Origin of the sequence: Sutcliffiella tianshenii, assembly GCF_016908565.1 — a bacterium.
Lineage (GTDB): Bacteria > Bacillota > Bacilli > Bacillales > Bacillaceae_I > Sutcliffiella_A > Sutcliffiella_A tianshenii.
This window is the reverse complement of record NZ_JAFBED010000002.1, coordinates 461,373-518,191: the sequence shown is the minus strand read 5'-3', so window position 1 is coordinate 518,191 and position 56,819 is coordinate 461,373. Positions and strand designations below refer to the sequence as shown.

At 41.9% G+C, this 56,819-nt stretch carries 66 protein-coding genes (2 of these 66 cut by a window edge); 58 read left to right on the top strand and 8 right to left on the bottom strand.

The window, feature by feature from the left end:
- Positions 1-849, bottom strand: the 5' end (the start) of a protein-coding gene (locus JOC95_RS06110; RefSeq protein WP_204414412.1) for a sensor histidine kinase. 909 nt of this gene lie to the left of the window's left edge; 849 of the gene's 1,758 nt are visible here — the first part of the coding sequence; its start codon is at positions 847-849; its stop codon lies off the left edge, out of view.
- A 116-nt stretch (positions 850-965) separates the two neighbouring features.
- Positions 966-1,292: a MerR family transcriptional regulator gene (locus tag JOC95_RS06105; RefSeq protein ID WP_204414411.1), complete on the bottom strand. Its 327-nt coding sequence runs from the start codon at positions 1,290-1,292 to the stop codon at positions 966-968.
- A gap of 190 nt (positions 1,293-1,482) precedes the next feature.
- Here JOC95_RS06105 and JOC95_RS06100 point away from each other — a divergent pair, with 190 nt between their 5' ends.
- Positions 1,483-1,653 (top strand): hypothetical protein, encoded by a 171-nt coding sequence (locus tag JOC95_RS06100; RefSeq protein WP_204414410.1) that lies wholly within the window; start codon positions 1,483-1,485, stop codon positions 1,651-1,653.
- A gap of 33 nt (positions 1,654-1,686) precedes the next feature.
- On the opposite strand, the gene JOC95_RS06095 is transcribed toward JOC95_RS06100, so the two are convergent.
- Positions 1,687-2,613 carry a CobW family GTP-binding protein gene (locus JOC95_RS06095; protein ID WP_204414409.1) on the bottom strand — a complete coding sequence of 309 codons (927 nt, stop codon included), beginning with the start codon at positions 2,611-2,613 and terminating at the stop codon, positions 1,687-1,689.
- A 151-nt stretch (positions 2,614-2,764) separates the two neighbouring features.
- Here JOC95_RS06095 and msrA point away from each other — a divergent pair, with 151 nt between their 5' ends.
- The 16 genes from msrA (at position 2,765) to JOC95_RS06015 (ending at position 19,572) form a co-directional block, all read left to right on the top strand.
- Positions 2,765-3,727, top strand: coding sequence for a peptide-methionine (S)-S-oxide reductase MsrA (gene msrA, locus JOC95_RS06090; protein WP_204414408.1), 963 nt, complete (start codon positions 2,765-2,767; stop codon positions 3,725-3,727).
- 185 nt (positions 3,728-3,912) lie between these two features.
- Positions 3,913-5,397: a methyl-accepting chemotaxis protein gene (locus JOC95_RS06085; protein ID WP_204414407.1), complete on the top strand. Its 1,485-nt coding sequence runs from the start codon at positions 3,913-3,915 to the stop codon at positions 5,395-5,397.
- A gap of 109 nt (positions 5,398-5,506) precedes the next feature.
- Positions 5,507-5,653, top strand: coding sequence for a YjcZ family sporulation protein (locus JOC95_RS06080; protein ID WP_204414405.1), 147 nt, complete (start codon positions 5,507-5,509; stop codon positions 5,651-5,653).
- A gap of 236 nt (positions 5,654-5,889) precedes the next feature.
- Entirely contained in the window at positions 5,890-7,224 is a 1,335-nt protein-coding gene (locus JOC95_RS06075) for an aspartate aminotransferase family protein (RefSeq protein WP_204414403.1), read from the top strand.
- A 14-nt stretch (positions 7,225-7,238) separates the two neighbouring features.
- Complete coding sequence (locus tag JOC95_RS06070; protein ID WP_204414401.1) at positions 7,239-7,955, top strand: 3-oxoacid CoA-transferase subunit A; 717 nt, start codon at positions 7,239-7,241, stop codon at positions 7,953-7,955.
- Positions 7,925-8,584 (top strand): 3-oxoacid CoA-transferase subunit B, encoded by a 660-nt coding sequence (locus tag JOC95_RS06065; protein WP_204414399.1) that lies wholly within the window; start codon positions 7,925-7,927, stop codon positions 8,582-8,584. Before JOC95_RS06070 ends, JOC95_RS06065 begins: the two co-directional genes overlap by 31 nt.
- Before the next feature lie 48 nt (positions 8,585-8,632).
- Complete coding sequence (locus JOC95_RS06060) at positions 8,633-9,901, top strand: peptidase (protein ID WP_204414397.1); 1,269 nt, start codon at positions 8,633-8,635, stop codon at positions 9,899-9,901.
- Positions 9,902-10,277: 376 nt separating this feature from the next.
- Positions 10,278-11,399, top strand: coding sequence for a GerAB/ArcD/ProY family transporter (locus tag JOC95_RS06055; RefSeq protein WP_204414395.1), 1,122 nt, complete (start codon positions 10,278-10,280; stop codon positions 11,397-11,399).
- A complete protein-coding gene (locus tag JOC95_RS06050; protein WP_204414394.1) occupies positions 11,387-12,979 on the top strand; it encodes a spore germination protein in 1,593 nt (530 codons plus the stop codon). Before JOC95_RS06055 ends, JOC95_RS06050 begins: the two co-directional genes overlap by 13 nt.
- Complete coding sequence (locus tag JOC95_RS06045) at positions 12,976-14,187, top strand: Ger(x)C family spore germination protein (RefSeq protein ID WP_204414393.1); 1,212 nt, start codon at positions 12,976-12,978, stop codon at positions 14,185-14,187. Before JOC95_RS06050 ends, JOC95_RS06045 begins: the two co-directional genes overlap by 4 nt.
- Positions 14,188-14,256: 69 nt before the next feature.
- Positions 14,257-15,144 carry a putative beta-lysine N-acetyltransferase gene (ablB, locus tag JOC95_RS06040; protein WP_204414392.1) on the top strand — a complete coding sequence of 296 codons (888 nt, stop codon included), beginning with the start codon at positions 14,257-14,259 and terminating at the stop codon, positions 15,142-15,144.
- 43 nt (positions 15,145-15,187) lie between these two features.
- Positions 15,188-16,612: a sigma-54 interaction domain-containing protein gene (locus tag JOC95_RS06035; protein WP_338083065.1), complete on the top strand. Its 1,425-nt coding sequence runs from the start codon at positions 15,188-15,190 to the stop codon at positions 16,610-16,612.
- 100 nt (positions 16,613-16,712) lie between these two features.
- The gene (kamA, locus tag JOC95_RS06030; RefSeq protein WP_204414390.1) at positions 16,713-18,128 is read left to right on the top strand and encodes a lysine 2,3-aminomutase; all 1,416 of its coding nucleotides are present in this window, start codon (positions 16,713-16,715) and stop codon (positions 18,126-18,128) included.
- Positions 18,129-18,139: 11 nt separating this feature from the next.
- Complete coding sequence (locus JOC95_RS06025; protein ID WP_204414705.1) at positions 18,140-18,418, top strand: YokU family protein; 279 nt, start codon at positions 18,140-18,142, stop codon at positions 18,416-18,418.
- Positions 18,419-18,487: 69 nt separating this feature from the next.
- Positions 18,488-18,706, top strand: coding sequence for a YozE family protein (locus JOC95_RS06020; protein ID WP_204414704.1), 219 nt, complete (start codon positions 18,488-18,490; stop codon positions 18,704-18,706).
- A gap of 158 nt (positions 18,707-18,864) precedes the next feature.
- Positions 18,865-19,572: a hypothetical protein gene (locus tag JOC95_RS06015; RefSeq protein ID WP_204414389.1), complete on the top strand. Its 708-nt coding sequence runs from the start codon at positions 18,865-18,867 to the stop codon at positions 19,570-19,572.
- Here the strand turns inward: JOC95_RS06015 and JOC95_RS06010 are convergent.
- Positions 19,561-19,719, bottom strand: a complete 159-nt coding sequence (locus JOC95_RS06010) for a hypothetical protein (RefSeq protein WP_204414388.1) — start codon at positions 19,717-19,719, stop codon at positions 19,561-19,563. The two genes, JOC95_RS06015 and JOC95_RS06010, sit on opposite strands and share 12 nt — an antisense overlap.
- A 180-nt stretch (positions 19,720-19,899) precedes the next feature.
- Here JOC95_RS06010 and JOC95_RS06005 point away from each other — a divergent pair, with 180 nt between their 5' ends.
- The gene (locus JOC95_RS06005) at positions 19,900-20,073 is read left to right on the top strand and encodes a YozD family protein (RefSeq protein WP_204414386.1); all 174 of its coding nucleotides are present in this window, start codon (positions 19,900-19,902) and stop codon (positions 20,071-20,073) included.
- 634 nt (positions 20,074-20,707) lie between these two features.
- On the opposite strand, the gene JOC95_RS06000 is transcribed toward JOC95_RS06005, so the two are convergent.
- Positions 20,708-21,823: a DUF2515 family protein gene (locus JOC95_RS06000; RefSeq protein ID WP_204414384.1), complete on the bottom strand. Its 1,116-nt coding sequence runs from the start codon at positions 21,821-21,823 to the stop codon at positions 20,708-20,710.
- A gap of 211 nt (positions 21,824-22,034) precedes the next feature.
- On the opposite strand from JOC95_RS06000, the gene JOC95_RS05995 reads away from it, so the two are divergent.
- Complete coding sequence (locus JOC95_RS05995; RefSeq protein WP_204414382.1) at positions 22,035-22,349, top strand: YodL domain-containing protein; 315 nt, start codon at positions 22,035-22,037, stop codon at positions 22,347-22,349.
- 55 nt (positions 22,350-22,404) lie between these two features.
- Here the strand turns inward: JOC95_RS05995 and JOC95_RS05990 are convergent, their stop codons facing one another.
- Positions 22,405-22,548, bottom strand: coding sequence for a hypothetical protein (locus JOC95_RS05990; RefSeq protein WP_187442333.1), 144 nt, complete (start codon positions 22,546-22,548; stop codon positions 22,405-22,407).
- A 355-nt stretch (positions 22,549-22,903) separates the two neighbouring features.
- Between JOC95_RS05990 and deoD the strand changes: the two genes are divergently transcribed.
- From deoD to JOC95_RS05975, 3 genes are all read left to right on the top strand, one after another.
- The gene (gene deoD / locus JOC95_RS05985; protein WP_204414380.1) at positions 22,904-23,608 is read left to right on the top strand and encodes a purine-nucleoside phosphorylase; all 705 of its coding nucleotides are present in this window, start codon (positions 22,904-22,906) and stop codon (positions 23,606-23,608) included.
- A 59-nt stretch (positions 23,609-23,667) separates the two neighbouring features.
- On the top strand, positions 23,668-24,075 hold the full coding sequence (locus JOC95_RS05980) for a secondary thiamine-phosphate synthase enzyme YjbQ (RefSeq protein ID WP_204414379.1): 408 nt from the start codon (positions 23,668-23,670) through the stop codon (positions 24,073-24,075).
- Between the two features lie 173 nt (positions 24,076-24,248).
- Positions 24,249-25,112: a M15 family metallopeptidase gene (locus JOC95_RS05975; RefSeq protein WP_204414378.1), complete on the top strand. Its 864-nt coding sequence runs from the start codon at positions 24,249-24,251 to the stop codon at positions 25,110-25,112.
- 34 nt (positions 25,113-25,146) lie between these two features.
- Here the strand turns inward: JOC95_RS05975 and JOC95_RS05970 are convergent, their stop codons facing one another.
- Complete coding sequence (locus JOC95_RS05970) at positions 25,147-25,878, bottom strand: ZIP family metal transporter (RefSeq protein ID WP_204414377.1); 732 nt, start codon at positions 25,876-25,878, stop codon at positions 25,147-25,149.
- 126 nt (positions 25,879-26,004) lie between these two features.
- On the opposite strand from JOC95_RS05970, the gene JOC95_RS05965 reads away from it, so the two are divergent.
- On the top strand, positions 26,005-27,117 hold the full coding sequence (locus JOC95_RS05965; protein ID WP_204414376.1) for a hypothetical protein: 1,113 nt from the start codon (positions 26,005-26,007) through the stop codon (positions 27,115-27,117).
- 37 nt (positions 27,118-27,154) lie between these two features.
- Here JOC95_RS05965 and JOC95_RS05960 read toward each other — a convergent pair whose 3' ends face one another.
- A complete protein-coding gene (locus JOC95_RS05960) occupies positions 27,155-27,664 on the bottom strand; it encodes an Hsp20/alpha crystallin family protein (protein WP_204414375.1) in 510 nt (169 codons plus the stop codon).
- 156 nt (positions 27,665-27,820) lie between these two features.
- Here JOC95_RS05960 and JOC95_RS05955 point away from each other — a divergent pair, with 156 nt between their 5' ends.
- From JOC95_RS05955 to JOC95_RS05785, 35 genes are all read left to right on the top strand, one after another.
- Entirely contained in the window at positions 27,821-28,423 is a 603-nt protein-coding gene (locus JOC95_RS05955; protein WP_204414374.1) for an alpha/beta hydrolase, read from the top strand.
- A 141-nt stretch (positions 28,424-28,564) separates the two neighbouring features.
- Complete coding sequence (locus JOC95_RS05950) at positions 28,565-28,906, top strand: YojF family protein (RefSeq protein WP_204414373.1); 342 nt, start codon at positions 28,565-28,567, stop codon at positions 28,904-28,906.
- 37 nt (positions 28,907-28,943) lie between these two features.
- On the top strand, positions 28,944-29,609 hold the full coding sequence (gene bshB2 / locus JOC95_RS05945) for a bacillithiol biosynthesis deacetylase BshB2 (RefSeq protein ID WP_204414372.1): 666 nt from the start codon (positions 28,944-28,946) through the stop codon (positions 29,607-29,609).
- A 211-nt stretch (positions 29,610-29,820) separates the two neighbouring features.
- A complete protein-coding gene (locus tag JOC95_RS05940; protein ID WP_204414370.1) occupies positions 29,821-31,140 on the top strand; it encodes a phenylacetate--CoA ligase family protein in 1,320 nt (439 codons plus the stop codon).
- 87 nt (positions 31,141-31,227) lie between these two features.
- Positions 31,228-32,196, top strand: coding sequence for a 1,2-phenylacetyl-CoA epoxidase subunit PaaA (gene paaA, locus JOC95_RS05935; protein WP_204414369.1), 969 nt, complete (start codon positions 31,228-31,230; stop codon positions 32,194-32,196).
- A 15-nt stretch (positions 32,197-32,211) separates the two neighbouring features.
- Positions 32,212-32,559 carry a 1,2-phenylacetyl-CoA epoxidase subunit PaaB gene (paaB, locus tag JOC95_RS05930; RefSeq protein WP_204414368.1) on the top strand — a complete coding sequence of 116 codons (348 nt, stop codon included), beginning with the start codon at positions 32,212-32,214 and terminating at the stop codon, positions 32,557-32,559.
- Positions 32,556-33,380 (top strand): 1,2-phenylacetyl-CoA epoxidase subunit PaaC, encoded by an 825-nt coding sequence (gene paaC, locus JOC95_RS05925; protein WP_204414367.1) that lies wholly within the window; start codon positions 32,556-32,558, stop codon positions 33,378-33,380. Before paaB ends, paaC begins: the two co-directional genes overlap by 4 nt.
- Before the next feature lie 75 nt (positions 33,381-33,455).
- On the top strand, positions 33,456-33,947 hold the full coding sequence (paaD, locus tag JOC95_RS05920) for a 1,2-phenylacetyl-CoA epoxidase subunit PaaD (RefSeq protein ID WP_204414366.1): 492 nt from the start codon (positions 33,456-33,458) through the stop codon (positions 33,945-33,947).
- A 75-nt stretch (positions 33,948-34,022) separates the two neighbouring features.
- Positions 34,023-34,331, top strand: coding sequence for an EthD family reductase (locus JOC95_RS05915; protein WP_204414365.1), 309 nt, complete (start codon positions 34,023-34,025; stop codon positions 34,329-34,331).
- Positions 34,324-35,103: an enoyl-CoA hydratase/isomerase family protein gene (locus tag JOC95_RS05910; protein ID WP_204414364.1), complete on the top strand. Its 780-nt coding sequence runs from the start codon at positions 34,324-34,326 to the stop codon at positions 35,101-35,103. Before JOC95_RS05915 ends, JOC95_RS05910 begins: the two co-directional genes overlap by 8 nt.
- A gap of 11 nt (positions 35,104-35,114) precedes the next feature.
- Positions 35,115-35,888 (top strand): enoyl-CoA hydratase-related protein, encoded by a 774-nt coding sequence (locus JOC95_RS05905; RefSeq protein ID WP_204414362.1) that lies wholly within the window; start codon positions 35,115-35,117, stop codon positions 35,886-35,888.
- 26 nt (positions 35,889-35,914) lie between these two features.
- Entirely contained in the window at positions 35,915-37,432 is a 1,518-nt protein-coding gene (locus JOC95_RS05900) for an aldehyde dehydrogenase family protein (RefSeq protein WP_204414360.1), read from the top strand.
- Between the two features lie 77 nt (positions 37,433-37,509).
- Positions 37,510-38,364, top strand: a complete 855-nt coding sequence (locus JOC95_RS05895; RefSeq protein WP_204414358.1) for a 3-hydroxyacyl-CoA dehydrogenase — start codon at positions 37,510-37,512, stop codon at positions 38,362-38,364.
- Between the two features lie 16 nt (positions 38,365-38,380).
- Positions 38,381-39,589, top strand: a complete 1,209-nt coding sequence (locus tag JOC95_RS05890) for a 3-oxoadipyl-CoA thiolase (RefSeq protein WP_204414356.1) — start codon at positions 38,381-38,383, stop codon at positions 39,587-39,589.
- Between the two features lie 108 nt (positions 39,590-39,697).
- Positions 39,698-40,573 (top strand): phenylacetic acid degradation operon negative regulatory protein PaaX, encoded by an 876-nt coding sequence (paaX, locus tag JOC95_RS05885; protein ID WP_204414354.1) that lies wholly within the window; start codon positions 39,698-39,700, stop codon positions 40,571-40,573.
- A gap of 117 nt (positions 40,574-40,690) precedes the next feature.
- The gene (locus tag JOC95_RS05880) at positions 40,691-41,488 is read left to right on the top strand and encodes an aminoglycoside 6-adenylyltransferase (protein WP_204414353.1); all 798 of its coding nucleotides are present in this window, start codon (positions 40,691-40,693) and stop codon (positions 41,486-41,488) included.
- A gap of 15 nt (positions 41,489-41,503) precedes the next feature.
- Positions 41,504-41,908 (top strand): hypothetical protein, encoded by a 405-nt coding sequence (locus tag JOC95_RS05875; protein WP_204414352.1) that lies wholly within the window; start codon positions 41,504-41,506, stop codon positions 41,906-41,908.
- 131 nt (positions 41,909-42,039) lie between these two features.
- Positions 42,040-42,477, top strand: a complete 438-nt coding sequence (locus JOC95_RS05870) for a DUF4181 domain-containing protein (RefSeq protein WP_204414351.1) — start codon at positions 42,040-42,042, stop codon at positions 42,475-42,477.
- A gap of 182 nt (positions 42,478-42,659) precedes the next feature.
- Positions 42,660-42,968: a hypothetical protein gene (locus JOC95_RS05865; protein WP_204414350.1), complete on the top strand. Its 309-nt coding sequence runs from the start codon at positions 42,660-42,662 to the stop codon at positions 42,966-42,968.
- Between the two features lie 68 nt (positions 42,969-43,036).
- Positions 43,037-43,498 (top strand): DIP1984 family protein, encoded by a 462-nt coding sequence (locus JOC95_RS05860; protein WP_204414349.1) that lies wholly within the window; start codon positions 43,037-43,039, stop codon positions 43,496-43,498.
- A 333-nt stretch (positions 43,499-43,831) separates the two neighbouring features.
- Positions 43,832-44,479, top strand: a complete 648-nt coding sequence (locus JOC95_RS05855) for a Type 1 glutamine amidotransferase-like domain-containing protein (protein ID WP_204414347.1) — start codon at positions 43,832-43,834, stop codon at positions 44,477-44,479.
- A 285-nt stretch (positions 44,480-44,764) separates the two neighbouring features.
- Entirely contained in the window at positions 44,765-45,529 is a 765-nt protein-coding gene (locus JOC95_RS05850; RefSeq protein ID WP_204414703.1) for a DUF817 domain-containing protein, read from the top strand.
- Between the two features lie 213 nt (positions 45,530-45,742).
- Entirely contained in the window at positions 45,743-46,891 is a 1,149-nt protein-coding gene (locus JOC95_RS05845; protein WP_204414345.1) for a YibE/F family protein, read from the top strand.
- Complete coding sequence (locus tag JOC95_RS05840; RefSeq protein ID WP_204414343.1) at positions 46,888-47,661, top strand: YibE/F family protein; 774 nt, start codon at positions 46,888-46,890, stop codon at positions 47,659-47,661. The genes JOC95_RS05845 and JOC95_RS05840 overlap by 4 nt, the downstream gene beginning before the upstream one ends.
- A 175-nt stretch (positions 47,662-47,836) precedes the next feature.
- The gene (locus tag JOC95_RS05835; RefSeq protein WP_204414341.1) at positions 47,837-49,096 is read left to right on the top strand and encodes an ATP-binding protein; all 1,260 of its coding nucleotides are present in this window, start codon (positions 47,837-47,839) and stop codon (positions 49,094-49,096) included.
- A 109-nt stretch (positions 49,097-49,205) separates the two neighbouring features.
- Entirely contained in the window at positions 49,206-50,357 is a 1,152-nt protein-coding gene (locus tag JOC95_RS05830; RefSeq protein WP_204414339.1) for a PstS family phosphate ABC transporter substrate-binding protein, read from the top strand.
- A 22-nt stretch (positions 50,358-50,379) separates the two neighbouring features.
- Positions 50,380-51,486, top strand: a complete 1,107-nt coding sequence (locus JOC95_RS05825; protein WP_204414337.1) for a hypothetical protein — start codon at positions 50,380-50,382, stop codon at positions 51,484-51,486.
- Complete coding sequence (locus JOC95_RS05820; RefSeq protein WP_204414335.1) at positions 51,483-52,049, top strand: ATP-binding protein; 567 nt, start codon at positions 51,483-51,485, stop codon at positions 52,047-52,049. Before JOC95_RS05825 ends, JOC95_RS05820 begins: the two co-directional genes overlap by 4 nt.
- Positions 52,046-52,420 (top strand): group-specific protein, encoded by a 375-nt coding sequence (locus JOC95_RS05815; protein ID WP_204414334.1) that lies wholly within the window; start codon positions 52,046-52,048, stop codon positions 52,418-52,420. Before JOC95_RS05820 ends, JOC95_RS05815 begins: the two co-directional genes overlap by 4 nt.
- A 114-nt stretch (positions 52,421-52,534) precedes the next feature.
- Positions 52,535-52,870: a hypothetical protein gene (locus JOC95_RS05810; RefSeq protein ID WP_239582715.1), complete on the top strand. Its 336-nt coding sequence runs from the start codon at positions 52,535-52,537 to the stop codon at positions 52,868-52,870.
- 12 nt (positions 52,871-52,882) lie between these two features.
- On the top strand, positions 52,883-53,269 hold the full coding sequence (locus JOC95_RS05805; RefSeq protein ID WP_204414332.1) for a VOC family protein: 387 nt from the start codon (positions 52,883-52,885) through the stop codon (positions 53,267-53,269).
- A gap of 147 nt (positions 53,270-53,416) precedes the next feature.
- Positions 53,417-54,124 carry a DNA alkylation repair protein gene (locus JOC95_RS05800; RefSeq protein WP_204414331.1) on the top strand — a complete coding sequence of 236 codons (708 nt, stop codon included), beginning with the start codon at positions 53,417-53,419 and terminating at the stop codon, positions 54,122-54,124.
- A gap of 160 nt (positions 54,125-54,284) precedes the next feature.
- The gene (locus JOC95_RS05795; protein WP_204414330.1) at positions 54,285-54,749 is read left to right on the top strand and encodes a helix-turn-helix transcriptional regulator; all 465 of its coding nucleotides are present in this window, start codon (positions 54,285-54,287) and stop codon (positions 54,747-54,749) included.
- Between the two features lie 176 nt (positions 54,750-54,925).
- On the top strand, positions 54,926-56,350 hold the full coding sequence (locus tag JOC95_RS05790; RefSeq protein ID WP_204414328.1) for a S8 family serine peptidase: 1,425 nt from the start codon (positions 54,926-54,928) through the stop codon (positions 56,348-56,350).
- A 20-nt stretch (positions 56,351-56,370) separates the two neighbouring features.
- A protein-coding gene (locus JOC95_RS05785) for an alpha/beta fold hydrolase (protein WP_204414327.1) crosses the window boundary here: on the top strand, positions 56,371-56,819 show its 5' portion. The gene runs 298 nt beyond the window's last position; 449 of the gene's 747 nt are visible here — the first part of the coding sequence; its start codon is at positions 56,371-56,373; the stop codon falls past the right edge of the window.

Sequence of the window (56,819 nt, the reverse complement as noted above, 5' to 3'; positions counted from 1 at the left end):
GATGGGTGAAAGGGGACGATGATGATCATCTCCAATCCCGATATGTGCCAGGATCTGATTTTGGTCGGTCATGGATACTGCACTTGCATCCACTTCACGATAGATGATCTTGCATGTAGCTTCGGCTGATTGCAGTGTGAGTCCTTTGCGCAGATGACTCAAAGTGTTCTCTGCAAGTGACAAAGCTTTTTGCGCCTGGACGGCCCCAGCTTTCTCTTCCTCTTTGATGAGGGACAAAATGATAAGGAAAAATAGGGCAGAGCCAATTCCATTTGCAAGTATCATTGGGATGCCGATACTTTCGACCAAGACCAATGCACGATCGAATGGCGCGGATGTCAATAAGATTATCACCATCTGGATGGACTCTGCTAGTGCACCTGTTAAAAGTGCGATTGTGACGCTGATCCGTTTGCTTTTATACTTGCTTCTGATATATGCAGCTAAAAGCCCGGCAATGATTGAGGAAAATCCGCAGGAAAATGCCGTAAATCCTCCGAGGCTCATACGGTGTACCCCGGCAATCAAACCTGCACCGATACCGACCTTATAGCCGCCCAATAGACCTGCCATGACAATGCCGATCACCCGTGAGTTCGCGATTGCCTCCGACTCCGACAAATCTGTAATCCAACGATTGAAAAGATTTGTATCGGTACTGAAAGTAAGGCCTGTATAAGTCCCGATGATTCCGAAAAATCCGAAAAAGAGGATAGCGAAGATCTGTTGCCTCCGGTCTATCTGCTGCCGGTTTATCAGCTGCCTGAAAAAAGGAAGCCTTGTCATGAGAAAGGCGACCGTCACGATGATTCCGAGTCTCTCAAGCATCGTCAATAAAAGTTCAAACATAGGTTCACGTCCCGAAGTAGTTGATGTGATAATGGTAGCATAACCTAAATGTTGTTGGAAAAGAATATTTTAATTAATGAAAAGAGACCTCCACCGGCCAATGATGAAAGTCTCATTTATTGCTTGTTATTTTTAAAGTGGGCCTGTATCTGGCCTTTTAGCATCTGTTTCTTCCAGTCTTCACTTGCTTTTTCTTTCTTTTTCCATTCCCTGCGGATTTCATGGGTCTGGACACCTTCCTCCATTTGGTTTGCAATGTCCATCAACCTTTCAACATCCGAAAAAGAATACTTCCTGATGCCAGAGCCAGATCTGGCAGGGAAAATCAGCTTACGCTCTTCATAGTATCTGATTTGCCTTTCTGATAATCCTGTGAGTTCACGGACAGTACCAATGGAAATCACTTTTTTCTCTTTAATCGATGCAGAATCTTCCGGTTTCATGGGATCACACATCCTATTCTCCACTCGTTATATACATTATAGCTTAAAAAGCCACACAGGTTCTTTGCTATTGTCAGTATTTCTAACATACTTTTCTGTGAATATTATGTTTTTGTGTTAAATTACCTTACATCTTTAAGGAATGCAAGCTACACATGATATACAGTAGGTAAAAGGAGAGGTGAGAAGATTGGCAAAGATATTAAAACAGGCAGTATTTGATGTTCGAAGCTTTTACATTCAAAAGTTAAAAGACAGTGGTTACTCATTTGACACCAAGACTCTGGCCTCCTATACAATCACTGAACTTAAAAAAGAATATGCGTTGACACTGAAAAATGGTGGATGTATAAAAAAGTGAGCAAATAAAAAGCTGACTCGGTTTATACCAGAGTCAGCTTTTTGTTTGTTCCAGTTCATTCAACTGTGAGGATAAAGTTTCAATATCCAAATTTTCACCGATCAAGACAAAGTTTAGCGGTACTTTCACAGGCTCCTTTAAATAAAGAGGGGTGCCATAGGAATATTGGAATAGATAGATGCTCGAAGTATGATGAAAAGATAGATAACCTTTAATTCTATACACGTTATCAGGCAGGCTGCGAAGCCAGTCCTCGAATTGATCCAGGTTGATGGAAGATGTAAAGCGATGCACAAAGGTCTTCAAGTGTAGCTTATCATTCACATGTGCCGCTTGATGGTTTTCTTTTTCCAGCTTTTTAACCTGTCTCCAACTGTCCTCTGGAATCTTTGCGAAACTAGTCAGGATGGTCTGCGCATAAGGACTGAGGGACTGAATTTCATAAAGGATCGAAGCAACTTCCGATTCACTGAGAAGGTCAGTCTTGTTCAGGATTAGCATATCTGCGTGACGGACCTGCTCCCGAATAAGCTGTTTGACCTGGATGGACAATCCATCTTTTTCCTTCCAGCGAAGAACATCAAGCAGGGTGATGATTCTTGCAGATGAAAACCTGTCAGCGAAAATAGGCGATAGCACCGTATCCAATACTTCGATAGGATGTGCCGCCCCCGTCGTTTCGATATAAACTGCATCGAGTTCCTTATCCATCAATAATCCTTGCATGGTCGATTCGAGCTTTTCCTGGATGGTGCAACAGATACATCCGTCAAATAGTTCTGCCAAGGGCAAACTGTCAGGTACAGCATCGGAGTCGATGGATACCTTGCCCAGCTCGTTCATGACGACGGCCACTTTTCTGCCATTTTTCTGCTCCTGTTCGAGCATTTGTGTCAATAGGGTTGTTTTTCCGCTACCTAAGAAGCCGGAAAGTATGTAAACTTCAATTTGTTTGCTCATGGCAACCTCCTAATATGAATGGAAGGGATCATTTCGTCCTCCCATTTTACCATATCACCTTGTCTTATTGGAACGAATGCATTTAATTAGGAAAAGAACCAGTAAGTTGCTATAATTCGAATAAATCATAATAAACAGAGGTGGGACAGGTATGGAAAATACGAATAGATTAGAGAAAGCGACTTTTGCCGGAGGTTGCTTCTGGTGCATGGTCAAACCCTTTGACGAGCAGGACGGTATTGAAGAGGTAATAAGCGGCTATACAGGGGGGCATAAAGAAAACCCTACCTATAAAGAGGTTTGTTCAGAAACGACAGGCCATTATGAAGCCGTTCAAATCACCTTCAATCCCTCTGTATATCCATATGAAAAATTATTGGAAGTCTTCTGGTCGCAAATAGATCCGACAGACCCGACAGGTCAATTCAATGATAGAGGGGACTCATATCGTACGGCTATTTTCTATCACACGGAGGCACAAAAGGCTACTGCCGAAAAGTCAAAACAGGATTTGCAGGACAGTGGAAGGTTCAAAGCGCCAATAGTGACAGAAATACTTCCTGCAGCAACTTTCTATCCAGCAGAGGAGTATCATCAGGACTACTATAAGAAAAATCCTTTCCGTTACAAAATGTATCACACGGGTTCAGGCAGAGCTAAATTCATCAAGGAAAACTGGAAGAAGCTTGATGAGGATATCAAAAGCAAGCTTACTCCCATGCAATATGAGGTGACACAGAACAACGGCACAGAGCCTCCTTTCAGAAATGAATTCTGGAATCACACCGAGGAAGGCATTTATGTGGATATCATCTCAGGGGAAGCACTGTTCAGCTCATTGGATAAGTATGATGCCGGATGTGGATGGCCAAGCTTCACAAGGCCGATTGAGTCACATATCATCAATGAGGAGATGGATGTCACACATAATATGGTACGTACAGAAGTAAGAAGCAAGAATTCCGATTCCCATTTAGGGCACGTTTTCGAAGATGGACCACAAGAATCGGGAGGACTGCGTTATTGCATCAACTCCGCAGCATTGAGCTTCGTACCGGTGAGTGAGCTTGAAAAAGAGGGCTATGGAAAATACCTGCCTCTATTCACAAAATAATAGTAGGAACAAGCTGGAATGGGACTTTAAAGAGTTCCATTCTTTTTTTATGCTGGATAGCAGGAGGACGTATGTCATATTTCAACAATTTTCCCCTTATCTTGCAGGATTTTTATATATGCGTGCAGAATCATTCAATGTAGCTTACAGAAAAATATATTGGCTGATTGAGTGGGGGAAATGAAATGTCTGTTTTAAGTATCAAAGAATTGAAGTTTCAGGATCTGGTGAATAAAAACAAGCTGATGTTTTTTATTGTGATGTTTTCGTATACAGCAGGCTTTATCGTAAATATCATTTATCCGGCTTCACCGGTGATTACATTTTCAATCCTGTGTGCGCTGATATTGGGAGTGACCTTATTCTTCTTAACTAAGTGGAAGACAGGCTTTCATAGAATAGTGCCTTATTTTGCAGTACTCGTCACTTTTCTGGTATTTTTCCTTATCCTAATTAATCGAGGGGCTTCCTTGTCCGGTTTCGTACTGCCTTTTTTCGTATTGATCATTGCAACCGTTTACTTTGATCGGATTGTTTTCATCATTGGGGGCATTTGCAGCATCATTTTGTTCGGATACTCTCTATGGTCGTTTCTGAATGGCCATCTTTTGACAGAAGGGCAGATCGGTAATATCATCCTGCTATTCTTTTTATTATTTGTCATTACTTTCGTTCAGATAACCATTGGGAGAAAGCTTTTTTCTCAATTTGAAAATATTGTAGAAACAATGAAAACCGAAAGCCGCATCAAGGAACAAAAGCAGGAAGCGTTCCGGAATGATGCCGTGAAATTGATGGAGAGCGTCGATCGGATCCATGAAAGACTGAGTGTCAACATTCAATCACAGAAGGAAATCTCCTTGACGATCCATGAATTGTCCGTAGGAAGCCAAAGACAGACAGACCAGATTGCTGGTATAGCAGAGCTGACGAACAACGTCACATCATTGATGGATCATATTGTTGAGCAATCTAACAGTCTTTATGAGGATACTGGCTCTTCCAGAAAGACTGCCATTCAAGGGAAGGATATGGCCCTTGACCTGCAAGGAAATATGAGCAGCTTCTCAGAGGACGTCAAGATGGTGGACTCAATTTTCCAAGTGTTGACGGAAAAAATCGATGAAACCAATAAGCTTACTCAGCATATTAAAAATATTACGGAACAGACAAACCTCTTGGCGCTGAACGCATCCATTGAAGCCGCCAGGGCAGGGGATGCAGGAAGAGGGTTTGCCGTAGTGGCGGAGGAGATCAGGAAGCTGGCGAGCCTGACAGGAGATACGACAAAGGAGATCACTGAGAACCTCACATCCCTTCATAGCACAAAAGAAAAAGTGCTACATCAGTTACAGAACAACAGTGCAAAGATGAAAGTGAATCTTCAATCGACAGATCAAGTGAATACCATGTTCGTACAAATAGGGGATACATTGGAGAACCTATTGGAAAATGTCAAAGAGTTTCATGACTTTGCAATTCAAGTGAAAGAAAAGACCAATAATACGGACAACTATACAAACGAAGTTGCTGCACTGATGGAGGAAGCGACTGCAGGCATCGAGGAAATCAGTGCGAATATCGAACAACTGACGGATGAAAACGCGCATATTGAAGACATACTCAAAAATATGCTGATAATCATCGATGAAATGGAAAAGAAAAAGTGATTATTTTATTTAGTTTTTAGTATTTTTCTTGAATATGGGCATATGCACATACGGGACAGCCACCTATTTCATAGTGTAGAAGTGTAAATATCAAACAGGAGTGATGATTATGCAAGACTACTGTTACTACACTTGTGGACCTTGTGGTTATCCGACTAACGTAGCACCTGCTCACGGTTGCGGAAATACATTTGTTTTGATTGTTGTTTTATTCATTCTTTTAATCATTGTTGGCGCTTGCTGCTGTAAGTATTAAGAATTGAAAAAACAGAGGACGTAGAAAAACATCCCTTGATGAAAACCATCATGGGATGTTTTTTTTCTTTTGCCGTTAAACGTTTCATATTGACCATTCTCTAGCCTCTTTTTTGTATGAAAGAATTTGTTGCAGTGAACATAGGATAGATTAAGTGGATTATTAAGCTGCAACAGACCATAATCTCTAGTCCTTGGTAAACGGTTACAGCAGAAGAGGGAGGGGAGTAATCGTTTATGGATCAACAATCCTATTTGATCAAACCACTATTGGATAAAAATTATCCGATAATCAGTCATGGTATGGGTGTCTATCTGTATGATGTAAATGGCAAGAAGTATCTGGACGGATCATCAGGGGCGGTGACGGCAAGCATCGGTCACCATGTACAAGCTGTCATAGATGCGATGACAGTGCAGGCTGGAAAGGTTTCTTTTGTTTATCGATCCCAGTTCAGTAGCGAGCCGGCAGAAAAATTGGCGGAAAAATTAATGAAGCTTGCTCCAGGTGATGTAAATTGGTCCTTTTTTGTAAATAGCGGTACAGAATCAATCGAGACCGCGATGAAAGTAGCCATCCAATTCTGGCAGGAGCGGGGCCAACCAGACAAAAACCAAATCATTTCAAGATGGAAAAGCTATCACGGAATTACCATCGGCGCACTCTCCTTATCGGGACATGCAGACCGAAGGAGCCGATTTGAATCTATATTGGAGAAGTCACCAATCGTGGAACCTCCTTACTGCTACCGCTGTCCATTCAATCTGCAATATCCAGAGTGTGGTTTGAGTTGTGCCATGGATCTTGAAAGGGCCATCCTGGAAATTGGAGCGGAAAATATAGCAGCTTTTGTTGCAGAACCGATAGTCGGAGCAGCAGCAGGTGCTGTGACGCCACCTGATGGATATTATCAAAAAGTCGAAGAAATCTGTAAAAAGTACGAAATCCTTTTTATTGCAGACGAAGTAATGACAGGGATTGGAAGAACAGGAACAATGTTCGCCATGGAACATTGGGGTGTGACCCCCGATATCATCTGTATTGGAAAAGGAATGAGTGCTGGATATACTCCTATTGCGGCGACGCTTGTCAGCAATGATATCATCGAGACAATAATGAATGGTTCAAAAATAATCATGAGCGGTCATACGTACAGCGCAAACCCCCAATCGGCTGCCGTGGCTTTGGCAGTATTGAAATATATAGAGAAAGAAGACCTTGTGGAAAATGCAAGGGTAATGGGGGTCTATCTGAAGCAACTTCTCGAAGGTTTACAGGTCAAGTACCCTATCATAGGGGAGGTCAGAGGAAAAGGATTATTGCTGGGACTGGAAATTGTGGCAGATCACACCACCAAGTATCCTTTTTCACAGGAAAAGGCAGTTACTTTCAAATTGATAGAAAAGGCACAAAAAAATGGGTTGCTCATATACCCGGCTTCAGCAGGTACAGAAGGGATCGGAGGAGATGCCATCATCATCGCCCCCCCACTGTCTGTGACGAAAAAAGAAATTGAGGAACTTATCTCAATCCTAGATATTACATTGTCGGAAATAGCAGAAGAACTTTAAGGGGTGGCGGCAGGGTGGAAAAGATTGATAATACATTTGGGAAAATTAAAGACTCCTTGGAGATCATGCATTTATTCAAAAACGGCATTACCATCATGTTCGGAGGGTTCGGAGGAGTGGGATCGCCACCTACCTTAGTTGACATGCTCATTGATTCAGGTGCGAGTGGGCTTACCCTGATAGGTAATGATGCCGGCTTCCCTACCATAGGAATAGGGAAGGTTGTTTGTGAGGGGCTGGCGAAAAAACTGATCGCCTCCCATATTGGATCCAATCCGATTGCAGGGAGGCAAATGACGGAAGGAACACTTGAGGTGGAATTCAATCCACAAGGCACCCTGGTCGAAAGGATCCGTGCAGGGGGAGTGGGGCTCGGGGGCATCCTGGTCGATGTGGGGATCAATAGTGAAGTCGTCACCAAAAACAAGCAGTTTGCCAAAGTCGAGGAACGGAACTACATCATCGAGCCTTCCCTTACGGCGGATGTATCTATCGTCTATGCAAAAAAAGCGGATCCGTATGGCAATTTGATTTTTGATAAAAGTGCCAGGAACACCAATCCGCTTGTGGCTATGGCTGGGGACATTACCATTGTGGAAGTGGAAGAGTTCGTACCGCTCGGGGGTCTCGATCCGGAGGAAATCATCGTACCGGGAGTTTATGTAGATTACATGATTCAAAGTAAAGGGGTGAACTGGACATGGGTATGGGATCCGGCATACGGAACTTGATTGCAAAAAGGGCAGCGCAGGAAATAACAGACGGGATGGTAGTTAATCTCGGAATCGGCATACCTTCTCTTGTTCCCAATCATCTTCCGAAAGATATCCATGTCATGTTCCATGCAGAAAATGGTGTCCTCGGAATGGGACCGACTCCTGATGAGGGTAAAGCGGATGAAAATTTGTGCAATGCAGCAGGATACCCGGTAACCTTACAGATAGGAGCCTCTTATTCGGATAGTACGATCGCTTTCGGGATGATAAGAAGAGGGAAATTGGATGTTACTATACTTGGTTCGCTTCAAGTCAGTGAAACTGGTGACCTTGCAAACTGGATCGTACCGGGCAAGCGGGTGCCGGGTATGGGCGGTGCCATGGAATTGTCGCAAAAAGCGAAAAAAGTAATCGTACTGATGAATCATTGCGATCGAGACGGCAGTCCTAAAATTCTTCCATCATGTACACTTCCCATTACCACACCATGTTGTGTTGATTTGATCATTACGGAGCTTGCAGTTTTTGAAGTAACACCAACAGGACTGGTCTTAATGGAACTGATGCCTGGGGCAACACTCGAAATGGTGAAGCGGAAAACAGCTGCAACCTTCACTTTATCATCTGACTTTACAATTGAGTGAAGTATAGGCTCCAAGAGTTTGGTGCCAAGGCTGAAGGGGGATGAGAGAGTGGAAAAGATAGCAGGTGAGATTCATCAATGGATCAGGAAAAACAAGGGGAAAGCAGTTACACTCTTACAAAGACTTGTTCAGGAAAAGAGTGTCCAGGGACAAGAAAGTTCAGCACAAGCAATTGTCATAGAGGTTTGCAGGGAGCTTGGTCTTGAGATTGATATTTGGGAACCGGACAGTAAAGTACTGAAGGAAAATGAGAATTTTGTATCGACCAGAGAGAGCTTTAACGACTCCCCGAATGTCGTAGCGTGCTGGAAGGGCAAAGGGGGAGGTCGGTCCATCATTTTGAATGGACATATCGATGTGGTTCCTGAAGGGGATACCATACAGTGGGATTGTGATCCATATGAAGGGAAAATAGAGAACGGCAAGGTCTATGGCAGGGGCACCACTGACATGAAGGGCGGTAATGTTGCCTTGCTGATCGCCATAGAGGCCCTGCAGGCTGCAGGGATACACCTGAAGGGAGATGTCATTTTTCAAAGTGTAATAGAAGAAGAAAGCGGGGGAGCAGGCACACTCGCTGCCATTTTACGAGGCTACAAAGCGGATGCGGCTTTGATTCCGGAACCAACCAATATGAAAATATTCCCCAAGCAACAAGGCTCCATGTGGTTCCGACTGAAAATCAAAGGTAAGTCGGCACACGGGGGTACAAGGTATGAAGGGGTAAGTGCAATAGAAAAATCGCTTTATGTGATAGATGTATTAAGGAAATTAGAGGAGGAAAGGAATAAGCGCGTTAAGGACCCTCTATATGCCACGATTCCGATACCTCTTCCCATCAATATAGGGAAGATCCAAGGGGGGAACTGGCCGTCCTCTGTACCCGACCTGGTTACGCTTGAGGGTAGGATAGGTGTAGGGCCCGAGGAGGGCATCCATGAGGTGCAAGAAGAAATGGAAAAAGTATTGTCAACCATCAAGGACAAAGACAGTTGGTTTGCCGATCATCCAGTCGAACTGGAATGGTACGGTGCACGCTGGGTGCCCGGAGCTATTGAAGAGAAGCATCCCTTTGTTCAATTAATCCAGAAGAATTATAAAGATGTGACACAAAAAGACGCCAAATTAGAAGCCTCTCCTTGGGGTACGGATGGAGGCCTATTCACCAGGGTCGGAAACATCCCCACTGTAGTATTCGGCCCAGGAACCACCGAGGTAGCCCATCATCCTAACGAATACATTTATATTGATAGCATGCTGGACTGCGCAGAAATCATTGCCTTGACCTTAATTGACTGGTGTGAAAAAGCTAAATAGCAATCTCATGAAAACCGTGCCTGCACCAATCAGGACGGTTTCTTTTTTTAAAAATGAAAATGCTATCATTTCTTCTTTATTTTCCCAACAATTACATATCCCATTGGAAAATGAAAATACTATTGGGAAAAGGCGGTGAGGAATATGATGATCACTTTCATGACTGTCCTAATTTATGCATGCACCTTATTCTTTATCAGTTTTCTTGATTGCTATTATTACGACATGGATTATATGACCTGTATTTCTCAGCTCTTTACATTTGATACGGGAATAAGAGAATGGTATGTCTACCTTTTTGGATTGTATGGAATTTTCCACGCACTCTATCTTGATTTACGCAAAAAAAATAATAAATCCGGGAGTACTGCTGAAAATGGGTAGTAAGGAAACGATATCACTGACACAATTATTTATCATCATTCTGATCTTTGAAATGGGCAGTGCCACGGTGGTCGGGATCGGGAGCGAAGCAAAACAGAATGTATGGCTTGCCATCTTGATAGCGGGTGGGATAGGGGTCATCTATATAATGATGCTCCATTATCTTCTTTCAAAAAAGCCGGGGAAAAACTTCTTCGAAATAGTTGAAATGGCACTCGGGAAATGGATGGGAAGGGTCATCATTTTCTTATACATCATCTATTTTATTTACATTTCTGCCAGGGTTTTGAGGGATTTCGGTGAACTGATAGTCAGTACAATTTTCATTTATACCCCTATTGAAATAATTTCAATTACGATTATGCTTACGATCGTCTATATGTTGAAATCAGGTATAGAAGTGGTTTCAAGGACTTCTGAAATCTTCTTTCCCTATGTGTTTTCTTTTACTTTTCTTGTTGGACTCTTCATCATGCTTTCAGGAGAATTGCATATCAGTTATATGCTTCCGATACTAGCTGAAGGGATCAAGCCTGTTTTCAAGTCGATATTCCCTGACCTTCTGACCTTCCCATTCGGGGAATTGATAGCTTTTGCCATTGTCCTCCCTTATGTCACTAAGTTCAAAAAAGCAAGGGGATTTGCAGTTGCAAGTGTCATTACGAGTACCATCGTTTTGTTCTACTCAGCCGTCATTCAAGTGATGACGCTTGGCTATGAGATGAAAGGGAGGGCCAACTTCCCATTGTTGTCTGCTGCGAGGGAAGTTTCCTTATTGGACTTTATCGAACGAGTGGATATCGTGGTTGTATTTGTTGTCATGTATGGCGTAATCGTTAAAGTTTGCATACTTTTCTTTGGGGCCTTAAAAGGTCTTGAGCAATTATCGGGAAGGCCATACAGAGTATACCTCATGCCTATAGGTGCATTGATTGCCTTAATATCGATCTTGATTACCGAGAATTTTGCAGAACATATTGAAGAGGGGTTGAACATAGTCCCACTATACATTCATGTTCCTTTTCAATTCATCCTACCTCTTTTCATTTTGGTGATCATGATGTTTAAGACGAGAGGAAAGAAGCAGAGGAGCGGGTTTGAATGGAATGGCTGAATAAAATGTTCTCCAACAAAGATACGGAAATGACGGCAACAGAAAAGGAATTATATTCTGATGGTGGAAAAGAGAGGCCGCTCGATCCTTCATTGGAAAAGGTGGATGTCATTATAAAAAAGGAATTTTCCCATTCGATCGATTTTCACTATTCCACTGTACTGGTCGGCAACAGGGACGGCAAGGTCTATTATTTTGATACCCTTATCAATAAGGAAAGGCTCACTGAAGAAATATATGATCCTTTGACAAATACGGAAGGAAAAGACGCTATCGAAGGAACAGAGGATCTCGAGGAATTCAGGAAAGAGTATTTCTCCTCGGTTCCCTACACTTTTGCAGAAAACTATCATCAGATTTTCTGGAAATTGCTAAATGGTTATGCTGTCCTTGTCATAGATGGGATAGAGAAGGCGGTATGCATCAACCTTGGGACTCTTGAAAAAAGAACTGTAAGTGAACCAAGCACCCAAACCATCATTCGTGGACCGAAGGACAGTTTTACAGAATCGATAAAAACCAATCTAAGCCTGATAAGAAGAAGGATACGTAATCCGAATCTCTGCTTTGAGCAGTATCGTGTCGGACAGGATACCCGGACTGCTGTAGTCATTGCGTATATGAAAAGCATAACAAACGAGGAGCTAGTAAAAGAGGTTAAAAGTCGGATAGAAAAAATTAATGTAGTGGGATTATTTGATAGCGGGAATATCGAAGAATTTTTGACAGATAAATCAATGACTCCATTTCCATTGACATTCAATACAGAAAGGCCTGATAATGCTGCTGCCAATCTGATTGAAGGGAAGATCATCATTATCGTCGATGGAAGCCCGTTTGCTTTGAGTGTACCGACAGTATTCACGGATTTCTTCATTTCAACAGAAGATTATTATCAACCTTTCTTTATGGCCTCCTTCATACGGATCATCAGATATGTGGCATTTATGTTCTCCCTGCTATTGCCATCTTTGTATGTTGCCATATCCACCTACCATCATGAACTGATACCCACCTCCCTCTTGATCAGTGTCCAGGCTCAACGGGAAGGAGTGCCTTTTCCTGCGGTGATTGAGATATTACTGATGGAGCTGACATTCGAGGTGCTGAGGGAAGCGGGGGTACGCATGCCCCGTGCAGTCGGACAAACGGTATCGATAGTGGGAGCCCTTGTCATCGGTCAAGCGGCGGTCGAGGCGGGCCTCGTATCAAGTGTTCTTATAATTATCGTGGCATTGACCGCTATTGCAAGCTTTGTATCGCCAATCTACAATTTTTCCGTCGCGACTCGCATACTGCGTTTCGTTTATATCATCGTGGCTGCAATGATAGGTTTATATGGGGTATTGCTCCTTGTGGTGATCATGGTCGTACACCTGACCAGCTTAAGGTCCTTTGGTGTACCATACCTGGCTCCCATTGCTCCGTTTTTGATGGAGGATCAAAAGGATGTTTTCTTGCGCATGCCGGTCTGGGACAATATTACGAGGCCGTCTTATCTTAAGCCAAAACACGGAAAAAAGGTTGGAGATAAAGCGTCACAAGGGTCCAAGTCACAGAGTGAGGGGAATGTGACATGAGGAAAATCCTGATTTTTTTCTCTGTTCTCATGCTGCAGACGGGATGCTGGGATAAAGTGGAGCTGAATGAAATATCCATTGTAACAGGAATAGCCATTGAAAAAGGGGAGAGCTCCAGGTTCAAATTAACGGTGGAAACGATTAATGCACCGCAGTTATCCAACGAACAGCATGGAAGTGCTACACCGGTCATCACCTTTGAAGAAGAAGGCAATTCACTTGCTGAACTAACAGAAAGGATGAATGTAGGACTTTCGAGAAAGCTTATCTACTCACACACTAGAGTGATTGTCATCGATGAGGAAGTTGCCAGACAGGGTGTTGGTGATATTGTGGATTTTTTGGAGCGGACAGGAGAGTTTCGGAATGATTTTAATATTCTTATCGCAAAGGACGCCAAGGCTTCTGATATCGTAAAAACGATTTATCCACTTGAGCTGGTCCCTTCGATAAAGATACATAAGCAGATTCAGATGTATCTGGAAGAATGGGGTGGTGACCCTTATGTACGCTTGACCGACTTTTTCTTTTCCTTGACCTCAAAAGGCCGGCAACCAGTAACTAGTGCCGTAACCATTCAAGGAAAAGCGGAGGCAGGAAAATCGATTGATCAAAATAAAATGACAGAACTTGATTCAATCGTAGTGATAGATGGTCTCTCCATTTTCAAGAAAGATAAATTAGAAGGGTTCCTTTCCAAGGAAGAAGCGAGGAACTATCTATGGACACAGGGACTGAAGCATACAAGCTTGACTGTGCCGTGCAACCTTGGGAGCACCGGACAGGATGATAATTATTTGGATTTTCGGATATTAAACTCCCATTCGGATAGAAAAGTCACCAAAAAGAATGGAAGGCTTAAGTTAATTGTCAAAATCAGTGGAGAAGCCAGGATTCAGGGAACACAGTGCCATAAAAATCTGGAGAAGATATCCACCTATAAGATGCATGAAGAAGCTTTAAACTTATACATGGAAGAGAAAATCAAAGCTACAATCGTTAAGATGCAGAAAGAGTTTCAAGCTGACATTTTTGGATTCGGTGAGGACTATTACCGTTCCAATCCCAAGCAATACTCAAAATTGGAAAAGGATTGGGATAGCGTCTTTTCGGAAGCCGAGGTTGAAGTAGAATCCGCATTCTTCATCAGGCGCTCAGGAATCCGCAACAAAAGCTTCCTCACAGAAGAAGGAACAACAGAACCGTAAAAATAAAATATCTAAAAGAAAGGGGAATTTCTTTCTTGGTATCGAACACTTAATGGAGGGGGTGTTGGCGTGGGGAAAATAAATGGGGAATATATAATCCTGCAAAATGAACGGTTTTATTTGAAAGGGTATAAAGACTTTGCAAATGAACGGTTGAAAATCGAGGATTACCGTGGAAATCTCGAAAGTATTTTCACTGCCATCCATGAATTGGAGAAGGAAAAATATGTACACAAAACGATCATCAAATGCAGAACAGAGAATGTGACATCATTTTTAAGTAAAGGGTATCTGCTAGAAGCAAGTATTCCAGGATATTTTCTTGGAAGCACCGCTTTTTTCCTATGCAAATATGACGATCAGAACAGATACACAAGTGCAAAGTGGATTGAGGAAGATCAACAGTTGGAGGAAGTATGGAAAAAAGACAGGAATACTGAAAATGCTGGGGTTTCCACATCTTCAATCAGAAAGGCAACAACACATGATGCTAAAAGGCTCTCAACATTTTATGCGGGTGTTTTCCCGATTTATCCTGTTCCCATTGATGATCCGGACTATATAAGCAGCCAAATGGAGGAAAACACAATCTTTCATTATTTAGAGGTGGATGGCCAAATTATTGCTGCAGCTTCCGCAGAGGTGAATATGGAATATCGCAATGCAGAAATCACTGATTGCGCAACCCTATCTTCCCATAGGAAGGGCGGAAGTATGAACAGCATCATCCAATCGCTTGAGAATGAATTGATTTCAAAGCGGGTTTTCTGCAGCTACTCCATCGCTAGAGCGTTGTCATTTGGAATGAACGCAGTACTGCATAAGTCAGGCTATACCTATCAGGGCAGATTGAAAAATAATTGTTACATTTATGACAGTATTGAAGATATGAATGTATGGTATAAAGATTTGAGTTTCCATTTTGCCGAAAAATCGGCATTAAGTGCCGGAAATTAGGCGGGTGATCAGATTGAGTGAATCCAGTCTATTATCCAAAGAAATGCTTGAACGGATATTGAATGGTATTGATGAGGCCATCCATGCGGTTGATCATAATGGAGTCACCATCTACTACAATCGGGTTGCTTCAGAACATGATGGGATGAGTTGGGAGGAAGTGATGGGAAGGCATATCCTGCAGGTTTTCCCGTCACTGACATCTCAAACAAGCACGCTTTTAAAAGTCCTCGAAACAAAAAAACCCATTTATCATAAAAACCAGAGATATGAAAACAAAAAGGGTGTGATGATTGAAACAATCAACACCACGGTCCCGCTTGTTGTGGAAGGGCAAGTATTGGGAGCAGTTGAAATAGCAAAAAATTATGGAAAAATAAAAATGCTTTCCAATCAGCTTATGGACCTGAAAACAAAAATGTACAAAAAAGATTACACACTTCCAAAACAGTCACCAGAGGTCCATTTTACTCTGAATGATTTTATTACAGTCGATCCTGTTTGCAGGAGAATTATAGAGGAAGCTTTCCTTTTTGCTTCATCCGACCTACCGGTAATCATATATGGAAAGACGGGAACAGGCAAGGAGATACTTGCCCAAGGAATACATGCTGCATCCATTAGGAGGGGGGCTCCCTTTATTGTTCAAAACTGTGGCGCAATTCCCGAAACACTCCTGGAAAGCCTCCTTTTCGGCACAAGCAAGGGCAGCTATACAGGGGCAGTGGAAAAGGCGGGGCTGTTGGAGCTTGCACATGGAGGGACTCTCTTTTTGGATGAATTGAATTCCATGCCACTAGAGCTCCAGACAAAGCTTTTAAGGGTCTTAGAGGATGGAACCATAAGGAGAGTGGGAGGTGTGACTGCATATAAAGTGGATGTTCGAATCATAACCGCCCTCAATGAAATCCCAGAGAATTGTGTAAAAGAAAATAGACTGAGAGAAGACCTTTATTATCGATTGAGTACTTGCTCCATCTCTTTACCTTCATTGATGGAGCGGAAAATGGATATTCCTATACTTGCAAACCACTTTCTCTCCCGTTCAACACATAAGAAATCCACCGTGAAGCATCAGCTTGCTGAATCGGTCATAAGGATCTTTCAATCATACCCTTGGCCTGGGAATGTCAGGGAATTGAAAAATACAATCGAATATGTGCTTGTAAAGTCACAGGAAGATCTCATCACAGAAAAGGACCTCCCAAACAAGTTCCTATCAACTGCGAATTTGTTTTTAGCAGATGAAAATAAGTCTCTTCGGCAGGTACTACATGAAACGGAAAAGGCTTGTATTCAAGATGCCCTCCGAAAGACGGACGGAAATGTCCAAAAAGCGGCTAAGCTGCTGCAAATCCCCAGGCAAACGCTGCAATACAAAATGACGAGATTGATAGAAAATAAGTCTCAGCGTTTCCAAGCTGCCGAAAAATTGGCGGCAGCAGATCAAAATACTCAACAAGGATAATAACAGATTCCCCGCCCTTGACATATATAAGTAATAACTAGGCAAATTCCTTAGTTGGCACGATTATTGCAATAGTTTTAGGAAAGGGAGGAGATAGAGAATGAGAATGGACCTATATAAGCCCGACCGTCACTGGAAGGACATTGAACTATGGAAAGATGTGACCGATGAACAGTGGAACGATTGGATCTGGCAGTTGACCAATACCATTCGGACATTGGAGGATTTGAAAAAAGTCATCCATTTAACACCAGAGGAAGAGGAGGGTGTGAAGATATCCACCAAGACAATTCCTTTAAATATAACCCCTTATTATGCTTCTCTAATGAATCCGGATGATCCAAGATGCCCGATCAGGATGCAGTCAGTCCCAATCGGGAAAGAAATTTATAAAACGAAATATGATCTGGAAGATCCACTGCATGAAGACGAAGATTCACCTGTACCCGGCCTTACACACCGATATCCCGACAGAGTTTTATTTCTGGTAACAAACCAGTGCTCCATGTATTGCCGCTACTGTACGAGACGCAGGTTTTCAGGACAGATTGGCATGGGGGTCCCAAAGAAGCAACTGGATGCCGCCATTGCCTATATTGCATCCAATGACCAAATCCGGGATTGTCTCATTTCCGGGGGAGACGGACTTTTGATCAATGACCAGATCCTGGAGTACATCCTGAAAAACCTGCGTGCCATTCCACATTTGGAAATCATCAGGATCGGAACGAGGGCGCCTGTTGTTTTTCCGCAAAGGATTACGGAAAACCTTTGCAATATACTCAAGAAATACCATCCTGTCTGGCTGAATACCCACTTTAATACCTCGATAGAAATTACAGAAGAATCCAAGCTCGCCTGTGAAATGCTGGTGAACGCAGGAGTGCCTGTGGGCAATCAGGCAGTAATTTTAGCGGGGATCAATGACAGTGTCCCGATCATGAAAAAGCTGATGCATGACCTGGTGAAAATCAGGGTAAGACCTTACTACATTTATCAGTGCGACCTTTCAGAAGGCATTGGTCACTTCCGGGCTCCAGTGGCAAAGGGGCTTGAAATCATTGAGGGGCTAAGGGGGCACACCTCGGGGTACGCAGTACCGACCTTTGTCGTGGATGCTCCAGGCGGGGGCGGTAAAATCGCGGTACAGCCGAACTATATCATCTCCCAAAGTGCCAATAAAGTGGTTTTACGCAATTTTGAAGGTGTGATAACAACCTATCCGGAACCTGAAAATTACATTCCAGGTCGGGCAGATGGATACTTTGCAGGGATATACCCGAATATGGAAGAAAAACGATCCAATATCGGGATTGCGGGATTGATGAACGATTCCCAGTTCAACCTTGTTCCAGAAGGCTTGAACAGGCTTAATCGCCGAAAGAACTATGAAACGGACCCTGCCCATACAACGTTAAAGGATAAACGGGGCAAAAGGGATGAATTGAAGGAAAAGAAATTCCAGGCTCAACTTCAGAAATATACAGAAGTGGATAAAACCAGAGACGGCAATTAGGAGGGCTAATGATGAAGTGTAAATGGTGTGATGCCGATGAAGCGATAGAGAATAAGAATGTTGTGTATTGGGAATTGCCAGACGGTTCAAGGGCCATTACCATTACAGAAACTCCGTCACGAAGCTGCCAGGCCTGCGGTATGGAATATCAGGAAGATGACATCACAAAGGAAATCGAAGATCAGCTTTTCCTGATAAATACGAAGGACCTTGAGGGTGAAATTTCCTATGAGGCACTGATGGAAAAACCAAGGCTACTCAAAAGGAATTATTTCGATTTCACACTTTAAATGCAATCACCTTAACAACAGCGCGATTTTCCTGTAGAATGAGAGGAAAAATGGGTGAGTGCATTTATTATGAGAAAGTCGTTTTACCATTATCTGTTGAAATACCGTCATGCATTAAAGAAAGATGCCATCAGCATCTTCGCAAACCATGCTTATGATGATCACAGCTTCCCAAAGAATTCAACTGATTACCATGAAATCAGCAGTTATCTCGAAATGAACGGGCAGTACCTGTCAAGCATGTCTACCTTTGATGAAGCATGGGAGCTATATAAGGAAGATGTATAATAGAATGGACCAAAAACACATCCGCTGGAATTTGCGGATGTGTTTTTTTTATTATGTTCACCATGCTTTTTCTCCTTATCATCTTTAGCGCTTTTCCATCCTCCTGCATATAATACATTACTATCAAAGTCACAGGTATAAGTTAGGAGACAGATTATATGGGGAAGAAAAAGAAACCGAATAAACCGAAATATAAAATGGGTGACATAGTTGTAATCACCATATATGGAACTGTTGGAAAAGTGACAGATATCAAGCAGATCGATGGAGTATATGTGTATGAGGTGAATTCTAGCGACGGTCTATACCAGGAAGAGACATTGGCGTATGTGTCAGAATATGAAGGGAAGGTTCTTGTGACAGAGCGGTTGGACATCAAGTATCTCTATTTTATCGGGGATATCGTCCATGTGACCGGCTATGGGACCGAATTATTCAAAATTGTGGGATTCCGCACGGAAATCTGGCGTTATAAGGAAGATTCCTGGGAGGATATCATCTATGAACTTACAAGGCTGTCAGATGGTGAATGGCTGGAAGCTGGCGAAGAGGAATTGACCATGGTTGTACATCATGATCATGCTGAAATCCTCATTCATAAACTTGGATTATCCTATATGTTCAATAAAGAAAATACGAGCTTGGAGTTGTATAATCCCATGACAGGTACTAATAAACATTACAAAAAAGAAGAGTTTAACCAGGAATATCAGCGTATCATCGATGGTCTATTGGATGTGTACAATGATTATAAGGTTCTTTATGATATCTTTGGGGACCAGGAATACAAAGAAGTGATGAATCTTGTGGTAACGAACCTAAAAAAATATATGGAAGGCAAAAAACATAGCCGATTAGAAAAGTAAGTAGGAGAATTGTAGAAGTAATAGAAATAGAAATGGCAACCCTACAATAGCAGCCGCTTTAACAAGGCTTTCGCTTATTCTATCAAGAATTGGCAAAAGCACTTCTTCTTCTCCTAGTTTTTCCAAACGTGACAGATGCTCTCTCATCCTCAAATCCCCCTTTGTTTTTTTACCGCTTGTCCAACATACTTAAATCTATGACTGGATGAAAATAAATATGCTTTTTTTCAAACAATTCTGGTAAAAGTGTTATGAGATGGATTATTATAGTGAGTAAGACATATATCTAAAAAGACGTACATAAACCTTTTAAAAAGGGGTGATATTGTGAAAGAAATCGAAGTGGTCATTGATACTGAAGAGATAGCTGAATTCTTTTACAATGAGCTGGTAAGACGCGGTTTCGTCCCAGCGGAGAGTGAGATCGAGGAACTGGCGGATATCATGTTTGAATATCTGCTGGAAAAATGCATTATCGATGAAGAAATGGACATCGACTAGCTAGGATGAACTCCTCATTCAAAGCCCCTTTATGTAAAAGTTTCGGTAGAAAAAACGGCTGTCCACACTGCCGTTTTTTATTTTAATTTTGTTAAATAATACTTCTGTTGATTACTGGATCGGATTTTGTCCCTCTACTTCTCCAAACCACAGATACATTTCCCAGAACTAGGAAATCATCGGTATTGGATGGGGATAGATTGTTTTTATAAGCCAAATGAAGATCAAAATGCCGACCGTTGTATAGAGAAAAGGTCTTCATAAGCCAGATGAAGACCAAAATGCCGACCGTTGGTTAGAGAAAAGGTCTTCATAAGCCAGATGAAGACCAAAATGCCGACCGTTGGTTAGAGGAAAGGTCTTCATAAGCTAGATGAAGACCAAAATGCCGAGCGTTATACAGAGAAAAGGTCTTCATAAGCCAGATGAAGACCAAAACGCCGGCCGTTGTTCAGAGAAAAGGTCTTCATAAGCCAGATGAAGACCAAAATGCCGGCCGTTGTTCAGAGAAAAGGTCTTCATAAGCCAGATGAAGACTAATACGCCGCCATTATTTCGAAAAAAGGTCTTCATAACCCGGATGAAGACCTTTTCAAGTAGATTTATCAACAATTTAATTTAACAAAGCTATATTTTAAGTCATCAATTTATGGATTTCACCGAGGCTTGAAAGTTGCATGATGTTGAGCAGATGTTCCTCTTTCATATTCGGGATATCTTTTTGGCCTGATAAAGTGAACAAGCCTGGCAGCTCATTGGCCTTATCAAAGGAAAACCAGTCCTCGAGTTTTTTAGTGGATTTGTGCAGGTGGGTCGGCCAAGCATTTTCAAGATGGGGACTGTACACCTTCAAACTGTCAGCATCCGTTGAAAATACTTTTGGCATGTAATCTGATCGCGACCCTGTATGGAAATTATCTTTACCAAAAGCAACTGCACCTTGCAGTACCTCAGGGTCCGAGAATAAGCGCATATAGAGTTCTTTCCCAAACTCAATCCTTGACGGGAGGCTTGCAAAATTAGCGACTGTACCACCGGTAATCTCGATCAGGTTCCTGTGTTTGTAAGGAAAAAGAATCTGTGTAAAACCCAGTTTTTCCTGCAACTGAAATTTCAGCGAATTTAGCACTTTCTCCTGATAGTATGGGTTATTCATGACATGCTTTTGCAAAAGACTTTGTTCATTGATAATAAGGGAAACCGTCAGAAGTCTGGAATTCTTCCCGCCGTCTTTAAGGAAAAGTCTCCAAAAGGGTAACATAAAGGAGGAAACGCCGATATGCCCCAAAAGGTGAGAGAAGTCCTGGTTTTGTCTTTTGCCTTCAGCATATAGAGATAGCTGAGGAAAGGCATCCTGGAAAATAAGGTGATTGCCTTTTTCCAAAAAACCAAAAAAGATGGAACTGCTGTCAAAGCCCATCAATCCTGACAAGCTGTGTCTTTTTAGGTCGGTCATGTTCCATCCTGCATTCCGTGAAACCATATGTGCAAGAAATGCCCAATGAAGTTCAGGGTGATTCAGGTATATGTCCAAATAGGCTTGCGTACGAGTGATGTTGTTCCGATTTGATTGGAGTGTCCGGCTTTTAATTTCATCAAGAAGTTTAAGGTCGTTTTCATTTAGGGGAGAAAGGGAAGGAGGTACTTGCCACTCTTGCAGGAGAATAGTTTTTTCATGCAAAGTAAGTATTTTATCACTGTTTTCCATTAATTTCTTCTGCGATTTGTTTTTGAGCCAACCGAAAAGCATCCCACCACCTCGATTTATTGTATTAATGGAAATGAAAATGATGCACGTTCATTCACATCTTTACAGGGTGGTGAACTTGACTGTATCAAATTCACACAAAACTTCTTACTTCTCGGCTCGGTTCGACAAAACTTTCTTTTTTTTGATGAAGGATTCGACAAGGTGAGTTTCTAATTAATATAGTATAAAAATGGCTGAGGGGTGAAGTAGGATGTTGGCTATAAAAAGAATGATGAAAATTGGTTCCGGGGAATACGATGTCACCATTATGCAAACACCGAAATATGGGGAAACGAAAGGATATGCTCCAGTATTCCGATTGACCATGGAGGCTAATAATCACCAAGAATTAATCAGCAAGGTGTACCGGAAGTTCAATGTCACAGACTCCATTCCTGCAGATTATGAAGGCAGATTCATTGCAACTGGTGATATTATCATGATTGATGAAGGAACATTCGGGATCAGCTATTATCGGCTGGAATTTGGCGGTTGGAAAAAAATAAACAGGATACAGGTAAGATGATATAGGATACGCAGGATAAGGCAGTCATCGTTGACTGCCTTATCCTGTGTAAAGATTATAGGTGGTTTCCAGGGCCGTTTTTACGACCTTTTGGAGAGTGTTCTTTTTTATGTGCAGTATGCTCTGCCTCGATCGCATCAGGAGAGATGTGATTGTTTTTCTTCTGTCCATTGATACGATTACGATGTTTTTTTCCCATTGTTAAACCTCCTGTAATTTCTATATATTTATAAAAACTGGATCAGCTTTGCAATTTGTCTCTTTTGGAAGTGTGAGGTTCCGCTGTTTTCTTTTTTGTTGTGTTCGTTGCATTGGCATGCTCCACAGCCTGACGAAGTTTCTTTTTCATAAGGATCTCCTTTCAGTACGTGTTTTTAATTCCTTTTTATATTTTGCCGAAACCCTATAATGAATTCATATCTGATGGAGAGATTCTTTTGAAACAGGGGAAAGATATGGTATAGTATTGTTTGTCACTCTTTGGATGTAAACGCACCCACAGTGGCTGAAAATAATAAATGAACTTTTGATCGATGTATTTAGGAGGTAACACGATGAGTGTACATATTGGAGCAAAACAAGGTGAAATTGCAGAAACGATCCTTTTGCCTGGAGATCCGTTACGGGCAAAATATATTGCGGAAACCTTTTTGGAAGATGCAGTTTGTTATAATGAAGTAAGAGGTATGCTTGGTTTTACTGGAACTTATAAAGGGGAACGCATTTCCGTACAGGGTACTGGGATGGGGGTACCTTCCATTAGCATCTACATCAACGAATTGATGAATGAATATAATGTTCAAAATCTCATTCGGGTTGGTACGTGCGGCGCGATTCAAAAGGACGTTAAGGTCCGTGATGTCATTCTTGCAATGAGTGCATCTACTGATTCCCAGATGAACCGTTTGACATTCGGCGGTGTGGACTATGCTCCTACTGCCAACTTCGACTTACTTAAAAAAGCTTATGATGTAGGTGTAGAAAAAGGCCTGAACCTGAAAGTCGGTAATGTCTTTACTGCAGATATGTTCTACAATGATAATGGTGACCTTGAGAAATGGGCGAAATATGGCATCCTTGCTATCGAAATGGAATCCGCTGCCCTCTATACACTTGCTGCTAAGTATGGAAGAAATGCACTATCAGTACTCACTGTAAGTGACCACATCCTTACAGGTGAAGAGACAACTTCCGAGGAGCGTCAATCCACATTCAGTGACATGATGGAAGTGGCACTCGAAGCAGTAATCAAAAAATAATGGATGAGATAGCCCTTGATTGAATCAAGGGCTATATTTTTTAAGGGAGGAAATTTTGTATGCTGTGTAAATTAAACATTACGACAAGTGCCAGGGATGAATGGCAGGACATAACCGAACAGGTGCAAAAAGAGCTTGAAAAATCGTCAATAGTGGATGGCAGTGTACTTGTGTATTGTCCACACACTACCGCAGGAATTACGATAAACGAAAATGCAGATCCCGATGTCGTATCAGATGTGCAAATGAGATTAGATGAAGTATATCCTTGGGACCATCCAAAGTATATGCATATGGAAGGAAATACCGCAGCTCATTTAAAAGCGATTACGGTCGGGAGTTCGCAACAGATCATCATTGAAAATGGCGAGCTTTTACTCGGTACATGGCAGGGCATTTTCTTTTGTGAGTTTGATGGTCCCAGAACAAGGACTGTCCACTTGAAATTCTTCATGAATAGGCCGTAAGTCGTATCTTGATGAAAAGTAATATATTTCTATAGTAAATCTTTTTACGATAATAAAATTTAATGGTAGAATACTTAAGTATGCTTCGCTAAAAAAGTGAGGCATTTTATTTTTTTTATAAACATAATTGTATTAAATATAGAAATAAACAACTTTAAAAAGGTGAGATCATCATGAAATTAAAAATTGTTGCGGCTTTTGTGAGTGTCTCTTTACTAAGTGGATGCTCCCAACAAATCAAGGATATAGACTGGAAATTCTGGGAGAAATTCAGCGGAGAAGAAAACAATGCAAACGTATCTGAAGAGGTACCGGCTGAAAAGGATAAATCACCAGATGAAACGGAAGGTGTCCAGGGAGAACCTGAAAAGGAACCTGAAGCCCCTCCGATAAATGAAAATGAGTATGCACTCGATGAAGAGTACTTTACTGTACTGAACCAGGAAAAAGTCATCGAAAATACAGATAACATCCTGCTAGTCGTCAACAAAAACCAAGCGTTGCCCGCCGACTACGTGCCTGCAGATTTGACCATCCCAAATGTTGCGTTTTCATTTGAAGGCGATTATGAGAAGAAATACTTGAGGGAAGAAGCAGCACGGGCATTAGAGGACTTGTTCGCAGCTGCAACAAGTGAAAACGTCGAACTTTTTGCTGTTTCCGGATACCGTTCCTATGAAACGCAATATGGCGTTTATAATAGCTATGTGAAAAAATGGGGAGAGGAAAAAACGAATACCTTCTCCGCAATCCCTGGACATAGTGAGCACCAGACGGGTCTGACCATGGACATATCCAGCAGGTCGAATGCACTTGATCTGACTGAGGAATTCGGTGAAACACCTGAAGGCCAATGGGTGAAGCAAAATGCTTATAAACACGGCTTCATCATCCGTTATCCGAAAGGAAAAGAAGTCGTAACAGGCTACCAATATGAGCCCTGGCACCTGCGTTATGTCGGGAAAGAGGTAGCAGAGTATATCCATAAGCATGATATTACTCTTGAAGAATTTTTTGATAGAGCCATTAAACAATAAGACAAATGACCCCGCGATATTTTTCGCGGGGTTTTTAAATGATTCCGCTGGATAATATATACGAACAGAGTAGTCCGAGTGCTGATAGAAGTCCTACTATTGGACCGCCTTCTTCAAAGGCTTCCGGCATCATTGTGGAGGCAACCATTGCAATGATGCCTCCCGCAGCCAAGCCGCTGACAAGATACATATACTCCCCGCCCAGTTCTTTGAATGCGACATAACCCATAAAAGAGCTTAAGGAGGTTAAGCCGAAAACAATAATCCACATAAATAGTATTTTCCTGGTAGTATATCCGTCCTTTTTTAATCCGACAGAGCTTGAAAGGGCTTCGGGAAAATTACTGATGAAAATTGCCAACACAATTACCCAGCTTACCGTATGATCCTTCAGGATACTCACACCGATTATGATCGACTCCGGTATTGCATCAATGATGGAACCGATAAAAATGGCCAAGCCAGAATGATCGCTCTCCTTCTCTTTGGACCGTTTGCGTTCTTTACCGCCTTTTTTACTTATCAGTAGTTCTGCTGCAGTAAAAAGGATCGCTCCGATAAGAAATCCAAATATAACATAACTATAGCCTGAGGCCACTTCAATTTCACCCAATAGTTCAAACGCTGCTGCGCCAATTAGTACTCCTGTCCCGAATGCCATAATGAACCCGGTCAATTTTCTCGGTAAAGGTACAAATAAACCTACAATTGCTCCCAATATGAGAGAAAGCCCTGCAATTGCTCCCCAAAACAATGCCTGAACCATCAGTGTCTCACCTTTTTTCTTAAAAAGTTCCTATTACTAATGTGTACGAAAAAAAATAGAACATACTTTTTTCTATCTATGACAAAATAACAAAGGTATTCATTATAATTCAGGAGGTTTCCGGTAGTGAAGAGGATTCTTTGCTCGTTATTTATACTAGTTGCTGTACTGATCGGTTTGAATTGGTATGGTTCCTCCGTTGCAGCCATTGGACAGAAGGATACATGGGAATATGTAATCCAAACATCCTTAGAATCAGGTTATTCAACAGCCATGCCATTACCGAAGCAGATAAGGAAGAATGTTCAGAAGGGAAAATGGAAAGAAATTTCATATCCAATACCCCCGACTGACACATTCATAAGGATAAATGAAAATGTGGCTTACGCCATAGATCACCAGCTTAACGTTTACGATAGAACTGCCAATAAAATACTTTTACCCTTAAAGGAAGAAAATAAAAAGCGACTTTCGAAGGATATGAAGAAGCTGCATAAGAACCATTATGGGGAACTGATTACCTGGAAAGATGCCAATCAACTTCTGCCTAGATACAGTGTCTTTAAGGTACTTGATCTTGATACTGGATTGTCTTTTGAAGTCCAACGAAGAGCAGGATCATATCATGCAGATGTGCAGCCATTGACACACGACGATACGAAAATCATGAAAAAGATCTATCGTGGTACCTGGAGCTGGGACAGGAGAGCAATCCTTGTCCTATCCGAAACTGGTCAATTTGCAGGTTCCATGCATGGAATGCCCCACGGACAAGGTGCATTGAAAAACGGGTTTCCAGGGCATTTCTGTATCCACTTTCAGGACAGCATAACCCATAAGTCCAGGAAAATGGACCATGCCCATTCCATCATGATAAAAAAAGCTTCTGGTGAATGGCTGGACCATACACAGAAGCTCTCACCACAGGAAATAGTAGATGCGACGGTGCTTTCCATCCACCAGCATGACTGGTTCATCCTATCCCCAATCCTTGATGATAGAAACCGCATTCTGTTGGATGAGCATTTAGAAGAATTGGAAGAGATTGAATTGATCAAAAGGTTGTCCGATCTTCCTAAAGAGGATGGGAGTACCAAGCTGACGTATCCCATCACAGTGAAGCTTCAGGTACATCGAAAAAGTGGTACAACCAATAAATCGGTAACCTTTGCCCTTTATCGTCCGACGATCGAAGAGCCCTGGACAGTCGATTTGGAAAAGCTGCTGGAACAGTTATAGGCATTGGGAGAAATAGAGGAGGCTATTGGCTAAACCTCTATTTCTTTTTTGAAGGCTTGATAATTTCTATCGGGACCTTTGTCTTGGCATTGTTCGTTTCTTTTGGAATTCTTATCTCCAAAATGCCGTTTTTGTATTTGGCAATAGAGCCTGATGACTTCACCATGCATGGGAGTTTTATCTCCTGCTTATTACCACTGTTCGGGACGTTTTCCAGATAGCAGGTGGAAGCATCGTGGTAAATAACCAGTTCACCAAGCTTTTCCTCTGAAGCAAGGGGAAATCGAACGATTACATCCTCATGTGTTTCAAATACATCAGATTGGAAGTTCGGTTTTTTCTTCTGCTTCTTTTTCTCTTGGACACGATTCAAGAGATCAAACGATTGCTCAAAAAAATCATGAGATTGCATCAGTTTTCCCGGGTTAGGGGGTAAATGCCCTCCCATGGCTTTTTTCATCAGTTTCTCCACATCCGATTGCTTGAAGATATCCTCTTTCATATATTCTTTAGGGAAAGGAAACATTTTGTTCCATGGAAACATCATGATAGCTCCTTTGCTTTTTTATATATTTTATTCTTCATGTGGGGGAGGGGTTAATAACGTGTTTCCTTGACGGAACAAATAGATTTCATTATACTGATATTATCTCGAATTCAAGATATTAAGCTATCATGCTTGATAATAAGGAGGAAACGGCTTATGACGTTAAAACATATTTTCAAGAAGGGGTCAGATAAGGTATTGTTACTTTTGCATGGAACAGGTGGAACAGAAAACGATCTTTTGCCTGTAGCAGAATTGATTGACCCTGATGCATCAGTCCTGAGTGTCAGGGGGAATGTATCCGAAAATGGAATGCCCCGCTTCTTTAAACGGCTGGCGGAAGGGGTTTTTGATGAACAGGATCTTATTTTTCGAACAAAAGAGCTTCATCAGTTCCTTGACGAGGCAGCCGGAACATACGGATTCGACCGCCAACAAGTAATGGCTGTCGGTTATTCCAATGGAGCGAATATCGCGGGAAGTCTTCTTTTCCACTTTGAGAATAGCCTGAAAGGTGCCATTCTTTACCATCCGATGGTGCCTAGAAGAGGTGTCGCCTTTCCTGACCTCAGTTCTACACCTGTGTTCATCGGAGCAGGAAAAAATGATCCGATTTGCCCTGCATCCGAAACAGAAGAATTATCCAGCTTGCTTACCGGTGCACACGCTCAGGTAGAAGTCCACTGGGAATATCAAGGCCACCAGCTCACACATTCCGAAGTGGCAGCTTCAAAGAAATGGTATGACCAACTTAAGTAAGGAAAAATTAGGAATGACTGATAGTACAGGGTCATTCTTTTTTTATCATTTAGAAGCAAACCATTTCGCAATTGGGAGTATCTTATTATACACTGTATATAGGAATTAACTTTCAGGAAGAAAAAGGTGTTGGAGGATATTATGAAGCTTATAGATCAGACGCTTGTACAAACCGAATTGGATAAGCTGGCAAATGCAGATGTGTTTCTGCACCTCGAGACGACGAATGGTGCTTATGCAGGACATCACAATACCGGGTTGCCTGTTGGTGCATTCATCCGGAATGTCAGCATAAGGTTTGAACGGGGAAAAATAATCGGAATCAATCCGTACAGAGTAGGATTGAAGTTGGAACATGGTTGGGTGTATGCAGAAGGTGTGACCCATTATGAAATAGATGAGAAGAACCGCCTACTGTTAGCCGGATTGAATCCCGAAGGTAAATTGGCAGTGGCACTTCAGTTAAGCAGAGAGCCTTTCTAAAAAGAACGTACCTCTCGTGAAAAAGGAGAGATTTGATATGCAAGCAGAAAAGCACGTACTGGTAGTATTTCCACATCCTGACGATGAGGCTTTCAGCTCATCCGGTACAATAAAGCAATTCACTCAAAGTGGCGTTCCCGTCACCTACCTTTGCGGCACACTTGGACAAATGGGGAGAAATTTAGGGAATCCGCTATTTGCCAACAGGGAAACGCTGCCGGAAGTAAGAAAGAAAGAGCTTGTGGATGCATGTAAGGTAATGGGCATCCAGGATCTAAGGATGCTGGGATTACATGATAAGACGCTCGAGTTTGAAGATGAGAACTATTTGGCGGACATCATAGGAAAAGTGTTGGAGGAAGTGAAACCGTCCTTGCTTTTAACCTTTTATCCAATGCATGGTGTGCATCCGGATCATGATGCGATGAGCAATGCTGCTGCACTTGCAGTTTCACGCATGCCAAAAGAAGAAAGACCGGTCATCTATGGAAAAGCCATACTGAAAAACAGCGTTGATCTGATTGGCCCCCCTGATATTACGATTGATATAAGGGATGTTGCGGAAGACAAGCTGAAGGCCATCAAAGCACATAAGTCCCAAACAAGCGGTTGGGTGGAACTGATGGAAAAGCAGTTAAAGGAAAATTCCCCTGAAATAGAGGATTGGCTGTACCGTGAAACTTTCTGGACCTATGAAGATTAGAAACTGATGAAGATTAGAAGCTGCTGGGCATGATGTGTGCCTCAGCGGCTTTTTTCTTTGGCTTCGAATCTATCAAATATTCTGAAAATATATTGACATTTGAATAGTTGAACGTTATTTTTATGTTGAACATAATATATTACATAAACTTTCATGACGGTATTATTTCGTTATACTAATTTTTTGCTAGAATAACAAGGCGGGTGGTACGATGATTCTCCATGAAATAGAAACAGCTGATGGTAGTACCATGGCTGAACTGCAGCTGGAACGATTAAAGAAAACCCTGGATCATGTATACAGGAATGTCCAGTTTTATCAAAAGAAATTTAATGAACTGATGATATCGCCTGACAAGATCTCTTCCCTCCAAGACATTCAACATCTTCCATTCACAACAAAGAAAGATCTCAGGGATAACTATCCTTTCGGTCTTTTTGCAGTTCCCAGAAATGATATTGTCAGGCTCCATGCCTCTTCAGGGACGAGCGGCAAGCCTACTGTTGTTGCTTACACACAAAGGGATATTGATATGTGGAGTGACATAGTAGCGAGGAGCATAGCGATCGGGGGCGGGGAAAAAGGAGAACTTCTCCATAACGCATATGGATATGGACTCTTTACAGGAGGACTTGGACTTCATTATGGAAGCGAGCGTCTAGGTATGATGACGGTACCAGTTTCCGGTGGAAATACCCAAAGGCAGATTCAGTTGATCGAGGACTTCAAGCCTTCTGTCATCTGCGGCACTCCGTCCTATCTGCTTGCTATTGCAGAAAAAATGGAGCAGCTCGGGAAAAATCCTGCTGAGACCTCCCTGAAATATGGCATTTTTGGGGCAGAACCCTGGTCAGAGGAAATGAGAATCACCCTTGAGAGTAAATGGAACATAAAAGCCTGTGACATTTATGGACTAAGCGAAGTGATCGGACCCGGTGTGGCGATGGAATGCCATGAGGCACAGGATGGCCTTCATATTGCAGAAGACCATTTCTATACGGAAATCATTGATCCAGTTTCACTTAAAGTGCTTCCTATGGGCGAAGAAGGCGAGCTTGTTTTTACAAGTCTGACGAAAGAGGCACTTCCTATCATTCGATACCGCACAGGGGATATTGCATCCATCAAAAAAGAAAGATGTGAGTGCGGACGAACGACCCTCAAGATGTCGCGGGTAAAGGGAAGGGTGGACGACATGCTGATCATCCGTGGTGTAAATGTATTTCCTTCTGAAATTGAGCATCACCTCCTAACCATTCCGGAACTGTCACCACATTATCAGCTTTTGCTTTCAAAGGAGAATAATCTCGACTGTCTGAAAGTACGGGTGGAGATCAAACAGACGAACTATGACAGTCTGGATGATCATGAAAATAAGGCGAATTTCATTTTTCTTTCACGGAAGATCGAGGAAGTCATGAAAACGGGATGCTATGTTTCCGTACATGCCGAAGTGGTGCCACCGGGAACGATACCGAGGTCCGAAGGGAAGGCTGTAAGATTGATAGACAATAGAGTAAGTGCGAAATAAAAATTCAGAACTTTCAGAGTTGATAAATGTATAACATTATATTATAATTTCGTTAAATAAACGTTATAGAAATAGGAGGCGGCGATCATGACCCATTCACTTTCGTTTGACCGCTTTACAGAAGAGGAAAAGCACCAGCACTTCATGAATCGGATCGAGAATGGTGAAAAGATAGAGGCAGACGACTGGATGCCGGAAGAATACAGGAAAACCTTGATCAAGCTGATCAGTATGCATGCAATCAGCGAAATAATGGGAGCGCTTCCAGAAAAGGAGTGGGTCCCGAAAGCACCTACCCTGAAAAGGAAGCTCGGCATCATGGCAAAGGTACAGGACGAGATGGGGCATGGACAGCTACTGCTTAGGGTGGCAGAGGACCTTATGGAGCCTTACGGAAAGACACGTGAAGAAATTATGCAGGATCTATTTTCGGGAGATTTGAAGTTTCATAATGTCTTCCATATGGAGGCCCCTACATGGGGGGATGCCGGACTGATCGGATGGCTGGTTGACGGTGCAGCGATTATCTCCCAGACAAATATGCTCGATGCTTCCTACGGTCCGTATGCACGTGCCTTGAAGCGAATATGCGCAGAGGAAGTGTTCCATGCTCAGCACGGAGAAGCGATCATCATGGCACTTGCGGAAGGAACTGATGAACAGCGGGCAATGATCCAAGATTCCATAGACCGTTGGTGGGAGGCCCTTCTCATGTTCTTTGGACCGGCTGATGCCTCTACAACAGGAACATCGAAACAGGATATCACGACTAAATACAAAATCAGGACAAAGAGCAATGAAGAACTACGTCAGGATTTTTTCACAAAATATATACCGCGGGTATTATCCCTTGGACTGACAATCCCGGATAAGACGATGCATTACAGTGAAGAAGAGCAAAAGTGGGTCTACCAGCAGCCGGATTGGAGCAAATTCAAGGAAATCATCAAGAATAACGGACCAAAATCCAAGGATCGCTTGCGTCTTCGTGTCATTTCGCATGAAAACAATGCATGGGTCCGTGAGGCGTTGAGTGCTGAGACCAATGCAGGCTAGGAAGGAGGAGAAGCTTTGAGCGGCAAAGGATTTTATCAGGAATTTGAAGTGTTTTCAAAGAGGTCGCACACCTCACCGATGCAGTACCAATTCAGCCTTCTTGCACCAAATGAGGAGCTGGCGCTTGTCATGGCACAGGAAAATTTCATGCGGCGCGAACCGGTGGTGGATATCTGGGTGGTAAAAAGGTCGGCAATGAGAAAGATGACCCAGGAAGAGCGGGAGTCATTGCAAAGGATCGACAACAAAGATTACCGGAATACAAAGGGGTATGGGTATCTTAAAAAGAAATGGCGCCATTATGAACAGGAAATGCTGGATGAGAAAGAGATCATGTCCTGGGGAGGGAAGCTGAAACAATGAATATCGCATCAGTAGAGGAAGCAAAAAAGGATAAAGCGTACCACAAGGCTTTGACAGAGCTGTTGTATCAGCTGGCCGATGATGATTTTATCATCGCCTTCCGAGGTTCTGAATGGCTAGGCCTTGCTCCGCATATAGAAGAGGATGTCGCGTTTTCTTCTATTAATCAGGATACGATGGGGCATGCGGCCATGTTCTATCGATTACTTGAGGATCTGGGTGAAGGGGACATGGATGCCCTGGCACATGCCCGCAATGCTAAAGACCGGGTCAATGCCGTTGTTCTGGAATTGGTGAACGGGCCTGGTAACTATTTGAAGGAACCGAAATATGACTGGGCTTTTGCCGTGGTCAGGCACTTTTTCTATACTCAAGCGAAGAAACTGAAGATGGAATCGCTTAAAAACTCCACCTATGAGCCTTTGAAGCATGTTGCCATCAAGGTGAACATGGAGCTTTACTATCATCTCCTTCATTGGAGAACCTGGTTTACCCAGCTCTGTCAGGCCAATGGGGATGCTAAATCAAGAATGATGGCTGCAGTGGATAAAGTTCTTGCCGATTTCGGCGGGGTACTGTCGCTTGGACCGGATGCCGCCCTGATTTCCCAATTCGGCCTTATGGAAGGGGAAGAGATGCTGCGGCAGCGCTTCATCCAGACCATGACGGATATTTTCGAAAAGGTGGATTTTCCACCCTTTGAAAACAAGCTTGGCATGAAAAATGGGGATGGGAGAAAAGGTGAGCATACAAAGGATCTTGAAGATGCCATTCTAACTCTAGGTGAAGTATATAACAGTAATCCAGCGGCAGTCTGGTAAAAGGTCATGAGAAGTGATGAGGCACATACACTATTGAGGGAGCCCTTTTACTCAAATAAAAGGAATGAGTCGTTTATGACAGACAATATAAAGCTTAAGAGAGTATGGGAACAACTTCAGTCAGTAAAGGATCCTGAAATTGATTCAGTCAGTGTGGTCGAATTGGGGATGGTGGAAGATATCATTCTTGATGAGCGGAATGTAACAATCAACATGCTACCCACCTTCATGGGGTGCCCGGCATTGGATATCATCAAAAAAAACATAGAAAAAGAGATTGGCAATCTAGCAATTTTTGAACATATTGAAGTAGTATTCATCTACGAGCCGCCTTGGACCTCCGACCGTATCTCGGAAGAGGGCAGGGAGAAATTAAAGGAGTTCGGCATCGCCCCGCCGCCAAAATTGGATAAGGACGGGGAATGGCATGTGGATTGTCCGTATTGCGGGTCCACCTACACCACAATTGACAATATTTTTGGTCCCACTGCCTGCAGGAGCATCCTTTATTGCAAAGGTTGCAAAAATCCTTTCGAAGCCATGAAGCCAATATCAACCATGATGTAATGTTAAACAATGGAAAGAAGCTTAGTAGAGATAATCTCTAATAGGCTTACTACATATTAAAAGGAGAGAAATTAAATGGTAAAATTAATCGCGCTTTACAAGCACCCTGATAACAAAGAGGCATTCGATCAGCACTATTTCGAAACACACGGACCTATCACACAGAAAATCCCTGGACTTCGCAAGATGGAAGTGACAAAAGTGGTTGGAAGCCCGATGGGTGGAGAAGGCAAATACTATTTAATGTGTGAAATGTACTACGATAGCCATGATGCATTGAAGCAGGCGATGAGAACGGATGAGGCGAAAGCATCCGGGAAGGATTTAATGAAATTTGCTGGTGATCTGGTCACTCTGATGATCGGTGAAGAAGTGAATGAATAACAGATTCAGCTTTATTGATGTCTCGGTTGAGGGTTCGATTGGGATCGTCGCTTTAAATCGCCCTAAAGTACTGAATGCGATCAATCGTCCGATGGTATCGGAAATCGTATCCATCATCGAGGAGTTTGACCGCAATGATGAAGTAAAAGTCATTGTGCTTTGCGGGCATGGCAGGGCCTTTGCAGCAGGTGCCGACATTGATGAAATGGCAGAAGCGGGCGCAATCGAACTTGAGCTTTTAAATCAGTTTACCGAGTGGGACCGGCTTGCATGGGTGAAAAAGCCGATCATCGGGGCTGTCCAAGGCTTTGCACTTGGTGGAGGGTTTGAACTGGCGCTATGCTGTGACATTCTGTTTGCCGCCCATGATGCAGAATTCGGTTTCCCGGAAATCAGCCTTGGCGTGATGCCCGGTGCCGGCGGAACACAAAGGCTCACCAAACTGATGGGTAAATCAAAAGCGATGGAGTGGCTGTTGACAGGTGACAGGATGAATGCGAAGGAAGCGCTGCACTATGGGGTCATCAACCGGATTGTTGCAAAAGAGCTATTGCAGGAGGAAACCTTGAAATTTGCCAATAAAATAGCAAAGCAGGCTCCGCTATCCCTACGCCTGATCAAGGAGTCCGTCCTGAAAGCGGTGGACTATTCCGTGTATGAAGGAATGCAATATGAACGGAAGAACTTTTATCTGCTTTTCGCATCCAAGGATCAAAAAGAGGGCATGAGAGCTTTTCAGGAAAAAAGAAGGCCAAACTTTGAGGGAGAATGAGGAGGCCAGTCATGTTTGAGACAATCACATACACGATAGAGAACCAGGTAGCCTGGATCAGGCTGAACCGACCCGATAAATTGAATGCGTTTACAGAACAGATGAACAGGGAGATCCAGAAGGCAATCAAACAGTCCAGTACTGATCCAATGGTACGTTCGATTGTCATCACAGGTGAAGGGAGAGCTTTTTCCTCAGGTCAGGATCTCGCCGAAGTAGATGAGAACATGGACCATGGTGAAGTACTGCGAAAGAGATATGGTCCGATGATGAAGGAGCTTGCACGTTGTGAAAAGCCGGTCATCGCAGCAGTAAACGGAGTGGCAGCCGGAGCTGGCTTCAGCCTGGCACTGGCTTGTGATTTCCGATTGCTAAGTGACAAGGCAAGTTTTGTCCAGGCATTTATACATGTCGGTTTGGTTCCTGACTCTGGTAATCTCTATTTCCTTCCTAAACTAATCGGGAATGCGAAGGCACTCGAGCTCGCCGTTTTAGGGGAGAAGATTAGAGCTGAGGATGCGAAAGAGCTGGGACTGGCTACAAGAGTCATAGAACAGGAAAAATGGGAAGAAGAAGTGAAGGCATTTGCCGAGCGTCTGGCTTGCATGCCTACACAGGCTATCGGTTTGATTAAACGTTCCCTTCAAGCAAGCTGGAGCATGAATTTTGATGAGTATCTCGAGCATGAGGCGTACAGTCAAAGAATAGCCGGCCTGACAAACGATCATAAAGAAGGCGTAACATCCTTTGTTGAAAAAAGAAAACCTGTATTCAAAGGAAACTAATAGATCAAATAAGGGGATGAGCAAATATGGCAACTGTAAAAGATGCAAAGCTGGAACAACTGGAAATGAAGCGTGACTCGTATCAATTGATTATCGGCGGTCAAAGAGTGGATAGCTCCTCAGGAGAAACTTTTACGACCTATAATCCTGCAACAGGTGAAGCGATCGCAACAATCGCAAAAGCTTCCAAAGAGGATGCAGAGAAAGCGGTGGAAGCTGCAAGGAACGCTTTCGACAAAGGGAAATGGAAGCTATTCCCGCTAAACAAGCGTGCCAGAACATTGAATAAAATTGCTAGCATCATGCGCTCCCGTTTTAACGAATTGGTAGAATTGGAGATTCTGGATTCAGGAAAATCTCTTTCTGCTGCACAAGGTCAAGTGATGCAGGCGATCGAGGATTTCGAATTCTACGCAGGGGCGATAGTCGGTCATAGAGGGTCCGTCAACAATGTTCCAGGCCAATTCCAGAACATCACTGAAAAAGAACCGGTTGGAGTATGTGCGCAAATCATACCATGGAATTATCCATTAATGATGGCTGCATGGAAGATTGCACCTGCTATTGCAGTTGGTTGTTCCGTAGTGGTCAAGCCTGCCACACTGACTCCACTTACTGCAATCGTACTCGGTGAGATTTGCATCGAAGCAGGGGTTCCGGAGGGTGTCGTAAACATCATCCCTGGTGCTGGATCGGAAGTAGGAAACTACCTGGTTGAGCATCCAAAGGTGGATAAAGTGGCATTCACAGGCTCCACGCCAATTGGTAAGGATATCATGGAAAAGGCATCCCAAACCCTGAAGCGCGTTACATTGGAGCTTGGCGGAAAATCTCCGAATCTAGTATTTGAAGATGCAGACATCGATGCGGCAGTGGATGGATCCCTATTCGGTATCTTCTACAACACAGGACAATCTTGCGAAGCCCGTTCCCGACTGTATGTACACGAGAATATATATGATACGTTCATGGAGAAGTTCGTGGAAAAAGCGAAAAAGCTGACACTTGGCGATCCATTTGCCAAAGAAACACATATTGGGGCTGTGATCAACAAAGGCCAGCTTGATGTCATTGACGGGTATGTCCAGTCAGCGAAAGAAGAAGGGGCCAATATCGTACTAGGTGGAAAAGTTGCCAAAGTGGAAGGCTTTGAAAATGGTTATTGGTACGAACCAACCATCATTACCGGTGTCAATCATGACATGAAGGTTGTCAAAGAAGAGATCTTTGGCCCTGTCGTAGTGGTAATGCCATTCAGTGATGAAAAAGAAGCAATCAAGCTTGCGAATGACAGTGAATATGGTCTTGGGTCTGCCATCTGGACAAAAGATCATGGACGTGCAACAAGGGTCTCCAAGCAGATCCAGGCAGGAATCGTCATGGTAAACTGCCCGTTCTCCGCTTTTCCTGGAACACCATTCGGCGGCTACAAGCAATCCGGTTTCGGTCGCGAGCTATGCATTGAAACCCTGGACCTTTACACAGAAACGAAGAGCATCATCTCCTACTTCGGGAACCGTCCTCTGAATCCGTTTGGAGTGTAAGTTTATAAAAAGGAAGCAAAGGGGCGCGTCCCCTTTGCTTTTTTAAAGTGACACTTTAGAAAAGGGAGGCAGCTTCTATGGAAAATATAATTGTTATCGGTTCTGGAGTGATGGGTAGAGGAATTGCCTATACAAGCGCGCTTGGAGGTTTTTCAACCACGCTAGTTGATGTTAAAGAAGAGCAATTAATGGGAGCGAAGAAAGAAATCCAGCAGATCATCGAAAAGGGAATGGAACGGGGCAAGCTGACAAATTCCGATGCCGACTCCATCAATGAAAGGCTATCCTATTCAGTTCATCTAGAGGATGTTGTGAAGGAAGCCGATTTGATCATTGAGGCGGTACCAGAGAATATGGAAATCAAAAAATCTGTATTTGAACGGATTGACCGGCATGCACCATCACACTGTCTGTTTGCATCCAATACCTCCACCATGAGTCCGACAGAAATCGGCAGTTTTACAAATCGACCTGAAAAAGTGATTGCGATGCACTTTTTTAATCCAGTACATAAAATGAAGCTCGTTGAAATTGTCCGAGGTTTGGAAACTAGCGATGATACAGCAGAGGCTATCCGTTCCGTTGCGGAAAAAATGGGTAAGGAAACGGTTGTTGTCAATGAATTTCCTGGTTTTGTCACAAGCAGGATCAGTGCCTTGGTGGGAAATGAAGCCTTTTATATGCTGCAGGAAGGAGTCGGTACTCCAGAGGAAATCGACAAAGCAATCAAACTTGGCCTCAATTATCCGATGGGACCTTTTGAACTTGGCGATCTAGTTGGTCTGGATACACGATTGAACAATCTGAAATACCTTCATGAGAAGCTTGGGGAAAAATACAGGCCTGCACCTCTATTGGAAAAGTATGTGAAAGCCGGCCGTCTTGGGAGAAAAAGCGGAAAAGGCGTCTATGACTATCAAAAGAACGACTAAAAGGGAGGGTGACAGGATGAAAGAAGTAGTAATTGTGGATGCGTGCAGGACCCCGATCGGCAGATACAAAGGAGCGTTAAAATCTGTCCGCCCGGATGACCTCGGTGCTATTGTCATTAAAGCACTGATGGACAGAAATCCTAATATTCCTGCCGGGCAGATTGAAGAGGTCGTATTCGGAAATGCCAATCAGGCAGGAGAGGACAACCGCAACGTGGCAAGGATGTCCGCTTTATTGGCGGGTCTTCCGGTTGAGGTAGCAGGTACGACCATCAACCGCCTTTGCGGGTCCGGCCTTGACGCAGTCAATTATGCTGCACGGGCAATCATGGCAGGCGAAGGGGATATTTATATCGCAGGAGGCACTGAAAGCATGACACGGGCTCCGTTTGTCATGAAAAAACCGGATACTGATTTTCCCCGTGGAAATATGGAGCTTCTCGATACGACAATAGGCTGGCGCTTTATCAACAAAAACTTAGAAAAGATGTATGGAGTGGACTCCATGCCTCAGACAGCGGAGAATGTTGCGACGGAATTCAGCATCTCCCGCGAGGATCAGGACAGGTTTGCTTATGAAAGCCAGCAAAAAGCAGACAAGGCCATGAAATCAAACCGTTTTGCGGAAGAGCTTGTACCAGTAACGATCATCGATAGAAAGGGCAACGAAACAGTCGTTAGCACCGATGAACATCCACGTCCTGAAACAACTTTGGAGAAGCTCGTTATGCTTCGTCCACTTTTTGAAGGTGGTACTGTAACAGCAGGTAACGCTTCTGGAGTAAACGATGGGGCCTCAGCTCTTTTATTGATGAGTGCAGAGAAGGCCGCGGAGTTTAATCTAACACCACTAGCAAGATATGTCACATCAGCCGTCGCAGGACTTTCCCCAAGCATCATGGGAATCGGTCCGATCCATGCGACAAGAAAAGCGTTGCAGCGCGCAGGACTTACAAAGGATGATCTGGATCTGGTTGAATTGAATGAAGCCTTCGCGTCCCAATCCCTGGAATGCATCCGTCAACTTGAACTGGACGAACAAAAAGTGAACGTGAACGGCGGGGCGATCGCCTTCGGTCATCCTCTCGGTGCAAGCGGTGCAAGAATTTTGACCACCCTTGTCCATGAAATGAATAAAAGGGAAGTAAAGTTTGGCCTTGCCACCATGTGTGTCGGCGTCGGGCAGGGAATCGCAACAATAGTGGAACGCATTGAAAAATCATAGAGCATGCCTCTCTATGATTTTTCGTATTTCCTATGACGCGTTACTTTGATAAAATGAAACTATTGTAATACGATTACTAGATTTTTTTCACAAGAAAGAGGATGCTGGATGAACACAAGATCGATGATTTTTACATTATATGGAGACTATATCAGGCATTATGGAAACAAAATCTGGATCGGGAGCCTGATCCGCCTTTTGAAGGAATTCGGCCATAACGATCAGGCCGTACGTGCAGCCATTTCCAGAATGAATAAACAGGGATGGGTCCAGGCGGAAAAAAAAGGGAATAAAAGCTATTACTACTTAACGGAACGTGGCGTGAAAAGGATTGAAGAGGCAGCCAAGCGTATCTTCAAATTGAAATCTGAAAGCTGGGACGGGAAATGGCGTATTCTCATGTATACAATCCCCGAAGAGATCCGCAGTGTCAGGGATGAGCTACGCAAGGAACTCGTCTGGAGCGGGTTTGGCACCCTATCCAATAGCTGCTGGATTTCCCCGAATGCTTTGGAGAAGTCGGTTCAGGACCTTATACATAAATACGAAATAGAGGAATATGTGGACTTCTTCGTATCCGAATACAAAGGACCCCATGAAGACAGCCGATTGGTCACAAAAAGCTGGGATCTTCAAGAAATCAACGGTAAATACCAACAATTTATCCAAGAATACAGCCAAAAGTATATTATCGATAAAAGCAAAATTTCAAAAGGCCAGATGACTGATGCCGAATGCTTTGTAGAACGCACAAAGCTTGTGCACGAATACCGGAAATTCCTGTTCGTGGATCCTGGCCTTCCCGAGGAACTGCTTCCTGATATGTGGCTTGGAAGCCATGCAGCTGCACTTTTCAGTGAATACTACAAGGAGCTTGCAGAACCGGCATCACGCTTCTTTGAAGGGGTATTCGAAGACGGCAACGAATTGAGCTTTAAGGATAAAAAATATGACGTACTTAATCATCCATATATCATTGAGTGATTTGGATTTGACGCGTGAGGGAGTCAGCGGGATGCTGCTTCCTTTTTTTGTTTATTTCCATAACCAATATGTGGTAAAATTGAACTATCAACGAATTATTGGTTCTAGAGGTGAAGCATGTACAGTTCAGAGGTTAGGAACACTACTTTTACTAACACAATAGGGAAATTGAAGTCTAATAGATTGATAGAAGGAATCATTCAACTGGGCTCCGGGGTGATCGGGTATAAGGATGACCATTCAGATATCGATCTGATGGTATGTACTGCCGGAGTAGAGGATATAGAAGAAACAAAAAATCAAGTATATAGGACCTTCAGTTATAACAACGCCTTCATCAAAGAAAAGCGCCTAAGAGAAAACGTCTTTCTTCTGATCGTTTTCATGGAGAACTCCCTGGAATTCAATGTGTCCATTGTTCCGACAGATCTATTAAGTGTGAAATCACCTTTATGGAAGGTAGTCTTTGATAAAACGGGTAGGGTAACAGAGAAGATGGAATTGGAAAATGAACGTTTTAACCAAAGACCTGTGAAATACCCTGTTCAAGATGATGTAGTCTTTGAATTCTTCTATTCTGCTGTAAAATTGGACAAAGAGCTAATGCGGAATAACCTGATCTACGCACTAAAGATGCTTGAGACAATGAGGGACTACACACTGCAATTACAGGCAAGGAACGAAAATAAAAAGCTTCACCATTTCAAAGCTTATGAAACCCTAAATCCTTCTTTCATCCAAAAGTATCTTTCCACATATCCTGATCAAGTTACCGTTGAAAAGGTGGAGGCAGCAGCCATCATTTTGAACGAGTTGTTTATTGAAACGGTGAGGAAAAGTGAGATTAATATGGAAGATGATGATATAAAGCGGATTTTGGCATTGTTTCCTTTTTCGAGTAAATCAGAAGTTTAGCAAAAGGAGATACAAATGAAGAAGTTTATCCCTATCCTCATATTTTTCATTTTGGTATTAACCGCAACTTTCTACCTTTCTAAAGGAAGCATCAATGAGTTTAAAGATTTTTTGGTCGAAGAGAACATTGAATATAAAGAAGTATCTATTAATATAAATTCAACCTTTGACAAGAGACTATTGGGAGAAAAACCTCATCATCTGCAAATTACAAGTGATGTGTTCTTACATATTTATAAGTATCCGAGCAACGCCATAGCCCAGAAGGCAAAGGAAAATTTCATAAGAAAAACTGAAATGCTTGATATGACCGGACACAATTTATATGTTGCAGATGAAATGTTTATCATTCTTGATTATGATGGGAAAATGAATGATGTTAGTAGATCAATTGGTTTAAAAATAGAAGAACTTGAGTAGTCTGTCGGAAGAATTACCAACCAAGACTCAAAACTAGAGTCATTTTTTTGAATTTTAAGTGAAATCTGAAACCCTTAAGGTTCCTATTTCGTAAATATACTATGTTGAAGTAGGAAGGTGAGGAGATATTTATGTACTACGAAATGGAACCTTCTATATGGCTGAGACTGATACTAGTGTTATGTATATTTGGAGTGGTTTTGTTTTTCTTTAATTTTATGATAAGAAAGTTACTGAAAGTGGAGAGGAAAAAATTCTTTTCATACAATCATATCAATTCAACCCACAAAAAAATCGATTGGACAATCAGAATACTTATTATTGTATGTATGTTCGTAGGACTCTCCATTAATGTGCAAAATGACTTCTCTGAAGGCTATTGGTTTTTGGAAACATATTTTTTACTATTTCTATTTATCGTCCTGTCAGAAATTGTAACGGCCTTCATGGAATGGAAGTACGCTGAAAATAAAAATGCATATTTATTTACTATTTTTCAACTGTTGTTTATTGTTGCTTTCTTATTACTGATGTTTGCTAGTGATTTTTTGGGACTCATAAAAAGTTAAGTCTAAGGTGGTTAACTGTCCAATTGATTATGAATCGCTGGAGGAAATGTTCCTGGATTCGTCTGAATAAGTTTAAACATTTAAAATTGTCAGCTGAAACTGAAACCATTCAACCCCCAATACGTATACACTAAAAAGGCATTACAAATTGATATAAGTTGATTAGGCTTGGAGGGGCTATTATGGCTGATGCACTTTTATATTTTATCTTTATGATTCCCGTTTACGGGGTATTAATTTGGTCTTATTTATGCCCTGAAGAAAGTATGCTATTCGGTGAGAGGTGGATGTACAAGGAAGAACCGGAGTTTTCTGAAGATGCAATACGGTACACAAGGTTTGCGGCAAGTGTAGGGATATTTGGTATAACTATGATTCTTGTATTATTTGTTATTGAAAATAGATTAATAAAATTTTTTATCATTCTCGGATTCACCATATATGTTGTTATTGGTGGTTATAAGCTTCTCAAAAAATACCTGGATCTATAGAGGGCTCGAATGTAGGAGTAGAAGTCTTGAAAAATAAATACCAAACCATTGGTTAAGGAGTGATTTTCATGAAATTGGCAGAGGCTCTAATATTGCGTTCAGATTACCAGAAAAGAGTGGAGCAGTTGAAGAATCGCCTGTTCCAAAATGTAAGGGTCCAGGAAGGCGACCAGCCTAATGAGGAACCAAATGTGTTAATAGAGGAATTGACTGAAATCCTGGTAAAACTGAAAAAGCTGATTCAAGATATTAATAGAACCAATTTACTGACGGAGTTTGATAAGACACAGTCTCTCGCTGATGCTTTGACGACCAGGGACTTGATCGGGCAGGAAAGAAAAATCTTCAGTGAGCTGATTGAGCAGGCGACAGAGCGGCATGACCGTTATTCAAGGACTGAGATAAAGTATGTGACTATCATTCATGTCAAGGATACACAAAAGCATGTCGATGAATTATCACAAAAGTATAGGCTGATTGATATCAAAATACAGGAGCTCAATTGGAAATCTGATTTAATAGAAAAGTAAACCGAATAGCATAGCAAGTTGGTAGCGAACACGAAAAGGCGAATACCAAACCTCACAACAGGTAAAAGTTGTATCAATGGTAGGGGTTACGGGGTGATCCTTGGGGTTCGAGGCCTCATTTTTACAATTTAAACCCCAGTAATGTTACAGCATTACAGCTTATTCAAACAACTTACTTCCAGGTATTGATTTTCGTTTCGTGAGGGTGGATAGGGGAAATAAAGTACTGTCTTGGAAACTTGGGCATCGATTCAGAGGGATGGATGCCTTTTATTATTTTTCAAAAGTAATTATTCGGATTAGTATTATATGTACTTGCAAAGAGGTGAACACATGGGGAAATTGTTCTTTTATAGTGATCAAGTAAGTGAGTATCCAGGGAATCAAAGAATGGATAAGATGCTTTTTGATGGTTTCGATCCAAATAATATAAAGATAGGTTACATTCCTTCTACAGACGACAAGGAAAGGAACTATTTCCAAACAAAGGTAAACTATTATCGTCAGTATGGAATCACCGACATCCGTTTTTTTGACCTATACGAGGATTTTGATTCATGGCAGGAAGAGGATTTGCTAAGCTGCGAAATCATTCATTTGTCCGCTGGTAATCCAATTGAATTCAGGGCAGCAATAAAAAAACGCAGGATGGAAAATGTCTTATGGCAGTATTTCAATCAAGGCGGAATCATTGTAGGTGTGAGTGGTGGAGCCGTGCAACTCGGTAAATCCGCGAATTTGTTTCAACTCTTTATTGGGGGCTCCAGTGATGGAGATTTGGGAACATTGGATTTTGTGGATTTTGAATTTCTACCTCACTTTAACCGCTGGAACGATGACTTTAAGCAGTCCGTTCTGTCTTACTCAGAATCGAATGGAATAACTGTCTATGCAGGAAATGATGGAGATGGTCTCATTGTCCATGAGGGTGGCAAAGTAGAAATGATTGGTGACATTGTTGTGATTGAAAATAAGAAATAGTTCTGATTTATTCAGTGCATATAAAGGCAGCGGACAGGGTTCACCATTTCAGCTACAAACAAATAAACAAATTCTGTATGTTAAAGCATTCCTATTTTATGAGGAATGTTTTTTTGTTGAAAAGGAATAATAAATTTTCAATATACAATAATTATTTATTGTTAATCGATATACAATATATTAATATGTAATTAAAGATACGAAATAAGCAGAACAATTCAGGTCTATAAGGTGGGATAAACAATGGATCGTCAGTTGATATTGAAAAATGAAAAACCATGGTTCATAAGAGGAATGTCTCAGCTTGTCCGTTTCGGATGGGAGCAGGCACTATCCTGTTTGTTTCCAGTTGTCATCTTTGCCTCTTTGGCTGTCACTCAACTCGTTCCTTTGCCCTTTCTGCCGCGCTATGATTGGCTCCTCATCATCTGCCTTTTGATGCAGTGGTGGATGGTCCGTTCAGGGCTTGAAACAAGGGATGAACTAAAGGTGATCACATTGTTTCACATCATAGGGCTCGTGCTTGAACTTTTCAAGGTACATATGGGTTCCTGGTCCTATCCAGATGAAGGAAACACCAAATTTTTCGGAGTCCCTTTATATAGCGGGTTCATGTATGCAAGTGTAGCGAGTTATCTTTGCCAGGCTTGGAGAAGGCTGAACGTCGACCTGGTGAAGTGGCCGCCGTTTTTTGCAGTAGTTCCTCTTGCAGCTGCCATTTATTTGAACTTCTTCACGCACCATTATTGGGTGGACATTCGGTGGTGGCTTTCAGCTCTTGTCATCATCGTCTTTTGGAAATCATGGGTCATGTATGAGATTAATGGAACCCGTTACCGTATGCCTATCGCGCTGTCTTTTGTGCTTATCGGTTTTTTTATCTGGGTCGCCGAAAATATCGCGACATTCTTTGGAGCCTGGGAATATCCAAACCAAACCGATGCATGGAGCCTCGTTCATCTAGGTAAGGCAAGTTCATGGCTCTTACTCGTGATAGTCAGCTTCCTGATTGTTGCCACTTTAAAGCAGGTTAAGAAAAACCTTCCGTAAAAATACAAAAAGCAGTGGATTTCAATCGTTCAATCGTGAAATCCACTGCTTTTTCTTATTATTTCTAATTACTATTATTGCATCTCCCTTTGTATTTAAATATGCAGGAAATGTTGATATATTAATAGGAGTGAATGAGTACTTCCAGAATGCCAAGTATCGAAAAGCAATATATGTATATAGTATTTAGAAGGAAATAAAACCTGACTGCCGATGACTCAAGAGTGGAAGGAACTATACATAGTGAATAAATTGAAAAAAGTGGTAACCAACAATCTATTTTTATATTCCATATTAGGGCTTTGTTTTATCTTATCGTTGATATTTGTTAACCACAATCATTCCTTTTACAACGAACCAATAGCTGAAGTAATTGAAACAGATGTAAAAGATAAAGAAGAGGTGGTTGATTCCTTCAATAATAAAGATCTACTGACTACTCAAGCGATCATTGCAAAAGTGATAAATGGGGAACATAAAGAAGAAATGATCCATTTAACGAATAAGTTTTCTTTATCAGGGGCATATGACCAAGAACAAGAGGTCGGGAATGAATTATTTGTTTCCATAGATTCAGGAAAATCGCCACTGACAGGAACAATCACAGGGGTCAAACGGGATACCTATGTTTTGATTGTGGCATGGATTTTCATTTTTGTTTTACTGCTTGTCGGAAGGAAGCAAGGTTTTTATTCCATTGTCAGTTTAGCCGTGAATGCATTACTGATATCGTTCCTGCTGGACATTTTTTTGCATTCGTCAAACATTAGCCTGCTATTAATTTGTGGGATAGGTGTCATATTATTTACGTTAATGTCCTTATTACTTGTGAATGGTTTTAATGAAAAGACATTTGCAGCGATTGTCTCAACATTACTTGGCACTTTTTTTTCTTTATTGATCACTTTTTTAGTCATGTGGCTGACAAAGGAAAAAGGCCTCAGATATGAAGAAATGCAATTTTTGACCAGTCCTCCACAGGTGGTGTTCATGGCGGGATTATTGATAGGATCACTTGGGGCTGTAATGGATGTAGCGATTACCATGTCATCTTCCATTTTTGGATTGTATGAAGAGAAGCACGATATTTCAGAAAAAGCACTTAGGGATTCTGGGATGGAGATTGGTAAAGATATCATGGGAACGATGACTAATATCTTGTTTTTCGCCTATATAAGTGGTTCTATCCCGATGCTCATTTTGTATCTGATGAATGATTTTCCCTTTGGCATCACACTTTCCATCAACCTGTCACTGGAATTGGCCCGTGCTTTGGCCGGCGGCATCGGCATCGTCCTGACGATACCGATAGGACTATACATATCCATATTTTTCGTTAATCGAAAGAGGGCAAGGCTATGAATGTATTACTAGTACTTGCGACAATTCTATTCCTATTGATGGTACTCATCGGAGGAAAAAAAGGGGCACGATCATTTTTTGCTTTACTCTTAAATTTTGGTGTCCTATTTTTCACCATACTCTTTATGACAGATCCAAATGCCGATCCGATCATCTTGACAATGATAGGATCAACACTGATCAGCTGCATTACCTTGTTTTTCATCAATAAAATAAATCTTAAAACTAAAGCGGCATTCTTATCGACCTTCATCACGATTGTCATATTAATATTATTTATCGTCATCGTGGCAGATATATCAATGATACAAGGATTTGGTAAAGAGGAAATCGAGGAAATCAGCATGTTCTCGATGTATCTTGGAGTGGATTTTGTTAAGATCGGAGCCTCCATGATTATCATGAGTACGATAGGTGCGATTACGGATGTAGCCATATCCGTTGCCTCGCCTATGCGTGAAATATTTTTTCATAATCCATCCATTAGCCGAAAATCCTTATTCAGATCTGGATTAACTATCGGGAAGGACATCCTGGGGACAAATACGAATACGCTATTCTTTGCCTTCTTTGGAGGCTATCTCGGATTGTTTTTATGGTTAAAGGAATTATCCTACTCTTTCGGGGAAATCGTCAATTCAAAAGTGTTCAGTGTAGAGGTCATCACCATACTCTGTGCAGGCATCGGCATTGCGTTGATCATTCCGATTACATCCTGGATCACTGCGTATTTTTTGGTGAGAAAAAGAGAGCATAATGAGTCAATTTAAAGTTTGCCGGTGAAAAGAATAGAGTTTATCTGAAAAAGGATAAGCTCTTTTTTATGGAATTGGAGAAAAAAATCGACAAATTATGATACCTATAAAGTATAATTGTGGAAGAATTACAAATTCTTATCCTGTTCTTTCTGAATGAAATGGATAAGAATATGAGAAAGGTATGAAGATGAGTATAATAAAAGATTTCCTGTTGCAACTGACGCTCATGGTAATTCCTATATTTGTCTACTTTACATTCATTACGGAGAAGGTAAAGAGTGATAATAACAAGAAAGTCCTGATGACCTTTTTATGGGGGATTTCCATCATATTGTGCATCTCTTTTCCACTGAGTTTTGGACAGGATGCCCGGTTAGATTTAAGATTTATTCCTTTATTATTTGGAACATTGTATCTCGGATTCGGACCAGGGGTCTTTCTTTCTGTCCTCGTTATCCTTTATCGCCTTTATTCAGGAATAAACATGGGTGTTTATACTACGGTACTTGTACTATTACTGTCACTGCCTGTGATATTGTTTTTCCAAAAAACATTTGTCAGTTCTAATAAAGATAAAAGGATAAAAATTGCGGTCGGTCTAGCATTATACTACTGTCTAGTCGGGTTGACTTCCTTTGGAATCCTAAATGGCTTTTCATTGGACATTGTGAAAGTGCAGTTGATTCATCTGATTTTTGTAGTGGCAGTTACATGGTTCTTCACGATGTTAATGGAAACAATCCGGGAGATTCACCAGCTGCGGACAGAGCTGCTTAATTCGGAAAAGTTAAAGGTGGTCAGCGAGTTGTCCAGTGTCTTCGCTCATGAAATCAGAAACCCGATGCAGGTTACTCGAGGTTTCCTGCAGCTTCTGGATGACCCTGAACTGCCTAAGAGCAAGAAGGAATATATTAAAATTTCCATTGAAGAGTTAGACCGTGCGAATGAAATAATTGATGATTTTCTAACGTTCGGAAAACCCACTGTAAACAACAATATAAAAGTAAACGCTGGTTACCAAATGGAGCGAGTCATTAATATCATTCAAGGCTACAGCCAAAACCATCATGTTAAGATACAAACCAAGATAGAAGATGACTGTTGGATCGATGCAAATCCCCAAAAACTGAATCAATCCTTGATCAATATCATGAAAAATGCCGTAGAGTCGATGCCAAACGGTGGGACTGTCTGGGTTACATGTACTGCAACAACAGATGGCAATATAGAGATTATGATAAAAGACCAAGGAATTGGTATGACAAAAAAGCAACAGGATAGGCTTGGATCTCCATTCTATTCCCTAAAGGAAAATGGTACCGGTTTAGGAATGATGGTAAGTTTTCAGATTATACGTTCATTCAAAGGCACTATTAAAGTGAACAGCGAAAAAGGTAGGGGTACAGAGTTTATAATCCTGTTACCGCAAATATTCCAGACGAAATAGCCGTTCTGAAGATTCCATGAATACTTTAGGACGGCCATTTTTTATTTTTTTATTGTATTCAGAATAATCCTTTGAAATAATTGGTACATAGAGACGAAGGGGGAAGTCCATGAGGGTTATTGCGTCATTTATGGTATCGGTGATGATTTTATTTGTAGGTTTTTACGCAACGGTCATGACACTGTTGTCCACAGGCAAGGAGCAATATGGTGTAGTAGTAGCCTTTTTTGTATTAACGCTTTTGGTTTTTGCCAATCTTCTTGTGTGGGATCGGTTTTCTAATAAAGCTGTAAAGTATAGCTTTATCGGTTTGATAAGCTGTTTTATATTGTTTGTGGTATTTGAAAATGTGAAAAGCTGGCATCTAAAATCCTTGCAGGTCATGAGTACACAGGATGTAGACCTCTCTGTTTATGAGCCATTTGCTAAGGATTCTTTGGTAGCGACATTGAATGCATCTGCTTCGTTCAAAATGGAGGAACCATTGTTGAAGCTTGATGGATCGACTGCCTTGTATCCAATATTTGCAGCATTCGCTCAAGCAGTTTATCCAAAAGACCTTTATGATTCCGCTGGGAGTGAGGTGCAATCAACACAAACTTCAGGGGCGTGGGTAAATCTAATGAAAGAAGAAAGTGACCTAATCTTTGCACCAGAGCCTCCGATAACAATTCAAGACCTTGCAAAATCCAAAGAAGTCCAGTTGGAGTTAACGCCAATAGGTAAGGAAGCATTCGTGTTTTTTGTACATAAGGATAATCCAGTAAGTGACATAACATTGGAGGATGTTCAAAATATATATTCTGGGGAAATTACAAACTGGAAAGAACTTGGCGGTAAAGATGAGGCCATATTGGCTTTTCAGCGACCGGAAGACAGCGGAAGTCAGCAAATGCTTATGAAAGTGATGGGAGCCAAAAGATTGATGGAAGCGCCAAAAGATCAACAGGTAACGGGAATGGGAGGCATCATCGAAGAAACCTTGGACTATGAAAATAGGAAAAATGCAATCGGTTTCTCGTTTCGCTTTTTCTCTGAAACGATGGTGCAAAATAACAAGATCAAACATCTATCGATCAATGGAGTGTCCCCATCCATCACATCCATTCAAGAAGATACCTATCCTTTTGTCAGCCCGTTTTATGCTGTACACCTTTCGACTTCAACCAATCCAAACCTCGTTCCATTTCTGGAATGGATGCAGTCTGATGAGGGACAGACGTTAGTGGAGAAGTCAGGATATGTGCCGTACTACAAATAGATATAAAAAGGAGAACACGTTTGTGCAAGCGATTGATTTTTGGGAAAAATATAAGAATTATAACCAGGAAAATCCAGATAAAGATAATGAAGATTTGTTGTTGATGGCCTTTGAGTCTGTTCAGCGGGAAATAGTCCAATCAAATTATTCCATTGACGCCGTTCGTTTGGGACATGAGATTTATGGATACTTAGGTGACAGAGGATTACAGATGAGAGTAGACCTGACGAGAAGATATTTGAAAAAAGGAAGTATTGAATCCCTAAACGATCTCTTTTGGGCTAATTGGGAGATGGTGGACAACTTGGCTCTTTTAAAGAGTTATGAAGAAATGATAGAAGAGCAGGTTGCATTTTTAGAATGGTCAAAAGAAAATCTCGGACCTGAATATTGGATAAAAGTGATGTATGACAGTACTCAGGCCGTTGGATGGTTTCATGAGAACAGAATGGATGATTGGTTTGAAATTTATCAAGAATTATTGACGAAGATCCACCCTTCCGAATCCAATCGTCATTCTAGGATTCTACTGGTTGAAACAGCTTCTGGGCTCTGTGCATACGAACGGAAAGATTATGATCGGGCACTCAAAGAAATCGGGAAGTATCACGATATCCTGACTGAGGACGAAAAGTGGCATGACTATGACAAGTTTTATATCCGATATGTTACATATTTACTTGAAACATATCTAGGAAAAAAGGAAATGGATAAATATGATGCATTAATCAACGATACAATTTTTAAGATCGAGAATAAATTCGGCCAATATGAAAAAGGTCTGAGCGATAACATTGATGAAGTCTGTGACATGTCACATGACATAGCTACCAGTTTAATGTGGGAAAAGAGATACGAGCAAGCAATGAAACTATTCGAAAAAGCCATAGAGTATCAAGGAACCGGAGTCACTCATTTCTTCTATGCAATATGTATTTGGGCTCAAAATAAAGACAGGGAAGAAACTTTACACCATCTTAGAATGGCCGAGAATAAAATAACTGGTAATGGTGGACTGCGTTCAAGGTATATTCATATGTTTTTAGAGCAGCCGGAGTTTATTGATGTCCGCGAGGATGAGGAGTTTTTATCTGTTTTCAATCATGTTCCTGTGGGAGGTGGCTTATGAAACGTTTATTGATCATGACAGTTGGCAAAACTCACAGTGGGAAATCCACTTTTGCGGGATTGCTTGAAAAAGAATTGGAAAACTCCATAGTGATGGACCAGGATAACCATGCCGAATTTATTAATACATATTATAGAAAACTGCAACCAAAACAAGGACCGAATACACTCAAACATGATATTTCACACCTGATTGTCGAATATGCAAAAAAGCAGACGGATTCTCACTTGATCATCTGCAATTCCAACCGGTACCAAAAAGGAAGAGAGTATCTGCTGAAGAACTTATTCCCTCCGGCTGAATTTTTCCGCATAATTGTTCATTTTGACATTCCAGATCAGGTCCTTCAAACACGTGTTTCCCTATCAGAGCGGAATACGAAAATCTTCAGAAGTGCTTCCACTTTCGTGGAAGTACTGAAAAGACAGCAGGCAGAAATGGTGACAGATCCGGCAATTGGGGAAGCAGATCATTTATTCGTGATCAGGGATGGAAGAGAAGTGGATTCGGTCATTCAAGAGATAGTCCGGATTTCAAAAAAACCGGAGGGAGGAACAGCATGAAATTTTATGTGGCATCAGGTTTCTCCAATATTGAGAAGGTCCGTTATGTGAGCGGGAAGTTGAAAAGTAAGGGGCATAAACATACATACGATTGGACGCTGAATGAAAGAGCATCCACAATTGAAGACCTCACAACAATCGGACTATTTGAAAAGAAGGCAGTAACAGAATCGGACTTTGTAATTGTATTGCTGCCGGGCGGCAAAGGGACCCACATCGAACTCGGTATTGCTCTTGGGCTTAACAAAAGAATCATTCTCTATACTGAAAATCGGGAAATCTACAATTTTGACACCACCAGCACATTCTATCATTTGCCAGAGGTAGAGAAGTTTGTAGGGACTTTGGATGAGTTGATTGAGTTTCTTTAATAGGTGATAAGTATTGAAAATAATATAGACAAGTCGTCGGAATGCACTTATATACCGTTCAATCATAAGAAAATCAAAATATTAAAAGTATCGAGTGATAAAATGGGGTGTTTCATGAAGTTGGAGTTGAGCCTTTTCGATGGAAATGCCACCATCCGTTGGGGCTTGAATCATTTAGACTTTAAGAAGATAAGAGATATAGTCTCAAAGAATTACTTTGACAGCCTCGAAAAGGAATACCATTATGAACTGTTGCCTTATGTGGGAACAAAGATCGAGTACCCGAAAGGTCCCCAAACGTTCATCGGCAATGTCAGGTGTATTCAAGGAATAAAAGCTGCGAGGATAGAATTTATCTGCTCCGAACAGTTTGCCGGTAACATGGAATGGCTAAAGTTAGAGGTAAGATGTACCGAACATGTTAAGCATCTGTTATGGGAGAACTTCTGAGGAGGAATAATATTGACGAACCTTTTAATTTTGTCCCACTGTATCTTTCCGACACCAGATATAATTCGGACTGCAGAATTTTATGAACAGAAAATGAGGTTTAGGGCTATTCCATATTTGAATGCAAGTGAACCTCATGTATGCTTGTATCGCGATTCAACTGAAATAATTTTAACCAAAACCATTGGCCAAAGGGTTTTTCCCAATAGGCAACTGTATGGATATGGTTATGATGCTTACTTTATCACCAAGAATCAAGAAGAGCTTCAACAGGAGTTTATCGAAGCCGGCGTCAATGTAGTCAGGCCACTTGGCAGTACGGACTATGAAAACAAGGAATTCGTTATAGAAGATATTGACGGAAGATGGCTGGCGTTTGGGATAAAAAACCATCCATAGGTTCCGATTCTTACAAGTGTTACAGGAGTTCAAATAGTTAGGAAGCTCTTTCGACTAAATCAAGCTTTTGCGGAAATTTGATCAACATTTATTTTTATATAAAATGAATTATTTTTGTACTCTTATATTGAAGGGATGTGCTTAAAGATGGATTTGGAAACGGTGATGCAGGAGCTTGAGGCCCTGGGCAAGGAACGAACGAAGAAAATGTACATGGCCAATGGGGCTCGTGAGCCATTATTCGGCGTTGCTACTGGGGCGATGAAACCGATCGCAAAGAAAATTAGGATAAATCAAGAATTAGCAGAAGAGCTTTATGCAACAGGCAACTATGATGCCATGTACTTCGCAGGAATAATTGCAGACCCGAAGGCGATGACAGCTTCGGATTATGATCGTTGGATGGATGGGGCATATTTTTATATGCTATCAGATTATGTGGTGGCGGTTACGTTGGCAGAATCGGATATTGCCCAAGAGGTTGCAGATAAATGGATCTCGAGTGGGGAAGAGCTGAGGATGTCAGCTGGCTGGAGCTGCTACTGTTGGCTACTGGGAAATCGTAAGGACACTGAGTTTTCCGAAAGTAAAATGTCCGACATGCTTGATATGGTGGAAAATAAGATTCATGATTCACCGGAACGGACAAAATCAGCGATGAATAATTTCGTTTACACCATGGGCATCTCCTACTTGCCGCTGCATGAAAAGGCCCTTGAGACAGCACGGGCAGTGGGTCAGGTTGAAATAAGACGGGAGAATAAGAAAAGCAGCTTACTGAATCCCTTTGAAAGCATCCAAAAAGAATTGGACAAAGGAAGGCTTGGTTTCAAACGCAAGTATGTGAGATGTTGATAAGGTTGCCTGGTACGGGGTCAATCCGAAATGGATTGCCCCTCTTTTTTTGTAATTTCACTATATTCTATGTTCTGTTTATTCTGAAAAATGTTGTAATTACTATCCGGAAAGTGTAAAATTACACATAAAGTGATAAAAGGAGCTATATAAATAGATAATGAACCAGGTAGAAACCATTCATCTCATTTCAAATAAACTAAAACTCATTCGTATTGAATATAACTACACCCAAGATAAAATGGCAGAGATTCTAGGGATCTCCAAGAAAACACTGGTACAGATTGAAAAAGGCAGAAATTCCGCAAGTTGGACGTTGACGGTAGCTGCTTGTGCACTATTTAGAGAAAGTGAAATACTTACCTCGGTTCTTGGTCCAGATCCATTAGAAGTCATTGAAACCATCGCACATGAGAAGATTGACAGTCCCAAAGACAAAACGATGGGAGGAAAGGTGTGGTGGAAAGAGATGGAAGTAAGTGGTAAATTTCGTCTGCAACAAAATGTCATCAGTCAACACTTTCGAATTCTCGATGATTTTGATTTTCGCTGGTACAGCTCATTTAACAGGGAAGATGCCGTTCAAAGAATAATCGAACTGTCCAATGACAGGAAAGGAGAATGATCCATGGAAATAAATGTCGTCCTTCTGATCACCATTCTGTTCCCTGTTTTTCTGGGAGCTTGTTATTTATCGGAAAGGCTTGATATGCAATGAGGAATTTAGAATAGAAGGGGAATTGCATGAAAAGGGATAGGGAGAAACATAAAGATACTAGTTCGAAATTTGAAAGATGGATAATGGATAAAGAACAAGTTGTGGAACCGATCTGGATGAGGCTAGGTTTTCCTGAGGCACCGGACCTTATGGAGTCTGGCAAAGGGATTGGCATCGTCATATTGGATGATATCATCCCCCACGAGTTAGTTCAGCATCTCGGTGATCGCCTGATGCGGGTCAAGGTAGCAGAGGACTTCCGTGTTACTTGTGAGAATATTAACAGAATGGAACCTCAACCGATGAATGCTGCGGTGAAGCATGGAATGATGACCTTACAACTACTGTCCCATATGCCGAATCAATTAACTAGGCATTCCCATATTGGCTTGGTCCCGGCTGCAACGTTCATCATGTTAGCTGAATATGAGCCAGAGAAAATCGAGGCGGGGTTAAAGTGGATACTTGAAAAGCAGGAGAAATGGAATATCCAGATCCTCTTGAATCTATTGGTTCCTAATACTAGGGAAATGGGAACGATGAAGCCTACATCAAAGGATCTATTGGTGCTGGCAATGCAACCGGCGTTACAGGCCGGTCTACTTGTCATTGCCGCGAATGGAAACACAAGGGTCCACAACAATCTTCATCCAGCAGATTTTCTGGTAGTGGGAGGGTATGATGATAACGGGTATTCGAACCCTTCTTTACATAATGCTCACCCTGCCGTCCCTTGGGGGTTGAATGCAGATGGTGATCTACGACCGGATATATTGGCTCCTTTCAGTTTTTTGCCGGTTCCCTATTGTGAAGAAAATGCGTCCAATCGCATCTTTTCCTACTTTGGTGGTTCGTGTGGCGCTGCTTCCCTTGTAGCTGGTGTTTGTGCACATCTGCTCTCTAAGTATCCTGAAATGGATATTCCGTATATGAAAAGACTGCTCCTTCAACATGGTGAATATTTGCATAATGGAGACATTCCGGTACCAAAATTAAACGTAGCCAAAGCTGTGGAGCAATATTTGAATGGTATAGAGGGGGCAGACTCGTCTAAACCTTTCACATCAAATGAAACGATGGATGCCATTATGAGGGCAACAAGTCTCACAGAATGGATTGAACGGGACAAAATCACGAGAGAAGAATTATGGAAGCATCTAGATGATGAATCCCCGGTCGTACATAAAACTGTAATTTGTTATGGGCTTCGGACACCGAAAAACGAAATGGAAAGAAAGAAGTATTGGGATCATTTTCATGAGGGCAATGGAGAAAGCGGGGTACGATTAGCCTGGCTCTATCAGTTGCTCATGGATGCACCACCTGGGGAATTGAACCTATGGATGGAGTTGCTGAATGAAAAGGATCTTGAAATTACCCTCTGCGTCAAAATCTATTTGGAAATGAACTTCAGGGAAGCACCGGAAATACCGTACCTGCCCGACCCGGATCCGGAATATATTTCAATGGCGACGGAACCGGTTCGTGAGTGGTATGTGAAAAACTAAAAGTTAAAAAGGGTGTTAGGATGCAAAATTACATAAAAGTGGACAATACACAAATTTGGACAGAAAAATGGGGCAAAGGTGTCCCGGTCATTTTGATAAGTGGAGGACCGGGTTGCTGTAATTACATGGAGCCGGTGGCAGAAATAATAGGCGATACATCAGAAGTCATCATGTTTGATCCAAGGGGTTGCGGGAGATCACTTTTTGATGGGGAAGGGCATGATTTGGAAACCGCACTGAAAGACCTCGAAACCATTCGGACGGAGTATGGAGTAGATAAGTGGGTCGTTATAGGTCATTCTTGGGGTGCTGACCTGGGGCTAGCCTATGTTCTGCGCCATTCAGGATCCATTTTGGGCTTTATTTCTATGTGTGGTACAGGTATTCAGAATGATAGGGATTGGAAGGAAAGCTATAAACGAAACAAAGCGCAAATAGGTGAGTTGCTGCCAGAATTCGCATATGAACC

What these genes read in the sequence shown, in the direction of transcription:
- deoD (WP_204414380.1), top strand. Translation starts at nt 22,904, where the DNA reads ATGAGTGTACATATTGGAGCAAAACAAGGTGAAATTGCAGAAACGATC.
- JOC95_RS06035 (WP_338083065.1), top strand. Translation starts at nt 15,188, where the DNA reads ATGCTTGAACGGATATTGAATGGTATTGATGAGGCCATCCATGCGGTT.
- JOC95_RS06080 (WP_204414405.1), top strand. Translation starts at nt 5,507, where the DNA reads ATGCAAGACTACTGTTACTACACTTGTGGACCTTGTGGTTATCCGACT.
- JOC95_RS06085 (WP_204414407.1), top strand. Translation starts at nt 3,913, where the DNA reads ATGTCTGTTTTAAGTATCAAAGAATTGAAGTTTCAGGATCTGGTGAAT.
- paaD (WP_204414366.1), top strand. Translation starts at nt 33,456, where the DNA reads ATGACAGACAATATAAAGCTTAAGAGAGTATGGGAACAACTTCAGTCA.
- JOC95_RS05815 (WP_204414334.1), top strand. Translation starts at nt 52,046, where the DNA reads ATGAAATTTTATGTGGCATCAGGTTTCTCCAATATTGAGAAGGTCCGT.
- JOC95_RS05890 (WP_204414356.1), top strand. Translation starts at nt 38,381, where the DNA reads ATGAAAGAAGTAGTAATTGTGGATGCGTGCAGGACCCCGATCGGCAGA.
- JOC95_RS06105 (WP_204414411.1), bottom strand. Translation starts at nt 1,292, where the DNA reads ATGAAACCGGAAGATTCTGCATCGATTAAAGAGAAAAAAGTGATTTCC.
- JOC95_RS05870 (WP_204414351.1), top strand. Translation starts at nt 42,040, where the DNA reads ATGTACTACGAAATGGAACCTTCTATATGGCTGAGACTGATACTAGTG.
- JOC95_RS05950 (WP_204414373.1), top strand. Translation starts at nt 28,565, where the DNA reads ATGAAGCTTATAGATCAGACGCTTGTACAAACCGAATTGGATAAGCTG.
- JOC95_RS05820 (WP_204414335.1), top strand. Translation starts at nt 51,483, where the DNA reads ATGAAACGTTTATTGATCATGACAGTTGGCAAAACTCACAGTGGGAAA.
- JOC95_RS05995 (WP_204414382.1), top strand. Translation starts at nt 22,035, where the DNA reads ATGTTGGCTATAAAAAGAATGATGAAAATTGGTTCCGGGGAATACGAT.
- JOC95_RS06025 (WP_204414705.1), top strand. Translation starts at nt 18,140, where the DNA reads ATGAAGTGTAAATGGTGTGATGCCGATGAAGCGATAGAGAATAAGAAT.
- JOC95_RS05915 (WP_204414365.1), top strand. Translation starts at nt 34,023, where the DNA reads ATGGTAAAATTAATCGCGCTTTACAAGCACCCTGATAACAAAGAGGCA.
- JOC95_RS05910 (WP_204414364.1), top strand. Translation starts at nt 34,324, where the DNA reads ATGAATAACAGATTCAGCTTTATTGATGTCTCGGTTGAGGGTTCGATT.
- JOC95_RS05800 (WP_204414331.1), top strand. Translation starts at nt 53,417, where the DNA reads ATGGATTTGGAAACGGTGATGCAGGAGCTTGAGGCCCTGGGCAAGGAA.
- JOC95_RS06075 (WP_204414403.1), top strand. Translation starts at nt 5,890, where the DNA reads ATGGATCAACAATCCTATTTGATCAAACCACTATTGGATAAAAATTAT.
- paaA (WP_204414369.1), top strand. Translation starts at nt 31,228, where the DNA reads ATGACCCATTCACTTTCGTTTGACCGCTTTACAGAAGAGGAAAAGCAC.
- JOC95_RS06020 (WP_204414704.1), top strand. Translation starts at nt 18,488, where the DNA reads ATGAGAAAGTCGTTTTACCATTATCTGTTGAAATACCGTCATGCATTA.
- JOC95_RS06050 (WP_204414394.1), top strand. Translation starts at nt 11,387, where the DNA reads ATGGAATGGCTGAATAAAATGTTCTCCAACAAAGATACGGAAATGACG.
- JOC95_RS05840 (WP_204414343.1), top strand. Translation starts at nt 46,888, where the DNA reads ATGAATGTATTACTAGTACTTGCGACAATTCTATTCCTATTGATGGTA.
- paaC (WP_204414367.1), top strand. Translation starts at nt 32,556, where the DNA reads ATGAATATCGCATCAGTAGAGGAAGCAAAAAAGGATAAAGCGTACCAC.
- JOC95_RS05940 (WP_204414370.1), top strand. Translation starts at nt 29,821, where the DNA reads ATGATTCTCCATGAAATAGAAACAGCTGATGGTAGTACCATGGCTGAA.
- JOC95_RS05865 (WP_204414350.1), top strand. Translation starts at nt 42,660, where the DNA reads ATGGCTGATGCACTTTTATATTTTATCTTTATGATTCCCGTTTACGGG.
- JOC95_RS05960 (WP_204414375.1), bottom strand. Translation starts at nt 27,664, where the DNA reads ATGATGTTTCCATGGAACAAAATGTTTCCTTTCCCTAAAGAATATATG.
- JOC95_RS05845 (WP_204414345.1), top strand. Translation starts at nt 45,743, where the DNA reads ATGACTCAAGAGTGGAAGGAACTATACATAGTGAATAAATTGAAAAAA.
- JOC95_RS05980 (WP_204414379.1), top strand. Translation starts at nt 23,668, where the DNA reads ATGCTGTGTAAATTAAACATTACGACAAGTGCCAGGGATGAATGGCAG.
- JOC95_RS06000 (WP_204414384.1), bottom strand. Translation starts at nt 21,823, where the DNA reads ATGCTTTTCGGTTGGCTCAAAAACAAATCGCAGAAGAAATTAATGGAA.
- JOC95_RS05990 (WP_187442333.1), bottom strand. Translation starts at nt 22,548, where the DNA reads ATGGGAAAAAAACATCGTAATCGTATCAATGGACAGAAGAAAAACAAT.
- JOC95_RS06065 (WP_204414399.1), top strand. Translation starts at nt 7,925, where the DNA reads ATGGGTATGGGATCCGGCATACGGAACTTGATTGCAAAAAGGGCAGCG.
- JOC95_RS05900 (WP_204414360.1), top strand. Translation starts at nt 35,915, where the DNA reads ATGGCAACTGTAAAAGATGCAAAGCTGGAACAACTGGAAATGAAGCGT.
- JOC95_RS05855 (WP_204414347.1), top strand. Translation starts at nt 43,832, where the DNA reads ATGGGGAAATTGTTCTTTTATAGTGATCAAGTAAGTGAGTATCCAGGG.
- JOC95_RS05880 (WP_204414353.1), top strand. Translation starts at nt 40,691, where the DNA reads ATGTACAGTTCAGAGGTTAGGAACACTACTTTTACTAACACAATAGGG.
- JOC95_RS06045 (WP_204414393.1), top strand. Translation starts at nt 12,976, where the DNA reads ATGAGGAAAATCCTGATTTTTTTCTCTGTTCTCATGCTGCAGACGGGA.
- JOC95_RS05955 (WP_204414374.1), top strand. Translation starts at nt 27,821, where the DNA reads ATGACGTTAAAACATATTTTCAAGAAGGGGTCAGATAAGGTATTGTTA.
- JOC95_RS05790 (WP_204414328.1), top strand. Translation starts at nt 54,926, where the DNA reads ATGGATAAAGAACAAGTTGTGGAACCGATCTGGATGAGGCTAGGTTTT.
- JOC95_RS05895 (WP_204414358.1), top strand. Translation starts at nt 37,510, where the DNA reads ATGGAAAATATAATTGTTATCGGTTCTGGAGTGATGGGTAGAGGAATT.
- JOC95_RS05905 (WP_204414362.1), top strand. Translation starts at nt 35,115, where the DNA reads ATGTTTGAGACAATCACATACACGATAGAGAACCAGGTAGCCTGGATC.
- JOC95_RS05970 (WP_204414377.1), bottom strand. Translation starts at nt 25,878, where the DNA reads ATGGTTCAGGCATTGTTTTGGGGAGCAATTGCAGGGCTTTCTCTCATA.
- JOC95_RS05835 (WP_204414341.1), top strand. Translation starts at nt 47,837, where the DNA reads ATGAGTATAATAAAAGATTTCCTGTTGCAACTGACGCTCATGGTAATT.
- JOC95_RS06055 (WP_204414395.1), top strand. Translation starts at nt 10,278, where the DNA reads ATGGGTAGTAAGGAAACGATATCACTGACACAATTATTTATCATCATT.
- JOC95_RS05795 (WP_204414330.1), top strand. Translation starts at nt 54,285, where the DNA reads ATGAACCAGGTAGAAACCATTCATCTCATTTCAAATAAACTAAAACTC.
- JOC95_RS06015 (WP_204414389.1), top strand. Translation starts at nt 18,865, where the DNA reads ATGGGGAAGAAAAAGAAACCGAATAAACCGAAATATAAAATGGGTGAC.
- JOC95_RS05810 (WP_239582715.1), top strand. Translation starts at nt 52,535, where the DNA reads ATGAAGTTGGAGTTGAGCCTTTTCGATGGAAATGCCACCATCCGTTGG.
- JOC95_RS06095 (WP_204414409.1), bottom strand. Translation starts at nt 2,613, where the DNA reads ATGAGCAAACAAATTGAAGTTTACATACTTTCCGGCTTCTTAGGTAGC.
- JOC95_RS06010 (WP_204414388.1), bottom strand. Translation starts at nt 19,719, where the DNA reads ATGAGAGAGCATCTGTCACGTTTGGAAAAACTAGGAGAAGAAGAAGTG.
- JOC95_RS05830 (WP_204414339.1), top strand. Translation starts at nt 49,206, where the DNA reads ATGAGGGTTATTGCGTCATTTATGGTATCGGTGATGATTTTATTTGTA.
- JOC95_RS05875 (WP_204414352.1), top strand. Translation starts at nt 41,504, where the DNA reads ATGAAGAAGTTTATCCCTATCCTCATATTTTTCATTTTGGTATTAACC.
- msrA (WP_204414408.1), top strand. Translation starts at nt 2,765, where the DNA reads ATGGAAAATACGAATAGATTAGAGAAAGCGACTTTTGCCGGAGGTTGC.
- paaX (WP_204414354.1), top strand. Translation starts at nt 39,698, where the DNA reads ATGAACACAAGATCGATGATTTTTACATTATATGGAGACTATATCAGG.
- bshB2 (WP_204414372.1), top strand. Translation starts at nt 28,944, where the DNA reads ATGCAAGCAGAAAAGCACGTACTGGTAGTATTTCCACATCCTGACGAT.
- JOC95_RS05860 (WP_204414349.1), top strand. Translation starts at nt 43,037, where the DNA reads ATGAAATTGGCAGAGGCTCTAATATTGCGTTCAGATTACCAGAAAAGA.
- JOC95_RS05975 (WP_204414378.1), top strand. Translation starts at nt 24,249, where the DNA reads ATGAAATTAAAAATTGTTGCGGCTTTTGTGAGTGTCTCTTTACTAAGT.
- kamA (WP_204414390.1), top strand. Translation starts at nt 16,713, where the DNA reads ATGAGAATGGACCTATATAAGCCCGACCGTCACTGGAAGGACATTGAA.